The following is a 57262-nucleotide window of genomic DNA, read 5'->3' as shown; positions in this document are numbered from 1 at the left end:
CAAGGCGCTGCAGGCCGAGCTGCGCCGCGCGGTGTGCATGAGCTACGACTACATGTTCAGCTTCCTGGAGCGCTGCATGGCGTTCGAGCGCGAGCAGCACGGTGTGCGCCGCGAGCGCCTGGCGGCCGTGGCCGCCCAGCACTGAGGCCGGCTACTGGGCGTTGAACGCTTCGCCGTTCACGCCCTTGCTGTCCGGGCCCATCAGGTACAGGTACACAGGCATGATGGCCTCGGGCAGCGGGTTTTTCTCCGGTGCCTCTGCCGGGTACGCCTGGGCACGCATGCTGGTGCGGGTGGCGCCCGGGTTGATGCTGTTGGCGCGCAACGTGCCCATGCCATCCAACTCGTCGGCCAGGGTCTGCATCAGGCCTTCGGTGGCAAATTTCGACACTCCGTAGGCACCCCAGTAGGCCCGGCCCTTGCGCCCGACGCTGCTGGAGGTGAACACCATCGAACCGTCCGCCGATAGCTTCAGCAGTGGCAGCAGCGTGCTGGTGAGCATGAAGGTGGCGTTGACGTTGACGTGCATCACGCGCATGAAGTGCTCGCCGGACAGCTGGTCAATGGGCGTGCGCGGGCCGATGATCGAGGCGTTGTGCAGCACCCCGTCCAGGCGGCCGAATTCGTTCTCGATCATCACCGCCAGCTCGTCGTAATGGTGCGGCAGGGCGGTTTCCAGGTTGAACGGGATAACCACTGGGCGCGGATGGCCGGCGGCCTCGATCTGGTCGTAGACCTCGCTCAGGTTGGCTTCGGTCTTGCCCAGCAGCAGCACGGTGGCACCGTGGGCGGCGTAGGTGAGCGCGGCAGCGGCGCCGATGCCGCGGCCAGCACCGGTCACCAGGATGACGCGGTCCTTGAGCAGGGCGGGTGGGGCGGTGTAGTCGAACATGGGGTCTCCGTATGTCTGCCGTGACGCGGCCTGGCGGCCGCTGCTACAGGGCTCGTAGCAGCTGCCGAAGGCTGCGTCCGGGTCAGCAGCTGCACATGGCCTGGTCCAGCACCTTGCGCAGTTCCAGCGGGTGGTCCACCACCACGTCGGCGCCCCAGTGGCTGGGGTTGTCGTGGGGGTGAATATAGCCATAGCGCACGGCGGCGGTGCGGGTGCCGGCGTCGCGGCCCGACTCGATGTCGCGCAGGTCGTCGCCCACGAACAGCACGCTGGCCGGGTCCAGGTCGAGCATCTTGCAGGCCAGGGTCAGCGGCTCGGGGTCGGGCTTGCTGTTGGTCACGTGGTCCGGGCATATCAGCAGCGCCGAACGCTCGGCCAGGCCCAACTGCTGCATGATCGGCTCGGCGAAACGCACGGGCTTGTTGGTGACCACGCCCCAGCGCAAGCCGGCCCGCTCGATGTCTTCCAGCAATTGCGCCATGCCGTCGTACAGGTGGCTGTGCACCGCGCAGCCCACCTGGTAGCGCTCCAGGAACTCCAGGCGCAGCGCCTCGAACTCCGGCGCCTGGGGTGACAGGGCGAAGGTGGCCGAGACCATGGCCTTGGCACCGCCCGACACCACGTCGCGAATCAGCTGGTCATCGATGGCCGGCAGGTTGCGCTCGGCGAGCATGGCCTGGCAGATGGCGATGAAGTCCGGCGCCGTGTCCAGCAGGGTGCCGTCCATGTCGAAGAGAACCGCTCTCAGGCGCATCGATCACTCCTCCCGCAGGGTCTGGACCATGTAGTTGACGTCAACGTCGGCAGCCAGCTTGTAGTGCTTGGTCAGCGGGTTGTAGGTCAGGCCGATGATGTCCTTCACCGACAGGCCGGCAGTGCGTGCCCAGGCGCCCAGCTCGGAAGGGCGGATGAATTTCTTGAAGTCGTGGGTGCCGCGCGGCATCAGCTTGAGGATGTACTCGGCACCGATGATGGCGAACAGGTAGGACTTGGGGTTGCGGTTGATGGTGGAGAAGAACACCTGGCCGCCGGGCTTGACCATCTTGTAGCAGGCGCGGATCACCGACGATGGGTCGGGCACGTGTTCGAGCATTTCCAGGCAGGTGACCACGTCGAACTGGCCTGGCATCTCTTCCGCCAGGGCCTCGGCGGTGATCTGCCGGTATTCAACCTGCACGCCGGACTCCAGCTGGTGCAGCTGGGCCACGGCCAGTGGCGCCTCGCCCATGTCGATGCCGGTGACGGTGGCGCCGCGCAGGGCCATGGCTTCGCTGAGGATGCCGCCGCCGCAGCCCACGTCCAGCACCTTCTTGCCCGAGAGTTTGGCGCGCTCGTCAATCCAGTTGACGCGCATGGGGTTGATGTCGTGCAGGGGCTTGAACTCGCTTTCGCGGTCCCACCAGCGGTGCGCCAGGGCTTCGAATTTGGCGATTTCGGCGTGGTCGACGTTACTCATGGGGGTGTCCTTTTGAAAACTGTGTTGAATTTGGTGTGCTGCCGGCCGCCGTGGGGCGCCCGCAACGGTTATTCGTGCCGGGCCGCTATGCGCTGGCCCCAGCCGGCGGCGGTGGCCGCCAGGCCCTGTTCGTCCATGCGGGTCAGCGCACGGTCCTGGAGCAGGGCGGTGCCACCGACCCAGACATGCGTCACGCAGTCCCGGCCAGTGGCGTAGATCAGTTGCGACACCGGGTCGTAGACCGGCTGCTGGGCCAGCCCCGACAGGTCGAAGCAGGTCATGTCGGCGGCCTTGCCCAGTTCCAGCGAGCCGATGCTGGCTTCCAGGCCCAGGGCGCGCGCACCGTTGAGCGTAGCCATGCGCAGCGCACGGTGGGCGTCCAGGGCGGTGGCGTTGCCGGCCACGGCCTTGGCCAGCAGCGCGGCGGTGCGGGTTTCGCCCAGCAGGTCGAGGTCATTGTTGCTGGCGGCGCCGTCGGTGCCTACTGCCACATTGACGCCGGCCTGCCACAGCCGTTCCACCGGGCAGAAGCCGCTGGCCAGCTTGAGGTTGGATTCAGGGCAGTGCACCACGCTGGTGTTGCTTTCCACCAGCAGGGCCAGGTCTTCCTCGCTGATTTGCGTCATGTGCACGGCCTGGAAGCGCGGCCCCAGCAAGCCCAGGCGGCCCAGGCGCGCCAGTGGCCGTTCGCCACCTTGGGCGAGGGCCTGTTCCACCTCGCCAGCGGTTTCGTGCACATGCATCTGGATAGGGGCATCCAGTTCGTCGGCCAGCACGCGGATTTTCTCCAGGTTGCCGTCGCCCACGGTATAAGGGGCGTGGGGGCCGAAGGCAATGGAGATGCGCGGATGGTGTTTCAGGTCGCTGAACAGTTCCACGCCCTGGTGCAGGGCTTCATCGGCGCTGCGGGCGCCTGGAATGGGGAAATCCAGCACCGGAATGCAGATTTGCGCGCGCATGCCGCTGTGGTGCACGCGTTCGCTGGCCTCGCGCGGGTAGAAGTACATGTCCGAGAAGCAGGTGACGCCGCCCTTGAGCTGTTCGGCAATGGCCAGGTCCGTGCCATCGCGCACGAAGGCTTCGTCCACCCAGCGCCCTTCGGCTGGCCAGATATGGTCCTGCAGCCAGGTCATCAGCGGCAGGTCATCCGCCAGGCCGCGGAACAGCGTCATGGCCGCGTGGCCGTGGGCGTTGACCAGGCCGGGGGTCAGCAGCATGCCCGGCAGCTCGCGCACTTCACGGGCTGCGAGCTTCAAGGCTTCCGCTCGCGGGCCGATAAACACTATATTGCCATCACGCACGCCCAGGCCATGCTCCTTCAGCACCACCCCGGCCGGTTCCACGGGCACCAGCCAGCTGGGCAACAGCAACAGGTCGAGGGGCTGGGCGGCGTCGGGCATGGTGTGGTTCCAGTGCTTTGGGTCGGTGATGGCGAAGTATACCCGAGCGTCTTCCCCGGGGGCTCGCTATAATCGGCCGCTTTTGATGTCAGCTTTCAGATCAGGGGTGGGCAATGCGCGAACGTCTATTGGCAGCAGAGAAAGTGAAGGCCATCGACTGGCGTGACGGGGCCCTGCACCTGCTTGATCAGCGCGTGCTGCCGCATCAGGAAACCTGGCTGGCGTACACCGACGCCGCCGGCGTCGCCGAAGCCATCCGGGCCATGGTAGTGCGCGGCGCGCCGGCTATCGGCATCAGTGCTGCCTACGGCATCGTACTGGGCGCCCGCCAGCGCCACGCCCAGGGCGGCGATTGGCTGGCGGCACTGGAACAGGACTTCACCGTGCTGGCCGCCTCGCGGCCCACGGCGGTCAACCTGTTCTGGGCGCTGAACCGCATGCGCGAGCGCCTGGAGCGGGTCAAGGGGCACGCCGACGTGCTCGGCCTGCTGGAAGCCGAGGCCCTGGCCATCCACGAAAGCGACCGTGAAGCCAATCTGACCATGGCCCAGCTGGGCGTGGACCTGATTCGCCGTCACCAGGGCAACGCCCAGGCCATCCTTACCCACTGCAACACCGGCGCGCTGGCCACCGGCGGCTTCGGCACTGCGCTGGGGGTGATTCGCGGCGCTTATATCGAAGGCATGGTCGAGCGCGTCTACGCCGACGAAACCCGCCCCTGGCTGCAAGGCTCGCGCCTGACCGCCTGGGAGCTGGCCAACGAAGGCATCCCGGTCACCGTCAACGCCGACTCCGCCGCCGCGCACCTGATGAAGACCAAGGGCATCACCTGGGTCATTGTCGGCGCCGACCGCATCACCGCCAATGGCGACGTCGCCAACAAGATCGGCACCTACCAGCTGGCCGTCACCGCCATGCACCATGGCGTGCGCTTCATGGTGGTAGCGCCCAGCTCCACCATCGACATGAACCTTGCCAGCGGCGAGGACATCCCCATCGAAGAGCGCGATGGCCGCGAACTGCTGGAAGTGGGCGGGCAGCGCCTGGGGGCGGACGTGGATGCCTTCAACCCGGTATTCGACGTGACCCCGGCGGATTTGATCGATGCGATCATTACGGAGAAGGGCATCGTCGAGCGGCCGGATGCGGCGAAGCTGGCGCAGTTGATGTGTCGCAAGCGGTTGCATTGAGCTTGCTTCTATAGCCATTTGGCGTCCCAGAGTGGGTAGCTGCCTGTGCGGTCCACCAGGCCTGCACGGCGTGGGTTGGCAATTACGTAACGGGCTACGGCTTGCAGGTCCTCCTCTTGACGCAGTGCGCGGTCGTGAAAGCCTTTCTGCCAGAGCGGGCCGCTGCGGCCCAGGTGTTTGTTGATCGCCAGGGTGGAGCGGCACTTCACCATGCGGATCAATGACGAGAGGCTGTTTCTTCGCAGCTCGAATAGCCAATGGAAGTGGTCGGGCATCACGACGAAGGCGATAGAGTCAACGAATTCGCAATCCTGGGCGTATTTGAATTGATGAACCACAAGTCGCCCAATCCGCCAGTCTTCAAACACCCCGACGCGATGTCTTGTTGCGCTAGTGACCAGATAAATGCGGCCGATCTCACTGAATCTGCCTTTACGCAGGCGCCGAGCTTGGAAATGGGGCATTCCATTGTCTCCATTTGAAAGTGGAGATATTGGGGGTAGATGTTCCGCAGGTCTTCGTTGAAAGAGTGTCAAGCCATGTAAGTGCAGGGCCACACCGCGTAATACCTGGCGCACCGCGGCACCTGGTTCGCGGGCGCGGCCCGCTCCTACGGTGGGGTGGAGTACCCGTAGGAGCGGACCGTGTCCGCGAAAGCCGCACCGCGTACTGCCTGGCGCACCGCGGCGCCTGGTTCGCGGGCACAGCCCGCTCCTACGGTGAGGTTGGGTTGCCCGTAGGAGCGGACCGTGTCCACGAAGGCCACACCGCGTAATACCTGGCGCACCGCGGCGCCTGGTTCGCTGGCACGGCCCGCTCCTACGGTGAGGTTGGGGTGCCCGTAGGAGCGGACCGTGTCCGCGAAGGCCACACCGCGTAATACCTGGCGCACCGCCGCGCCTGGTTCGCGGGCGCGGCCCCCTCCTACGGTGAGCTGGAGTACCCGTAGGAGCGGACCGTGTCCGCGAAGGCCACACCGCGTAATACCTGGCGCACCGCAGCGCCTGGTTCGCGGGCACAGCCCGCTCCTACGGTGGGGTTGGGGTGCCCGTAGGAGCGGACCGTGTCCGCGAAGGCCACACCGCGTAATACCTGGCGCACCGCGGCACCTGGTTCGCGGGCGCGGCCCGCTCCTACGGTGGGGGCGGGGTGTCGTAGGAGCGGACCGTGTCCGCAAAGGCTGCAACCTCGGGATAGATATCAAGAGATATTTAGAACGAGGCCTCCAAAAAAGCATGCGCTGCAGACGCAAAATCCCACAAAAGCCCCTCAGAGCCACCTCAAGCGCGTTCACTCATCAATTAATGGGTTTGCAAGCCTTCCAGGGGATAGGTCCCTGACGGGCTTTGTGGTAACATCCGACGGTTTCCAGGGTCGCTCTTTGGTGCGGCCCCCACTGCGCAGATCCAGAGCATAACTCGTTGATTTGTCGTAAGTCGCCTCACGGCAGTGGCCGTCGGCGGCGAGCTTCGTTCGTCCCATTGGATGTGACGGAGTTTCACCAGAAAAAGGAATCAGGCTTCTCATGGGCGAACTGGCCAAAGAAATCCTCCCGGTCAATATCGAAGACGAGCTGAGACAGTCCTACCTCGACTACGCGATGAGCGTCATCGTCGGGCGTGCACTGCCTGATGCGCGTGATGGCTTGAAGCCCGTGCATCGCCGCGTTCTGTTTGCGATGAGTGAACTGGGTAACGACTGGAACAAACCGTACAAGAAATCCGCCCGTGTGGTCGGTGACGTGATCGGTAAGTACCACCCTCACGGTGACACTGCGGTCTACGACACCATCGTGCGTATGGCCCAGCCTTTCTCCCTGCGCTACCTGCTGGTAGACGGCCAGGGCAACTTCGGTTCGGTGGACGGCGACAACGCCGCAGCCATGCGATACACCGAAGTGCGCATGACCAAGCTGGCCCATGAGCTGCTGGCCGACCTGCACAAGGAAACCGTGGACTGGGTGCCCAACTACGACGGCACCGAGCAGATCCCGGCGGTGATGCCGACGCGCATCCCCAACCTGCTGGTCAACGGCTCCAGCGGCATCGCCGTGGGCATGGCCACCAACATTCCGCCGCACAACCTGGGCGAAGTCATCGATGGCTGCCTGGCGCTGATCGACAACGCCGACATCACCATCGATGAGCTGATGCAGTTCATCCCTGGCCCCGACTTCCCGACCGCCGCCATCATCAACGGCCGCGCCGGTATCATCGAAGCCTACCGCACCGGCCGTGGCCGCATTTACATGCGTGCCCGTTCCACCGTGGAAGACATCGACAAGGTCGGTGGCCGCCAGCAGATCGTGGTCACCGAGCTGCCGTACCAGCTGAACAAGGCCCGCCTGATCGAGAAGATCGCCGAGCTTGTAAAAGAGAAAAAGCTGGAAGGCATCACCGAGCTGCGCGACGAGTCCGACAAGGACGGCATGCGCATCGTCATCGAGCTGCGCCGTGGCGAAGTGCCTGAGGTCATCCTCAACAACCTCTACGCCCAGACCCAGATGCAGGCCGTGTTCGGCATCAACGTGGTGGCCCTGATCGACGGCCGCCCACGCGTGCTGAACCTCAAGGACCTGCTGGAAGCCTTCGTGCGCCACCGCCGCGAAGTGGTTACCCGCCGTACCGTGTTCGAACTGCGCAAGGCCCGCGAGCGCGGCCACATCCTGGAAGGCCAGGCGGTAGCGCTGTCGAACATCGACCCGGTAATCGCCCTGATCAAGGCCTCGCCGACGCCGTCCGAAGCCAAGGAAGCCCTGATCAGCACTGCCTGGGAATCCAGCGCCGTGGTGGCCATGGTGGAAGCGGCCGGCGCCGAGTCCTCGCGCCCGGAAAACCTCGACCCGCAGTTCGGTCTGCGTGACGGCAAGTACTGGCTGTCGCCGGAGCAGGCCCAGGCCATCCTGGACCTGCGCCTGCACCGCCTGACCGGCCTGGAGCACGAGAAGCTGCTGGCCGAGTACCAGGAAATCCTCAACCAGATCGGCGAGCTGATCCGCATCCTCAACAGCGCCGCGCGCCTGATGGAAGTGATCCGCGAAGAGCTGGAAGTGATCCGCGCCGAATACGGCGACGTGCGCCGTACCGAGATTCTCGATGCGCGCCTGGACCTGACCCTGGGTGACATGATCCCGGAAGAAGAGCGCGTGGTGACCATCTCCCACGGCGGCTACGCCAAGACCCAGCCACTGGCTGCCTACCAGGCTCAGCGCCGCGGCGGCAAGGGCAAGTCGGCTACCGGTGTGAAGGACGAAGACTACATCGCTCATCTGCTGGTGGCGAACAGCCATACCACCCTGCTGCTGTTCTCCAGCAAGGGCAAGGTTTACTGGCTCAAGACCTACGAGATCCCGGAGGCCTCGCGTGCCGCCCGTGGTCGCCCGCTGGTCAACCTGCTGCCGCTGGACGATGGCGAGTACATCACCACCATGCTGCCGGTAGAGGAATACACCGAAGGTCACTTCATCTTCATGGCCACCGCCAACGGCACCGTGAAGAAGACCCCGCTGGAATCCTTCAGCCGTCAGCGCAGCGTGGGCCTGATTGCCCTGGAACTGGACGAAGGCGACGTGCTGATCAGCGCGGCCATCACCGATGGCGAGCGTGAAGTCATGCTGTTCTCCGACGGCGGCAAGGTCACCCGCTTCAAGGAATCCGACGTACGGGCCATGGGCCGTACCGCTCGCGGCGTGCGCGGCATGCGCCTGCCGGAAGGGCAGAAGCTGATTTCCATGCTGATCCCGGAAGAAGGTAGCCAGATCCTTACCGCTTCCGAGCGCGGCTATGGCAAGCGCACCGCCATCGGCGAGTTCCCCGAGTACAAGCGTGGCGGCCAGGGCGTCATCGCCATGGTCAGCAACGAGCGCAACGGCCGTCTGGTCGGGGCTGTACAGGTGCTGGACGGCGAGGAGATCATGCTGATTTCCGACCAGGGCACCCTGGTGCGTACCCGCGTCAGCGAAGTCTCCAGCCTGGGCCGTAATACCCAGGGCGTGACGCTGATCAAGCTGGCCAGCGATGAAACGCTGGTAGGCCTTGAGCGCGTGCAGGAGCCATCGGAAGTCGAGGGCGAGGAATTGCTCGAAGGCGAAGAGGGCTTCGAAGCGCCGGCCGAAAGCGCCGAGGCGCCGGATGAGGTCGCAGGCGACGACGAGTTGCCGCAGGAATAAATTGTCGTGATGGATCATGGGGGCACTTCGGTGCCCTCAATGATATTTGGGTGGTGGCGCCGGTTGCCGTCAACGTTGGCCGTAGAAGCCGGCCTTGGCCGCGATCGCCTCACCACCGATCTAACGAATTCAAGCAGAGCGAGAGTGGATGTGAGCAACCGAGCCTTTAACTTCTGCGCAGGTCCCGCTGCGCTCCCTGAAGCTGTTCTGCAGCGCGCCCAGGCCGAAATGCTGAACTGGCGCGGCAAAGGTCTCTCCGTCATGGAGATGAGCCACCGCAGCGACGACTACGTGGCCATCGCCGAGAAGGCCGAGCAGGACCTGCGCGACCTGCTGTCCATTCCGTCCAACTACAAGGTCCTGTTCCTGCAGGGTGGCGCCAGCCAGCAGTTCGCCGAAATCCCGTTGAACCTGCTGCCGGAAGACGGCACCGCGGACTACATCGAGACCGGTATCTGGTCGAAGAAGGCCATCGAGGAGGCGCGTCGCTACGGCAACATCAATGTCGCCGCCAGCGCCAAGCCCTACGACTACCTGGCCATTCCTGGCCAGAACGAGTGGAACCTGACCCCAGGCGCCGCCTATGTTCACTACGCGTCCAACGAAACCATCGGCGGCCTGGAATTCGACTGGGTTCCGCAGACCGGTGACGTGCCGCTGGTGGTGGACATGTCCTCCGACATCCTCTCGCGCCCTATCGATGTGTCGCAATACGGCATGATCTACGCTGGCGCGCAGAAGAACATCGGCCCGAGCGGCCTGGTGGTGGTGATCATTCGCGAAGACCTGCTGGGTCGCGCCCGCAGTGCCTGCCCGACCATGCTCAACTACAAGATCGCCGCCGACAACGCCTCGATGTACAACACCCCGGCTACCTACTCCTGGTACCTGTCGGGCCTGGTGTTCGAGTGGCTGAAAGAGCAGGGTGGCGTCGAGGCCATGGAAGTGCGCAACCGCGCCAAGAAGGACCGCTTGTACGGTTTCATCGACAGCAGCGAGTTCTACACCAACCCTATCGCCCACAACGCCCGCTCGTGGATGAACGTGCCGTTCCGCCTGGCGGACGAGCGCCTGGACAAGGCCTTCCTGGCCGGCGCCGATGCTCGCGGCCTGCTCAACCTCAAGGGTCACCGTTCGGTAGGCGGCATGCGTGCCTCCATCTACAACGCCCTGGGCCTGGACGCGGTTGAAGCGCTGGTTGCCTACATGGCCGAGTTCGAGAAGGAAAACGCCTGATGTCCGACCAGGAGCTGAAAGCCCTGCGGGTGCGCATCGATGCCCTGGACGAGAAAATTCTCGAACTGATCAGCGATCGTGCCCGCTGCGCCGAAGAAGTCGCCCGCGTGAAAATGGCCTCCCTGGCGGAAGGCGAGGTGCCGGTGTTCTACCGGCCCGAGCGCGAAGCCCAAGTGCTAAAACGCGTGATGGAACGCAACAAGGGCCCATTGAGCAACGAAGAGATGGCGCGGTTGTTCCGCGAAGTCATGTCCTCGTGCCTGGCCCTTGAGAACCCGCTGCAAGTCGCCTACCTGGGCCCTGAAGGTACCTTCACCCAAGCAGCGGCCATGAAGCACTTCGGCCACGCCGTCATCAGCAAGCCGATGGCGGCCATCGACGAAGTGTTCCGTGAAGTGGTGGCGGGCGCGGTGAACTTCGGCGTAGTGCCGGTGGAGAACTCCACCGAGGGTGCGGTCAACCACACCCTGGACAGCTTCCTGGAACATGACATGGTCATCTGCGGTGAGGTGGAGTTGCGTATCCACCATCACCTGCTGATCGGCGAAAGCACCAAGACCGACGCGATCACGCGTATCTATTCCCACGCCCAGTCGCTGGCCCAGTGCCGCAAGTGGCTGGACGCGCATTACCCCAACGTCGAGCGTATTGCCGTTTCCAGCAACGCCGAGGCGGCCAAGCGGGTCAAGGGTGAGTGGAACTCGGCGGCCATCGCCGGCGACATGGCGGCCAGCCTGTACGGCCTGACCCGCCTGGCCGAGAAAATCGAGGACCGCCCGGACAACTCCACGCGTTTCCTGATTATCGGTAACCAGGAAGTGCCGCCTACCGGCGACGACAAGACCTCGATCATCGTTTCCATGAGCAACCGCCCGGGCGCGCTGCACGAGCTGCTGGTGCCGTTCCACGACAACGGCATCGACCTGACCCGCATCGAGACTCGTCCGTCACGCAGCGGTAAATGGACCTACGTATTCTTCATCGATTTCGTCGGCCATCACCGTGATCCGCTGATCAAGGGCGTGCTCGAAAAAATCAGTCAGGAAGCCGTGGCACTTAAAGTGCTGGGCTCCTACCCGAAAGCGGTTCTGTGAGGTTTTGCCATGAGTGATTTTCTCGCCCTCGCGCAGTCGGGCGTCCAAAAGCTGTCGCCGTACGTTCCTGGCAAGCCGGTGGACGAGCTGGCTCGCGAGTTGAACCTGGACCCGGCGAACATCGTCAAGTTGGCCAGCAACGAAAACCCGCTGGGGGCCAGCCCCAAGGTGCGTGAAGCCATCGCCAATGAACTGGCCGAGCTGACCCGCTACCCCGACGGCAATGGTTTCGAGCTGAAGACCCTGCTGGCCGAGCGTTGCCGCGTGCAGGTCAATCAGGTCACCCTGGGCAATGGCTCCAACGATATTCTCGAACTGGTGGCGCGCGCCTACCTGGCCCCGGGCCAGAACGCGGTATTCAGCGAGCACGCCTTTGCCGTTTACCCAATCGTCACCCAGGCCGTGGGCGCCGAGTCGCGCGTTGTGCCGGCCAGGGAGTGGGGGCACGACCTGCCGGCGATGCTGGCGGCCATCGACGCTAACACCCGCATCGTGTTCATTGCCAACCCCAACAACCCCACCGGCACCTGGTTCAACGCCCAGGCGCTGAGCGATTTCCTGCGCGACGTGCCGCAGGACGTGCTGGTGGTGCTGGACGAAGCCTACATTGAGTACGCCACGGGCGGCGAGCTGCCGGACGGCCTCGACTACCTGGCGCAGCACCCCAACCTGCTGGTATCGCGCACCTTCTCCAAGGCCTACGGCCTGGCGGCGCTGCGCGTGGGTTACGCGCTGTCGTCGCCGGTGATCGCCGACGTGCTAAACCGTGTGCGCCAGCCGTTCAACGTCAACAGCCTGGCCCTGGCGGCCGCCTGTGCGGCGCTGACCGATACTGCCTACCTGGCCAAGAGCCGCGAGCTCAACGAGTTCGGCATGCAGCAGCTGCAGGAAGGCTGTCGCGAGCTGGGCCTGGGCTGGATCCCGTCCAAGGGCAACTTCCTCTGCATCGACCTGGCTCGCGTGGCCGCGCCGGTGTTCCAGGGGTTGTTGCAGGAGGGCGTGATCGTCCGTCCCGTGGCCAACTATGGCATGCCCAGCCACCTGCGGGTGACCATTGGCCTGCCGACCGAAAACGCTCGTTTCCTGGAAGCGCTGAGCAAGGTTCTGGCACGTGGTTGATGGTTTTCCTGTTGTAACACCCAAGCCCCTGATTGGCCGCCTGGTGGTGGTTGGCCTGGGGCTGATCGGTGGCTCGTTTGCCAAGGGCGTGCGTGAAAGCGGCCTGTGCGCGGAAGTGGTGGGCCTGGACCTGGATCCGCAGTCGCGCAGGCTGGCCGTGGAGCTGGGGGTGGTCGACCGCTGTGAAGCTGACCTGGCCGAAGCCTGCAAGGGTGCCGACGTCATCCAGCTGGCCGTGCCGATCCTGGCCATGGAAAAGCTGCTGGCGAAGCTGGCGCAGCTGGACCTGGGCGATGCCATCCTTACCGATGTCGGCAGTGCCAAGGGCAATGTGGTGCGCGCGGCGCGTGAAGTGCTTGCGCCTGCGCGGCTGCTCAATTTCGTGCCCGGCCACCCGATTGCCGGGTCCGAGCAGAGCGGGGTGGAAGCCTCCAACGCCAAGCTGTTCCAGCGCCACAAGGTCATTCTCACGCCGCTGCCCGAAACCGCGCCGCATGCGCTGTCGATCGTCGACGCGCTGTGGCGTGCCCTGGGCGCTGATGTCGAGCACATGGCCATCGAACGCCATGACGAAGTGCTGGCGGCTACCAGTCATCTGCCGCACCTGCTGGCCTTTGGCCTGGTGGATTCGCTGGCCAAGCGCAACGAAAACCTGGAAATCTTCCGCTACGCCGCGGGCGGTTTCCGCGACTTCACGCGCATTGCCGGCAGTGATCCGGTGATGTGGCATGACATCTTCCTGGCCAACCGCGATGCGGTGCTGCGCACCCTCGACACCTTCCGCAGCGACCTCGACGCGCTGCGCGATGCGGTCGATGCCGGCGACGGGCAGAAAATGCTTGGCGTGTTCACGCGTGCGCGTATGGCGCGCGAGCACTTCGGCAAGATCCTCGCGCGGCGCGCCTACGTCGACAAGCGCGAGGCGCGCGACCTGAACTTCGTCGCTGCGCCGGGCGGCCGCTTGTCGGGGCGCATCCGCGTGCCGGGCGACAAATCCATCTCCCATCGTGCGGTGATGCTCGGCGCGCTCGCCGACGGCACCACCGAGGTGGAAGGCTTCCTTGAGGGCGAGGATGCGCTGGCGACATTGCAGGCGTTTCGCGACATGGGCGTGGTCATCGAAGGCCCGCACCACGGCCGCCTGACCATCCATGGCGTAGGCCTGCATGGCCTGCAACCGCCGCCGGGGCCTATCTACGTCGGCAACTCGGGCACCAGCATGCGCCTGCTGGCCGGGCTGTTGGCGGCCCAGCGTTTTGACAGCGTGCTGACCGGCGACGCGTCGTTGTCCAAACGCCCGATGAGCCGTGTCGCCAAGCCGCTGCGGGAAATGGGTGCGCAGATCGAGACGGGCGCCGATGGCCTGCCGCCGCTGACCATTCGCGGTGGCCAGAAGCTGAAGGCGCTGGATTACACGCTGCCGATGGCCAGTGCCCAGGTCAAGTCCAGCCTGTTGCTGGCGGGTCTGTATGCCGAGGGCGAGACCCGTGTCACCGAGCCTGCGCCCACCCGCGACCATACCGAACGCATGCTGCGTGGCTTCGGCTACCCGGTCGGCACCCAAGGCGCCACGGCGTCCCTGGTTGGCGGCCAGCCGCTGGCCGCCACCCGCATCGAGGTGCCCGGCGATATTTCCTCTGCCGCGTTCTTCCTGGTGGCGGCGTCCATTGCCGAGGGTTCGGAGCTGGTGCTGGAGCACGTGGGTATCAACCCCACCCGCACCGGCGTCATCGATATCCTGCGCCTGATGGGCGCCGACATTCGCCTGGAAAACCGCCGTGAAGTCGGCGGCGAGCCGGTGGCTGACCTGCATGTGCGCGCGGCGCCCCTCAAGGGCATCGAGATTCCGCAGGCGCTGGTGCCGCTGGCCATCGACGAATTCCCGGTGCTGTTCGTCGCCGCAGCTGCAGCCCAGGGGCGTACCGTACTGCGCGGTGCCCAGGAGCTGCGGGTAAAAGAATCGGATCGCATCCAGGCCATGGCCGACGGCCTCAAGGCCCTGGGTGTAACATGTCAGCCAACCGAGGACGGCATCATCATCGACGGCGGCGCGATTCAGGGCGGCGAAGTGCAGGGGCAGGGCGACCATCGTATCGCCATGGCCTTCAGCGTCGCCGCGCTGCGCGCCAGTGCGCCCATCCGCATTCTGGATTGCGCCAACGTCGCCACCTCCTTTCCCAACTTCCTGGCCCTGTGCGGCCAGGTCGGGATCCGTGTAACCGAAGAGGGCAAGTCGTGATTTCCCACGCGCCAGTAATTACTATCGACGGCCCAAGCGGCTCGGGCAAAGGCACTGTGGCCGGTATCCTGGCCAAGCGCCTGGGCTGGAACCTGCTGGACTCCGGCGCCCTGTATCGCCTGCTGGCCTTCAATGCCGGCAACCATGGCGTGGCCCTGGACAACGAAGCCCTGCTCGCGCAATTGGCCGCTCATCTGGATGTGCAATTCATTGCCGCCACCGAAGGCCAGTTGCAACGCATCATTCTTGAGGGTGATGAGGTCAGCACCGTGATTCGCACCGAGACCGCCGGCGCCGGCGCCTCGAAAGTCGCCGCCTTGCCGGCGGTGCGCGACGCCCTGCTGCAGCGCCAGCGCGCGTTCCTGGAGGCCCCGGGCCTGATCGCCGACGGCCGCGACATGGGCACCGTGGTGTTCCCTGATGCACCGCTGAAAATCTTCCTCACCGCCAGTGCCGAGGAACGTGCGCGCAGACGTTACTTGCAGTTGAAGGGCAAGGGCGAAGATGTTAGTCTGTCGAGTCTGCTAGATGAGATACGTGCGCGCGATGAGCGTGACACCCAGCGAGCGGTAGCCCCGCTCAAGCCGGCGGCTGACGCCATACAGCTGGATTCCACGGAATTGTCCATCGAGCAGGTGCTGGAACGCATCATGAGCGAAATCGCACTACGCGATATCGCCGGGTGACCAGAACGCGTACGGGAAACCAGTCCCTAGCCCGTGCGCCTTCTCTACTATGAACGAACCCGCATTGTCTGGAGTGCGGCTGATGGGCGTTTCTACTGCCCAAATCTACAGGAATTAAAATGAGCGAAAGCTTTGCGGAACTCTTTGAAGAAAGCCTGAAAACCCTCAACCTTCAACCAGGTGCGATCATCACCGGTATCGTTGTCGATATCGACGGTGACTGGGTTACTGTCCACGCCGGTCTGAAATCCGAGGGCGTCATCCCGCTCGAGCAGTTCTACAACGACGCTGGCGAGCTGACCATCAAGGTCGGTGACGAAGTTCACGTTGCGCTGGACGCGGTCGAAGACGGCTTTGGCGAAACCAAGCTGTCCCGTGAAAAAGCCAAGCGCGCCGAGTGCTGGATTGTTCTGGAAGCAGCTTTCGCCGCTGAGGAAGTGGTCAAGGGCGTTATCAACGGTAAGGTTAAAGGCGGCTTCACTGTCGACGTTAACGGCATCCGTGCGTTCCTGCCTGGTTCCCTGGTTGACGTCCGTCCGGTTCGTGATACCACGCACCTGGAAGGCAAAGAGCTGGAATTCAAGGTCATCAAGCTGGACCAGAAGCGCAACAACGTTGTCGTTTCCCGTCGTAGCGTCCTGGAAGCAGAGAACTCGGCCGAGCGCGAAGCTCTGCTGGAATCCCTGCAGGAAGGCCAGCAAGTCAAAGGTATCGTCAAAAACCTCACCGACTACGGCGCCTTCGTGGACCTGGGCGGCGTGGACGGCCTGCTGCACATCACCGACATGGCCTGGAAGCGCATCAAGCACCCTTCCGAAGTGGTCAACGTTGGCGACGAGATCGACGTCAAGGTTCTGAAGTACGATCGCGAGCGCAACCGCGTTTCCCTGGGCTTCAAGCAACTGGGTGAAGACCCATGGGTTGCTATCAAGGCTCGTTACCCAGAGAACACCCGCGTCATGGCGCGCGTGACCAACCTGACCGACTACGGCTGCTTCGCTGAGCTGGAAGAAGGCGTTGAAGGTCTGGTACACGTTTCCGAAATGGACTGGACCAACAAGAACATCCACCCTTCGAAAGTCGTACAAGTCGGCGACGAAGTGGAAGTCATGGTTCTGGACATCGACGAAGAGCGTCGTCGTATCTCCCTGGGCATCAAGCAGTGCAAGTCGAACCCATGGGAAGACTTCTCTGGCCAGTTCAACAAGGGCGACGAAATCTCTGGCACCATCAAGTCGATCACCGATTTCGGTATCTTCATTGGTCTGGACGGCGGCATCGACGGTCTGGTTCACCTGTCCGACATCTCCTGGAACGAAGCTGGCGAAGAAGCAGTACGCCGCTACAAGAAAGGCGATGAGCTGAACACTGTGATCCTGTCTGTTGATCCAGAGCGTGAGCGCATCTCCCTGGGCATCAAGCAACTGGAAAGCGATCCGTTCTCCAACTACGTTGCTGTCAACGACAAAGGCGCTATCGTTCGCGGTATCGTTAAAGAAGTTGACGCCAAAGGCGCCATCATCACCCTGGCCGACGACATCGAAGCCACTCTGAAAGCTTCCGAAATCAGCCGTGACCGCGTTGAAGACGCGCGTAACGTCCTGAAGGAAGGCGAAGAAGTCGAAGCCAAGATCATCAGCGTTGACCGCAAGTCGCGCGTGATCAACTTGTCCATCAAGTCGAAAGACGTTGAAGACGAGAAAGAAGCAATCCAGAGCCTGCGCGACAAGCCAGCTGCTTCGGACATCGCAACCGGTCCAACCACCCTGGGTGACCTGCTGCGTGCTCAAATGGAAAAGCAGAACTAAGTTCTGACTGACCATTAAGAAAAAGGGCGACTTCGGTCGCCCTTTTTTGTGCCTGCAATTCCTGTATCCCGTAGCAGCGGCCCCAGGCCGCGTCCGCAGCCCCGCGCTGCGCCCAACCCGCTGCAGTTGCACCACAGGCCCCCTAGGCCCGTTTCTTGAATGTATCGGTGCAACGCCGGTGCATATTCCTCCGGCCTGCTACATTAAACAGTCATAAACACCCGCCACTCTGATGCTCTGCCGGAAAAAACCGGCGCTCAGGAGAATCTCCTGAAAAATCAGTTGTCTACCCAAAAGAGGGCGAGCGGCGACCCAGTGAATTGGTCACTGACCTTTTCCAGGGCAATAAAAAGGACCGGTAATGAAAGGATGGCTGCCACTGGCTCTGTTGATCGCGTTGTCGGGGTGCGAAGCGACCATGTCCACCCATAGCGTGAAGGGCATCGCCACCCTGCACATCAACTGCTCGGGCGTGACCTCTTCCTGGGAGAAGTGCTACGAGAAGGCAGAGAGTGCGTGCGGTGCGCCGGGGTACAGCGTGCTCAGCAAGTCCACTGACCTGACCGACGACACGCCGGACTACCCCTTTGGTATCAATCCTGCAGGCCTGTCCAGCCGTAGCCTGGTCATCCGCTGCAGGCAGTCTTGAAGGGTGGAAAGCAGGGCGCGGTGCGGCCTGTATTAGTGGATCTACCGTAAACCTTTGCAACAAGTCAATACGCGGGCTGTTCAAATCCCTCCAGCCATGCTAAAACCTTTGAAGCGATTGTCTAGCTTCTTGATAAAGAAGGGAAAAATATGACGAAATCTGAACTGATCGACCGTATTGTCACCCATCAAGGCCTGCTTTCATCCAAGGATGTGGAGCTGGCCATCAAGACCATGCTTGAGCAGATGTCACAGTGCCTGGCTACGGGTGATCGTATCGAGATTCGCGGCTTTGGTAGCTTTTCGCTGCACTACCGTGCGCCAAGGGTAGGCCGCAATCCCAAGACCGGGCAGTCGGTCAGTCTGGATGGGAAATTCGTTCCTCACTTCAAGCCGGGCAAGGAATTGCGTGACCGGGTGAACGAGGATGAAGAGCACGAACATGCCTGAGGCATGCGTCAGAAGGAGTGCGTAGTGCACAAGGTTAGAAAACTGCTGCTGGTCGCCCTGGTCCTTGTGGTGCTGGTAGCGGCGGTAGTGTTCGTGCTGGAAAACCAGCAGCCCGTCAATATCGTGGTGCTGGGCTATACCGGCCCGCAGCTGCCGGTTGCCGTGCTGATCATAGTGGCATTCCTGGCTGGCATGGTCCTGGGCCCCGTATTGGCGGCCTTGGCATCCTTGCGTCGTCGCCGCAAAGTAGTCACCCGGCCAATTTGACCTGATTGATACACGGTCACCGGTGAACCAGATCGATATTTTGCTGCCTTACAAGTCGCAGGCCACTGGCATGATGCCTTGGCGGTCCATTCTTGCCTTCGGCCACCCCGGTGTGGCCATGGATAATTAAGGTTGGTGAACAGCATGTACCCCGCGATCCACACTCAATGCTTCAAGGCCTACGACATCCGCGGTCAGGTCCCTTCCCAGCTCAACGATGACATCGCCTATCGGATAGGTCGTGCGTTGGTGCTCGAACTCAGCGGCAAGGCCATCGTGGTAGGTCGCGACATGCGTCTGGAAAGCCCCGGCCTGGCCGCCGCGCTGGTCCGCGGTATTACCGAGGCCGGTGCCGACGTCATCGACATCGGCTTGTGCGGCACCGAGGAAGTCTACTTCGCCACCAGCCACTACAAGGCTGATGGCGGCGTGATGATCACCGCCAGCCATAACCCCAAGGGTTACAACGGCATGAAACTGGTGAAGGCCGAGTCCCGGCCCATCAGTGGCGACACCGGCCTTGACGCCATTCGCCAGCGCGTCGACGAAGGCAACCTCGGCACCCCGGCCGCCAAGGCCGGCCAGGTGCGCGAAGCCTTCGACAAGACCGCCTACCTGGACCACCTGGTAGGTTACGTCGACGTCAAGGCGCTCAAGCCCCTCAAGGTGCTCGCCGACCCGGGCAACGGCGCTGCCGGCCCCGTCGTCCAGGCCTTGGCCAGCCGCTTGCCGCTGGAGTGGGTATTCATCAACGTCGAGCCCGACGGCAACTTCCCCAACGGCGTGCCTAACCCGCTGCTGCCGGAAAACCGCGAACTCACCCGCAAGGCCCTGCTGGAAAACGGCTGCGACATGGCCATTGCCTGGGACGGCGACTTCGACCGCTGCTTCTTCTTCGACGCCGACGGCCGCTTCATCGAAGGCTACTACCTGGTCGGCCTGCTGGCCGAAATGCTGCTCAAGCTGCACCCAGGCAGCAAAATCATCCACGACCCACGCCTGACCTGGAACACCATCGAACAAGTGGAGCAGGCCGGCGGCGTCGCCATCCAGAGCAAGACCGGCCACGCCTTCATCAAGGAGCGCATGCGCCTGGAAGACGCCGTCTACGGCGGCGAAATGAGCGCCCACCACTACTTCCGCGACTTCGCCTACTGCGACAGCGGCATGATCCCATGGCTGCTGGTGGCGGCACTGATGTCCGAAACCGGCAAGACCCTGGCGCAGCTGGTGGACGAGCGTATCGCCGCGTACCCCTGCAGCGGCGAAATCAACTACCGCGTTGACGACGTACCTGCGAGCATCGAGAAAATCCTGGCGCACTACCTGCCGCAGCAACCTGCTGTGGATCGGACAGACGGCATCAGCGTGGAGTTTGCTGATTGGCGGTTCAGCTTGCGCGGGTCGAATACCGAGCCTTTGCTGCGGTTGAATATCGAGAGCCGTGGGGATGAGGCTGTGGTGGGGGAGAGGTTGGGGGAGATTGAGGGGTTGATTCAGGGGTAGTGAAGGCAAGGCTCCTGAGATTCGGTCGGGGTAATCTAACGGTGCCCCGACCTCCGCTTTACGCAGAGGCGGAAAATCTGAGTTAACAACTCTTCATGTTTGAGTGGGTGAATTGTATCGGCAATGATGCTATTTTGCCTTTCTTACTGTGAGTCAGTTGGATCAAGGATGTCTAGCGCCAGTGTGTCATTTCCCCTCCCAGCGTTTCTGCCCCAAGTCTCCAGAGGCAGAAAATCTTCGCTCCTGCTTCCAGTCCTGCTCGGAATAACTCTCTAGCTTCAGTGGCTTTGATACGTCAATAGGCGGCGTCGTGCCCCTGCGAGCGGAGTTGGTCAAACTTTTTGTTCTTCTTCAAATGGCTGTTTTAGATGAAAATACTGGTTACTGGCGGTGCTGGCTTCATCGGGTCGGCTGTCATACGTCATATCATTGAAAACACAGATGATAGTGTTATTAACGTCGACAAGCTGACGTATGCTGGCAATTTAGAATCATTGCAGGGCTTTGATCAGGATTCACGTTATGTTTTCGAGCATGTCGATATCTGCGACAGCATTGCAGTAGAGCGTGTTTTTCGCGAGCACAGGCCTGATGTTGTCATGCACTTGGCCGCAGAGTCCCATGTAGATCGGTCAATCACGGGGCCTGCGGAATTCATTCAGACCAACATCGTCGGTACCTATGTGCTCCTTGAAGCAGCTCGCGGGTATTGGAATGGCCTGGAGGCGGCCGGCAAGGAAGCGTTCAGGTTTCATCATATTTCCACTGATGAGGTCTACGGGGATCTGGAGGGGCCGGAGGATCTGTTCACCGAAAGCACTCCGTATCAGCCGAGTTCACCTTACTCGGCCAGCAAGGCCAGTTCCGACCATCTGGTGCGTGCCTGGAATCGGACGTTCGGTTTGCCGACACTGATAACCAATTGCTCCAACAACTATGGTCCCTGCCATTTCCCGGAAAAGCTGATTCCCCTGGTAATCCTCAATGCGCTGGAAGGCAAGCAGCTGCCTGTTTACGGCAAAGGTAACCAGGTTCGTGACTGGCTGTACGTGGAAGATCACGCGCGCGCGCTCTACAAAGTAGTAAATGAGGGTGTGGTCGGTGAAACCTACAATATCGGCGGTCACAACGAGAAACAGAACATTGAGGTCGTACGTACCTTGTGTGCCTTGTTGGATGAACTGTGCCCGCAGTCGCCGTTCAAACCTCACGCCAGCCTCATCACGTACGTCACGGACCGCCCGGGCCATGATGTGCGCTATGCAATTGACGCTACCAAAATTCAGCGTGAGCTGGGCTGGACGCCTGTAGAAACTTTCGAGAGCGGCATTCGCAAGACGGTGGAGTGGTACCTGGCAAACCCTCAATGGGTGGCGCGCGTCAAAAGTGGTGAATATCAGCGCTGGGTCGACACCAACTACACTGCCCGCGAGGCGTAGCTTGCCGCCCGGAGTCGTCCCCCGGGCTAGCGCAGCGATATTTCTTCCCCGCCGCACTGGAGAGGTGTGGCGGCGTAATTCAATGCTAATGGAAGCCAAGTAAAAATGACCACGTCTACACGTAAAGGCATCATCCTCGCTGGCGGTTCTGGTACGCGCCTGCACCCACTTACGTTGGGCGTTTCAAAACAAATGCTGCCGGTCTTCGACAAACCCATGATCTTTTACCCGCTATCAGTGCTGATGCTGGCGGGGATGCGCGAGATCCTGATCATTTCGACGCCCGACGATCTTCCAGGCTTTCGCAAATTGCTCGGGGACGGCAGTCAGTACGGCATTGAGCTGACCTACGCTGAGCAACCTAGCCCCGACGGTCTGGCTCAGGCTTTCTTGATTGGCGAGCAGTTCATTGGGCAGGATCCATGCTGCCTGATCCTGGGTGACAATATATTCTACGGCCAGCATTTCTCGGCCAACCTCGCTGCAGCAAGCGCTCGAACCGAAGGCGCAACCGTTTTTGGTTACCATGTTTCGGACCCTGAGCGTTTTGGAGTGGTTGAATTCGACCAGTCTGGTCGTGCACTCAGCATCGAGGAAAAACCGGCCAACCCCAAATCCAGCTATGCCGTGACAGGCTTGTACTTCTACGACAATTCCGTGGTGGACATTGCCAAGAGCATCCAGCCTTCCGAGCGCGGCGAGTTGGAAATCACCGATGTGAACCGTGCCTATCTGGAGCGCGGAACGCTCAATGTGGAGATGCTGGGCCGTGGATTTGCGTGGTTGGATACCGGAACCCATGAGTCATTGCTGGAGGCCAGCCACTTCGTGCATACAATCGAGCACCGCCAGGGGTTGAAGGTCGCGTGCCTTGAAGAAATTGCGTTCACTGCGGGCTGGATCAGCGCGCAGACGCTGGCAGAGCAGGCCGAGCGTCTGAAGAAGACAGGATATGGTCAATACCTCCAGAAACTGCTGGCTGAATCGATTGCTTGATCAAGTCGCTCTGCCGGGGGGAACATTGATGTCGCGGGCACGACCGAGCGTTGCTGTGTTGTTGGCAGCCTACAACGGCATGGCATGGATCGAGGCGCAGGTGGCTTCGATCCTGGCGCAGCGCGATGTTGCCGTTCAGTTGTATATCAGTGTTGATGAGTCCGACGACGGCACATTTGAGTGGTGCAGCAGATGTGCAATCGAGCACCCGAATGTGTTTCTCCTTTCCATGGAGAACTCGGGCGGCGCCTCGCAGAATTTTTTCCGACTGGTCAGAGACGTCGATTTCCAAGGAACCGATTACGTTGCCTTTGCCGACCAGGATGACCTGTGGCATGCCGGCAAGCTGGCCAGGGCGGTGCAGGTGCTGGTTGAAAGAGGGGTGCAAGCCTACTCGAGTAATGTCACTGCGTTTTGGTCGGACGGGACAGCAAAGCTCATCGACAAGGCACAACCCCAAGTTCGCTGGGATTATCTGTTCGAGGCAGCAGGGCCGGGTTGCACCTATGTTTTGAACCAAGCCCTGGCAACTCATCTTCAAGCCTTTGTCGCAAAGGAGCAGCAGCTCGTTGCGGCTGTATCGATGCACGATTGGTGCATATATGCATTCGCGCGAAGCCATGGCTACAGCTGGCATATCGATGAGTGGTCGTCAATGGAGTATCGGCAGCACCGTGGCAACGTGATGGGCGCCAACACTGGCCTGGCTCCAATGTTTTCTCGGCTGGCGCGGGTAAGGGAGGGGTGGTGGTTTGCTCAGATCCAATTGATGGCGCGCGTGTCGGCCCCTGGTGGTGACTCATTCACCCGACGATGTGTTCGGTTGGGCCGGCTTCGGATATTCATGCTTGCCTTCAAGGCAGGCAGCTGTCGAAGGCGCCGTCGGGACCAGTTACTGTTTGCAATGATTTGCCTGGCTGCGCCGTTCTTTGTCAGGTGTAAGGTGTCACCGCATATCAGTACGTCAAGCATCGTATAAATGACTGTAGCGAGTAGATTGATGCTATTGCAGATGGGGAGTGGGACTGGGATGCTCGCGATTTTAGCTGGCCTGTTGCCTGCTTACGCCCGACCACCACGCGTGATAAGCTTTCCTGACGGGTTTCCGGCGCTTCTGCGTGCGGGCCAAGGACGGGGGCATGCAGGGTGGGTAAGTAATGTGCGGTTTCACCGATTGACCGGAAGTCGTTTCGTTGAACTCATCGAAGCCGGATTGAAGAAAGGTGTATTGAAATAAATGGAAAGGCAAAGTATATCCCCGTTAAAGTTGCTTAGATCGGCAAAGTTGCATCGGCATTTGTTGTTGAATCTGGCCAAGAGGGAGACGGTAAGTCGCTATAAGGAATCTTTGTTCGGCTTGTTGTGGTCGATCCTTAGTCCTCTGCTGATGCTTACCATTTTTTCCTTTGTGTTCACAAATATTTTCAAGTCGCGCTGGGGGGTGACGGTTGAAAACAGTTCCGTTTCGTACCCTGTTATCCTGTTTGCGGGCCTGATTGTATTCAATTTTTTCAGCGAGTGCCTAGGCAGGTCGCCTTCAATTGTCATTGGTAATCAGAACTTCGTTAAGAAGATAATATTTCCGTTGGAAATACTACCGCTGGTTTCCATATTGTCAGCACTCTTTCAGTCTGCAATCAGCTTCTGCATCCTGCTGGTCTTTATTCTGGTGGAAACCGGTGGCATCCCCTGGACGGCGCTACTCTTGCCAATCGGTATGCTGCCTTACCTGATTTTCATTCTTGGAATGATGTTCTGGCTGTCCGCTACAGGCGTGTTTGTGCGTGACATCAGTCAAACAGTCGGGCTTATTACAACGGGGATGATGTTCATATCGCCAATATTCTTCCCGGCGACTTCCTTTCCGGAGCATTGGCAATTTCTCGCGCACTACAATCCTTTGACCTACCCGATTGAGTTGGCTAGGAATCTGCTGGTTTTCGGTGTTGGAATTGAACCCTTTGCCTGGCTCACGTACCTTGGTTTCTCGCTCGTGTTCTGCTGGCTCGGTTATGCGTGGTTCCAAAAACTCAGAATAGGTTTTGCTGATGTGCTCTGATATCGCAATTAAAGTATCGAACGTCTCGAAAACGTTTGAGACCTATGATAAACCGCAGCGTCGTCTTCAGCAGTTCATGTACCGTCTGCTGTCCAGGATCGTGCTGGTACCTCGCTTGCGGCGTTTCTGTGATTCCCGTGCCGCTGCATGCTCGAATAAATTCGAGGCGTTGCACGACATCAGCTTCGAAGTGCAAAAAGGACAGACAGTCGGGATTATTGGCCGCAATGGCTCCGGGAAAAGTACGCTGCTGCAGATCATTTGCGGCACACTGAATCCTACCCACGGCTCTGCCGAAATCAATGGCCGGGTCGCAGCGCTATTGGAGCTGGGCTCAGGCTTCAATCCTGATTTTACAGGCCGCGAAAACGTATACCTGAACGGGCAGCTTTACGGGCTGACCGTCAAGCAAATCGACGAACGCTTCGAGCGTATCGTCGCGTTTGCAGATATCGGCGATTTTGTAGAACAGCCTACAAAGACCTACTCCAGCGGCATGTTGGTTCGCTTGGCTTTCGCAGTAATTGCTCACGTAGACGCTGACGTACTGGTTATCGACGAGGCCCTTGCTGTCGGGGATGCATTCTTTACCCAGAAATGCATGCGTTTTCTCCGTGAGTTCATGAAAACAGGTACGGTTCTTTTCGTGAGCCATGATACAGCCTCGGTGAAAAACCTCTGCTCATACGCGGTCTGGCTGGAAAAAGGCAAGGTCATTCAGGAAGGGTTGCCAAAAGTAGTCAGTGATTTTTACCTTGAGGCCTTTTATGAAGCGCAACAAGGGAAGGGAACAACGACAAAGCTCAAGCCAAAGTTGCGTATAGAACGGCAGGTGGCTGTCAAGGATCAGCGGTTGGAATTCATCAATACCACTCAGCACCGCAATGACTTGCAGATTTTTGAATTTAACCACGAATCAAGTTCCTTCGGGCTGGGGACCGCTCAAATCGTCGATGTTTCCTTTACTACGGCTGAAGGGGACAGGTTGCTCTGGTTGGTAGGCGGTGAGTTGGTCACCATCACGATTCTTGCTGTAACGCATCAACAGTTGCACTCTCCGATTGTCGGTTTTTATATCAAGGATAGATTGGGTCAAACGTTGTTTGGCGATAACACGTTCCTTTCTTATATTGACCATCCAGTACAGGCGATGGAAGAAGAAGCGCTGCGCTGTGACTTTACGTTCCATATGCCTATCCTGCCAAAAGGTGATTATTCCATCTGCGTGGCGTTGGCTGAGGGTACCCAGGACGAACATGTTCAAATGCATTGGATTCATGATGCGTTGTTCTTCAAGTCTGAAGCGACCAGTGCAAGCACCGGGCTTATTGGTATCCCCATGCAGGATATTTCGTTGAAGCTCACGGCCGTTCCCGAATTCGATCATAGTTGAGAAGAATATGCTTTTAAATGATATTGGCAAAATGTGCTTTGAGCGCCCTATTTATCTGTCGGGCAAAAGTGCCTGGGCGGAGCATATTCCGTTCGCCTTCTCGCTTATTGAAAAGCTCAAGCCCGGTATTTTCGTGGAACTCGGCACCCACTATGGCGACTCCTACTGCGCATTCTGCCAGGCCATTCAGAAAAGTGAGCTGGATTGCAAGGCGTATGCGGTAGATACCTGGCAAGGTGACGAGCACGCTGGCCTGTACGGCCAGGATGTACTGGATCAACTGCGTGCGCGCCACGATGTGCCTTACGCTTCGTTTTCGCGCTTGCTTCGTGAGACATTTGACCAGGCAGCTACGTACTTCTCCCCAAAAAGCGTGGACCTGTTGCATATCGACGGCCTCCACAGCTACGAAGCAGTGAAGAACGATTTCGATACCTGGCTTCCGCTGATGAGCGATCAGGGTGTCATTATATTTCACGATGTGAATGTTCGTGAGAACGGGTTCGGTGTATGGAAGCTCTTCGAAGAAATTGAAAAGCAATACCCAACCTTTTGCTTTGACCACGCGCATGGTCTAGGAGTTGTTGCCGTAGGCAAGCAGATCCCCGAAGACATCAAGTTTCTTTTCCAGCTGTCCGCGGCCGAAACAGTCCACATCAAGGAGTTCTACAAGGAACTCGGCTTCAGCGCGGTCAATGAACGCAAACTTTCCGATGCGCTGCACATCCAGAATGCGGCAGTGGGGCAAGCGGCTACAGAAAACTCGACGTTGACCCATCGCCTCTTTCAGCAGAAGAACGAAAGCGATGAGCTGCGCGCCGACCTCTACGCCAAAGAGCTGGAGGTGCAGCAATTAGGGCAGCGGGTTGCGCAGCTTGAGCATGAATTGCATGTGCGCAACTCCGAGATCCATGCCGTCTTGAATACCAAGGCCTGGCGCTTGTCTTCCAAGGTCAATGACAAGGTTCGACAAGCCAGGAAGCTACGGGTCCTGGCTCGTAAAGTATTGATTGCCAAGGATCGCGTAGGGGGCTGGCGTAACCTCTTCGAACGTGTACAGAGTACGTTGGAGTCCGGCGGCCTGCGCTCTCTTGAGGCAGCTGCCCGTGCTCAACTCCTGACCCCTGATGTGCAGCGTGCGGCGCCTGTCGATGTGCTCAAGGCACGTATGGCCTTCAACCTGGAGCGAATCAGCCGCCGGTTTTCGGAGCGTCCTGCCCAGGCGTTTGATTTTGGTATCACGGTAAGCCTGGTCATGCCGGTATACAAAGTGCCAGTCGACTTGCTCAAGCAGGCGATTGAGTCCGTGCTCAACCAGTCCTATACCAACTGGGAATTGTGTATCGCCGATGACTGTTCGCAATCTTCGGAGATCACCGCACTGCTCGACGGGTTTGCCAAACGCGATGCGCGCATAAAGTTCGTGACGCTTGACGTCAATGCCGGCATTGCAGGCGCTTCCAATGCCGCATTGAACCTGGCGACGGGGAGCTACGTCGCATTGCTGGATAACGACGACCTGCTGACCAATGACGCACTCTATTGGATCGCCTCCGGCATCCGGGATGACGCTTCGCTGGATATGCTCTACTCGGATGAATGCAAGATCGACGAGAGCGGTGCTGTTCTTGAGGTGTTCAACAAGCCGGATTGGAGTCCCAACCTGCTTTTGAATTGCATGTACACCGGGCACCTGACCGCTTACCGCAAGGCACTGGTTGATGAAGTGGGTGGGTTCCGCTCCGAGTTCGATTTTTCCCAGGATTATGATCTGGCCCTGCGCGTAACCGAAAAAACCTCGAATATCCAGCATATCGAGGAAGTGCTTTACGGCTGGCGTGCAATTGCTACATCTGGCGCTGCTGGCGGCAAACCATACGCAAGGGATTCCAACATTCGTGCGTTGCAGGCGGCCGGAGATCGTCGGGGCTGGAAGGGGACGGCAGTTGCTCTACCGACCGCCAACCGTTTCAAGTTTGACTTTGATGGCAACGAAGCGCTTGTCTCGATCGTTATCCCGTCCGACAACGAAAAAAATATCAGCGATAGCCTCGAGTCGATCAAAAAATCGACGACCTGGAAGCGCTATGAAATTCTTGTCGTGACGAATTCGAGAATCGTCGACTTGCTGGCCCCGGTTTACCCGGATGCAAATATTGTCTTTGTCCGCTATGACCTGCCCTACAGCTTCTCGGACAAATGCAACCAAGGTGCGAAAGCTGCGAGCGGTGAGTACCTGGTCTTCTTCAACGATGACGTACGCGTTCAGTCTGCTGACTGGGTCGAGTCGCTGGTCGAGTACTTGCAGCTTCCGGATGTGGGCATCGTTGGGCCCAAGCTGGTTTACGAGAGCAACACGATTCAGCACGCGGGTATGGTGACAGGTGTTCGCCGGCTGCTGGGTACGGCCTTCCACTGCCTGCCAGAAAATACCGGGGCGCATTATAATTTTGCGCAATCTGTTCGTGAGGTTTCCCTTATCTGTGGTGCATGCCTGGCCATCAGGAAAGACATTTTCGAGCAGGTGAAGGGCTTTGACGCCGTCAACGCCCCAATCAACCATTCCGATGTCGATCTGTGCTTCAAGGTTCGCGAGCTCGGGTTCTCCTGTGTGTACACGCCGCACTCCACCCTGACGCATATCGGGCATATGTCGCTTGCCTCGGTAGATGCCGCAGACAAGGTCAAGGCGCCAAAGAAGAAAGACAAGGCTGATATTTATATCCTGCGTCGATTCGCCAGCTTGTTGGCTCGTGACCCCTATTACACCAAGGCAATGCGGGAGCAGTTGTTCCATGACTCTCCGGAGTACTACGAGGTGTTCGCTCAAGGTGCAACGCGAACAGAGGGTGGCAAGGATATTTTGCTGTTTTCCCATGACCTTACGGAAAGTGGCGCGCCACGCATTGTCTTTGAACTGGCGAAATTGCTGACTCAGGCAGGTCATTTCGTCGTGGTCATGTCGCCTACTGATGGGCCCATTCGCGCGGCGCTTCAAGCGTTGGGCGTCGTGGTGATCGTGGATGAGCTCATGCTGGCTCAGCACGCCTCGGTATATGACTTTGCGCGCAACTTCGACAAGCTGATCTGCAATACGGTAGTGACCTACCCTATCGTGAATCAATTAGCGGATGTGGTTGAAGTGTATTGGTATATCCACGAAACCAATTTGTTCACCCAAATGGCGGCATCCAACCCTGAATTCGTTGCGGCGCTTCGCAAGCCTGAAAGAATCTGGGCAGGCAGCAAGCTGGCGGCGGCGCCCATCGTGACATACCACCGCAATACCGAGGTGGTTGAGTATGGATTCCCCGGCCTTGAGTCGGCCGAGGGCCGCCAGCGGAAACCTGGAGAAGGTGAACCACTGGTCATCAGGACGTTCGGGTCGTTCGAGCCAAGGAAAGGGCAGGATTTGCTTGCGGTCGCCATTAAGGGGCTACCTTCTGATCTCGCGCGCAAGTGCAAGTTTGAGTTCTACGGCCGCGTGCTGGACAAGGCGTTCTATGAAGGGCTGCAGTCTATCGTCAGCAGTTTACCCAATGTGGAACTGCATGGTGATCTCGACTATCAAGCGTATGTAGAGCTCATGTTCTCTACGGACATGGTGGTTGTACCTTCGCGCGATGACACATTACCGCTGGTCTCCCTGCATGCGCTGAGCGTCGGCGTCCCCATGATGTGCACGGTCAATACTGGCACATCAGCCTACGTTCGCCATCGTGATTCGGGCTTTGTTGTCCCAAGCAACGAGCCGGCGGCCATCACTAAAGTGTTGATAGAAGCCATCAATTCCTCGGCGCAATGGGACCGAATTGGTAGCGCGGGCAAGGAAGTGTTTGATCATTGTTTCTCTGAACAGGAGTTTTCCAAGAAGCTCCTGCACCAATTGTCTCTGTAGCCAGGATCATTCGGTATGAAATGTGCAATCTTGGGTGGGACGGGTTTCATTGGCAGCCACTTGATCAATGCGCTCATTGCGCAAGGGCATGAGGTGAGCTCGCTGACCCGGCACGTCCCGCCTCAGAATACGATTTTGTCCGATGAGGCCATGGCTCAGGTTCGTTGGCACATGGGGAACTACGAAAATCGCGAGGACGTTAAGGAGATTCTTGAGGGTGCGGATATCTGTTTCCACCTGATCTCCTCATCGCTCCCCGGGAACTCCAACAAGGACCCATCGTGGGACATCAGTACAAACGTCTGTAACTCGCTGCAAGTGATGGAGTTGGCTGTTTCGCTGGGGCTGAAGGGTCTCTACTTCGTGTCTTCTGGTGGAACCATCTATGGGGACGCTCAGGTTCTTCCAATTCCTGAAGAGCACCCCTTGGAGCCTACGTGCTCCTATGGGGTGAGCAAGCTGGCAATCGAAAAGTATCTGGCGTTGTTCGAGCGGCTTCACCGGCTGCCGTACAAGATCATTCGATTGGCTAACCCCTATGGCCCGGGGCAGGATGTGAACAAGGCCCAAGGTGCGGTCTCGGTCTTCATAGAGCGCTCACGGAATCTGCTCCCTATAGAAATATGGGGAGATGGTTCTAATGTTCGTGACTATATCTACATTGATGATGCCATTCGGGGCATCATCGGGCTGATGGGTTACGAAGGGAAGGAGCGGATATTCAACCTGGGGTCCGGCCAAGGACGGTCGCTGCTGGAAGTCATAACGGAAATATCCAAATGGGTTGATCCGATGCCAGATGTGAAATTCCTCCCTGCGCGAGAATTTGATCTGAAAGCGAACGTTTTGGATATTTCGAAAGCGCGAAGCTGTTTCGGCTTTGAACCAATTGTGTCTTTCGATAACGGCATCCGTCGAACGTTGGAATGGCAGAACTCGAAAAAGTTGGTCAAGGTCGTTAAGAAGTAGTGGGGGGCGGAAGGGGGGCGGAGCCTCCCTTCCATTGGCCTGCATTATTTTCTGAATGCACCTAACCGTGCCGCCAGGCCATCGGATACCGAAGTGGCAATCAGCTTCAGGCGTTCTGCTCGATTTGTTGAGACGAGCGCGCTGAATAGCGCTACCGCCACCGCCTGTTTCATGAACTTCAATTTCCAGCGCAACGGTACATGCTTGAGCCTGAATAAGTGAATTGAGTTTCGCACCTTGTAATAGTTTCTAACGGCGGAGTGTATCGATATTTCCCTGTCGCGCAGCAGCCAGAGACGGATGACTCTATCCCCCAGGGAATGATAGAGGCGGGTAGTCGATGTTTGATATAGCGTATAGCCCTTGTTGGTGGCTCTGAAGCACCACTCGTGATCAATATGATCAATAAATAAATCACCCATCATCAGGCCGACTTGCTGAAGGTGACGTGTTTCAATAAGCATGCCAGAAGAAATCAAGAACTCGCGCTGGATAGGCTCAGCTTGTTCCGTAGTGGCTTCAGGGTGATTTTTAAGGCGCCGATCAACAAATGTAGGACCAACTGCTGCAGCGTTGCATTTCTGTAGCTGATTCAACGCGATATGCAGGCTGGCAACAAAGTTGACTTCGGGGTTGCTGTCTTGATCCAGTAACAGAATACGCTCGTATTCGTGCTTCAGTGCGTGGGAGAGTCCGACGTTCTGCGCATTTGCCAGACCGAAATTACCCTGCAGTTCAATCAGGTCTACTGAAAAGCTGGTGCCGAAAACGGTTAGCCATTCCGATAAATTTTGATCCGAATGATTATCAATGATAAGCGTTTTGTTTACCTGGCCTTCGAGAGACAGGAGCGTTTCGGCCAACTCGTCCAGGTTGGGGTTGAAGGTGACAATCACGCATAAGGTGTCAGGAAAGCGCTGGGTCGGGAGAGCTGATTTTTCCATGTCGGCGCCTAAAGCTTTTTGAACAGGACAGTAAGCGCTAATGCTGTATTCCCAATGAGACTTTGCCGATGTGCGCCTGAGCGAATTAGACAGTAAATACGACGGATAACCCATCCGGTTCTGGCTTTATCAAACCAGTCGAGGGCTGTGCTGTTCTCATCTTTCAGCAGTAGGCGTGCGTCCTGAAGCGTTGCAATGTTTGATTCATTCCATCGGCGAAAATCCCCGCCCAACATCTTTTTAAAACGCCTGAACATGTTGTTCAAGCTGGCATTTGCGCCGATCAGATTTTTAGCGTGCTGCCGATAGTCGATTAGCGGGTCGGGGCTAAAATGAATCTGTCCGCCACAGCCGGTGATCAGTAAGTAACACCACCAGTCATGGGCAATAAGTGGATGCTGGTAAGCCGTGTTGCTGAGCAGTTGCCGCGCCCTGCCATTAAACAGCATGGTGTTCCCGCCAGCGATATTTTGCACCAGCGCGTTCGCAAAGGATGGCGGGGTTGTAAAGTTGGCGGAGTAACCCACGACGTCGCCAGTGGCATCGACAAGGCGGCTTCGGGAGCAGAACAGGGCAGGCCGCCCATCAGCATTTTCCTGCAGGCAATTGATGCCGCGCTCTAGTCGCTCGGGATGCCATACGTCGTCTTGGTCACAGAAAGCGAAATAATCGGCATCGATCATTCTGTTTTGTAACAGAGATAAAAAGTTGCTGACGAAGCCTTGGCCTGGCCCTCGCAAAATAACCAATTTGCGCTCCCCTAGATTTCGCTGCGCATCACTGAGAATTTTTAGCGTGCCGTCGTGGGAACCGTCATCTGACGCATATATAACCCAATTTGTATGTGACTGGCTGATCAGTGAGGAGATTTGAGCTGCGAGAAACGCTTCGCCGTTGTAGGTCGCGAGGAGGATGGCAACCAGGGGGGCGTTTCCATGGGGGCCTTGTGCTGGATCATTGGAAGAAAAATCTTGCAACTTTAATCCTCTTGCTTTGACTCTTTACATCCTACGATGTTGCAAGGTGGGATGCTCACTTTAAATAGGGGCGCGTATTGAGCGGAAGGCGCCCGTATTTCGCAGTTCGTGTCCACATGATATGAGGTCCTTAGCCATAAGTCACCTTTGTGAACAGTTACCCCCGGGCAGCGGAAGCCGCCGCGACCGGGAGCGAGATAATTTCGTAATTAGCGGTTCTGGCCCAAGGCCAGGCTTTTCAGGGAGAATGTCGGGCATCCTGCTGGTGTGACGATATCGAATCTGACTTCATCAATAAGCTGGTCCGCGGGCCAACCTTTGGCGGATGAAATATCGAGTGACGTTACACCCTGGCTTACCGCAAACGTCGCGCTGTCCGCCTCGTTGAAACCTTTATTTTTCGTCGACCAGAATATCTGGATCGGAAATTTCGTGTCGGCAGTATTTTTGCACGTCAGCTCGAAAGTCAGCTGCTTGGCGTCTGAACCGAGCAAAGGTTTGGAGGGCTTGAAAACGATATAGGGGTCTATTCCGGTGATCTGGTACGTGTCAGCGTCCGAAGTGGCCACGACGTCGTTCTGATGGCTTACCTGGCCTTCTGCCAGCGGGGTGAGTGCATCGCGAGAACGGGAGATCACGAACTGAGGAGGAGGTGCCAGGAAGAGGCCCATTCTCGTAACCCGCTCCACTGCAGAAAAGATCACATAGTCGGGTTTGAAGGTTGCGATCAGTTCGGCTACTTGGTTGGGGTCTACCTGATCGTAATGAATTTGCAGACTTTGGGAAAACGTTGCCGCCATGAACGGTGAAAGGGATATGCCGAATGAATCTCGTAGCCATAGTACTTTCCGGTCGTTCAAGGCGCCTTTGGAAACAACCAGCAGTGGTTTTTGCGGCGCCTCAAGCTCTGGGTTCGGGCCTGAGCTCAGCAGCTTCCCCGTCTGGTAATCGTATTGGTCGACTGTTAGCTGAGGCGAGGAGGCGAATCTCAATGCCACTTGAGTGTCATTGGTTGAACCCTGGATTCGTTGAAAGCGCGACAGGTCTCCGCCTGGGCGTACTGATACGTTTTTCACTTCTCCCAGCTCAGGGGATGGCCAGCGAAGGTCGGGCTCGACACGGTTCAAATTTTGCTCCAGTGCCTGGAACGCCACCCATGCACCAAGGCTATTCCAATGGGTGTCTGTCTTGAAGTACAGAGGTTGAGCAGACGCGTTCTTTGCGGCGAGCATCGGGGTAAACGTATCGACATACAGTTGGGCGGGCGCGAGGTGGATAAACTCACGGCTCACCTGATTAGCGGCGTGGGCCGCCCAGCTTGGCAAATACTCAGGGTAAATGGAGTCTTTGTCGGGACCGATAAGTACCCGATATTGCTTTACCCCATGGTGCTTAAACCACGCTTCCCAAGCGACCTCGTTCGCGACGATCTGCTGCACCAACGGGGTGGTGCTGGGCGTGACGCCGTTTCGTTTTATCGAAATCGATTGAGCGTGATCATCCCCCAGGAAAAACCATCCCTGCTTGCCGAGAATGACTTGCCCTGGATTAATGGAAATACCCAATACGCTGTACAGTTTTCCGAGTACCGGTAGCGCAAAGTCGACATTATAGAGGAAGGACTTGTTCCACCATTTTGTCTTGCTGTTCGCAAGGGTATCCAGTCTGGTGCTGAGGTTGAAAGCAGGAGCGATCAGTAACGTGACCAACGCAAACAAGAAGAATGCTGATATTTTCTTTTTCATCTGCAAGGCACTCAAAAATTGAAATACAGGAATACAGTGCTGGTGGATTTCAGTGTTGCGTACATCGCAATGCTGAAGAGCAATGACATTCCCAACACTTTTTTCCAGCCAAATGCGCCTTGAGTGGTCAGTTCGAACGAGTTTCTTTGCGCGCTGATAAGGAAGCCCATGATAATCATGAAGAAACACAGCGCGTTGACTGCCATGCCCTCGGGCAAAACGCTCAGGAGATGGTCGGAAAGCACGCCGCCCCAGGCCAGTTCGGCAGTGGGGATGGCTGGAATGGGCACGGCAGCCGCAGATTTGAGGTTGAACATGCTGTGCAGAATATGGGTTGCATCGCTCATGGACGTTGCGCGGAAGAACACCCAGGTGATGTTCACAAACAGGAAGGTCACTGTCCAGGCAACCACCTTCGGCATGTTCATGCCTAGCTGTTTCCACGCTCGGTGGATAATCAGCGCGCCCCCATGAAGGGCTCCCCATACCACGAACATCCAGCTGGCACCGTGCCACAACCCACCGAGGACGAACGTGAGCATCAGGTTCACATACACTCTGACGGGCGAACAGCGATTCCCGCCTAGCGGGATATACAAGTAATCTCGCAGGTAACGGCTCAGCGTCATATGCCAGCGCCGCCAGAAATCCTGAATGTCGAGTGCTTTGTACGGAGAGTTAAAGTTTAGCGGCAACCAGATGTTGAACAGCAACGCGGCGCCAATCGCCATGTCGCAGTAGCCGCTAAAGTCGAAGTAAAGTTGGAAGGTGTAAGACAGGCTGGTCGCCCAAGCGCTGAAAAAGTCATGTGGAACACCGTGTGCAAAGCCGGCGTCAGCCCAGATTGCGAAGGTATCCGCCAAGATGACTTTCTTGAACAGCCCAATGCTGAAAATAAACAGCCCCAACAGAATATTCTTGTGCCGAATGAACAGCGTCCAGCGTGACTTGAATTGCGACATCATCTCTTTGTGGTGAAGGATGGGGCCTGCAATCAAATGCGGAAAAAACGTGACGAAAAGTGCGTAGTTTACAAGGTCGTACTCTTTTGCTTCCCCACGGTAGCTGTCCACCAGAAACGCAATCTGGGTAAAGGTATAAAAGCTGATCCCCAAGGGCAGTATTATCTGTTGCAGGCCAATGGATGAGCCGGTCAAGCCGTTAAAGTTGTCTATCAGGAAATTCGCGTACTTGAAGTAGGCGAGCAGCGCGAGGTTGATAGCAATGCCCAGTGCCAATACGATTTTTTTTGAGGACGGTTTCAGCAGGTTCGTCGAATGAGGTGAAACCCATCGCCCCATCAGGTAGTTGAAACCAATCGATCCTAGCAACAGGGGTAGGTAGGCAACGCTCCAGTATGCATAGAAGTAAAGGCTGGCTGCGACCAACCATAGTTTTCCCGCCGTGATCCAGCGCCGCCTGTTCAATGAAAAATAAATCAGGAATACAATGGGTAAATAAACCAGAATGAACGCGGACGAACTAAAAATCATGAACACACCTAAGGATGGGATGATCCAGTTTTTGTTGAGGTGGCGACGGCTGCTAGGCTACCCGCATAAACGGGTTGAACGGTGATTGGAGGGCGGTATTTCAGGGGGGTATAGTTTGGCTTGAGTGATCACGCTTCAGCTCTATTCTTGTGTGGTCAGGTGACGACCTGCTTGCCTGAAGAGACTCCTTGAGACGCCGGGTGACTTGGCGCATTTCGGTGCTATCCCTTCCCGAAACGGTCGATACAATTGTTGTGCTGGCTCTGTGTATTCCGTAACGGCGAAGATACCATAGGCAATGGTTCTCCGGGAGTCTTCTCGCGTCTGCATCAATGCCGGTCATGACCTCACGCCGAGGCTGACGTTTTTTTCATCTGGTACCTGTGTCTGTGGAATCCGCGGGCGCTTGCAGGGTCGGATTTTATCCGAATGTGACAAGATTAATGTTTTCAACGAGGGGCGGGCTCATGGCAGTATTGAGCCACCCGCCTTGCGCTCTCCAGCCGGCACGCGGGAGGCAAGCGGTATCGAGATTTCCGAGGATGTAAAGATGGTGTCGTTTTGGTTGTTTGCAGTGGCTTTACTTTCCTTTGCCCTTACCGGTTGGCTACGTCGATATGCGATCGCCAAAGCACTGATGGATCTGCCCAACAGCCGCAGTTCGCACACTACTCCTACCCCGCGCGGCGGCGGAGTGGCCATTGTCTGCTCTTTCCTCGTTGGAATGGGGTGGCTTTACGGCAGTAACTTGGTCGATGGTGCAACATTCGCCGCGGTGCTTGGCAGTGGTCTATTGATAGCTATCGTAGGCTTCATGGATGATCGTGGGCATATTCCCGCCCGTTGGCGATTGCTTGGCCATTTCTGTGCCGCTGCTTGGGCAATCTATTCGCTTGGAGGCTTTCCGCCGGTCATCCTGGCGGGTGTTGAAGTTAGTTTAGGTTGGGTGGGAAGTGCCTGTGCAATCATTTATTTGATGTGGCTATTGAATCTTTATAATTTTATGGACGGTATAGACGGAATAGCGACAGTGGAGGCCATGTGCGCCTGCTTCGGAATGTGTGCTCTTTATTGGATATCCGGTCATGCGCAGCTTATGTGGGCACCCTTGTTTCTTGGCGGGGCGGCGACCGGCTTCCTGATCTGGAATTTTCCTCCTGCCAAGATTTTCATGGGGGATGCGGGCAGCGGTTTCCTTGGGATCATTCTCGGCATCCTTTCGTTACAAGCTGCTCATGTCGATTCCCGGTTGTTGTGGGCATGGCTCATTCTTCTGGGCGTATTTATCGTCGATGCAACTTATACCTTGTTTCGACGCCTGATTCGCGGAGACAAGGTCTACGAAGCTCACCGAAGCCATGCGTACCAATTTGCTTCTCGGCTCCATGGGGGGCATTTCCCGGTCACTATGGCCGTTTTGGTGGTGAACCTTTTCTGGCTCTTGCCCCTCGCTTGGCTGGTGGCATGCCAGCGGCTGGACGGGGTGCTGGCAACATGTATCGCCTATGTTCCACTTACAGTAATGGCCATTAGATATCATGCGGGAGAGCTAGAGGTTGTACAGCCTAAAACGCACGACTAGTACCTGTTTTTGGATTACCCTTGTGCGATGGAAGCGCCCGGCCCTTGCGCTTTTCGCAATGGTCAAACCAATTGGTTGAGGTTTATGGATAAGACACGTGCCTTTTTGTTGGGCTTGCCTAGAAAGCAGAAGCGCCTGATTCAGGTTGTCATGGACGTTGTCTTGGTCTGGGCCGCGTTGTGGATGGCCTTTATCGTCCGGCTCGGCATAGACGACATGTATAACCCTTTCAAGGTTCACGCCTGGTTGTTTGCATGTGCGCCGGCTGTTGCCATACCCCTGTTTATTCGTTTCGGCATGTATCGCGCAGTCATGCGCTATTTTGGTAATGACGCCTTGATTGCAATTATCAAGGCGGTCAGCCTGTCGTCACTCATCCTGGCGGTTATAGTTTATTGGTACAGTAATCATCAAGCCGTTGTTCCTCGATCCATTGTGTTCAATTACTGGTGGCTTAGCCTTGTCATTATTGGCGGGCTGCGGTTGGGCATGCGCCAGTATTTCATGGGCAACTGGTTAAGCGGCGCCCATGCTTCCATGTCATTCAACCGGGACGATGGCCTGACTAAAGTCGCGGTCTACGGCGCAGGTGTTGCGGGTAACCAATTGGTTGCCGCATTGCGGATGGGGCGTGTAATGCGCCCCGTGGCTTTCATTGATGATGATGCCAGTATTACCGACCGTGTAATCGCTGGCCTCCAGGTGTTCAAGCCTGGCAGGATCCAGCACATGATCGATGTAACGGGGGCTCAGGAAATATTGCTGGCATTGCCTTCGACCACAAGAGCGCGTCGAAGGGAAATTCTCGGTTTTCTGGAGGGTTTTCCCCTGCACATCAGAAGTGTTCCGAGTTTTACCGATCTGGCCAGCGGCCGCGTCAAGGTTGATGATATTCAAGAAGTCGATATTGCTGACCTCTTGGGTCGTGACGCTGTACCGGCCCAAGATGATTTGCTGGAACATTGCATCAATGGGCAGGCCGTGATGGTCACCGGCGCTGGGGGGTCGATTGGCTCCGAGCTGTGCCGTCAGATTGTCGCCCTGCGGCCGACACTCCTGGTGCTATTCGAGCACAGCGAATTCAACCTGTACAACATCATGACCGAGCTCGACCAGCGCCTGGCTCGCGAGTCTCTCCGTGTTGAGCTGTTGCCTATCCTGGGTTCAGTACGGCATCCGCACAAACTCCTGGACGTCATGAAAACCTGGAGCATCAACACGGTCTACCATGCGGCAGCCTACAAGCATGTGCCAATGGTTGAGCACAATGTCGCCGAAGGTGTGTTGAACAATGTAATCGGTACGTTGAATACCGCCCAGGCGGCACTGCAGGCGGGTGTCGCAAATTTCGTGCTGATTTCCACTGACAAGGCGGTAAGGCCGACCAACGTCATGGGCAGTACCAAACGGCTCGCCGAAATGACGCTGCAGGCGTTGAGCCGGGAAGTGGCGCCCGTTTTGTATGGCGACCCAGCCAATGTCGCTCGCGTCAATAAAACGCGTTTCACCATGGTACGGTTTGGCAATGTGCTCGGATCCTCCGGGTCTGTGATCCCGCTGTTTCACAAGCAGATAAAATCGGGCGGGCCGCTGACGGTGACTCATCCGAAAATCACACGCTACTTCATGACCATCCCCGAAGCAGCTCAGTTGGTCATTCAGGCAGGTTCGATGGGGCAGGGCGGCGACGTCTTCGTGCTGGACATGGGAGAGCCAGTACGTATCGCCGAGCTCGCAGAGCGCATGATCCATTTGTCAGGATTAAGCATTCGATCAGAAAAAAATCCCCAGGGGGACATAGCCATCGAGTTCACGGGGTTGCGCCCCGGGGAAAAGCTTTACGAAGAGTTGCTGATTGGCGACAACGTGGTCATGACGCGCCACCCAATGATCATGAGCGCTCACGAAGATTTCCTGCATTGGGATGTGCTCAAGGAAAGGTTCGTGGAACTACTGGCTGCAGTCCATGCTGACGATTACGGCAAGGTCCGGCAATTATTGCGAGAGACGGTCAGCGGTTACGCTCCAGATGGCGAAATCGTGGATCTGATCTACCAGCAGAAACGTTCCGAACCGTAGGCGTCGAGGGCGAGGGTATGCGCCATCTTTACCGAATTGAACGAACAGCAGGCGTGTAGAGGAAACATCCCCTAACCAAGCCACACTCGCCCTTTCAGCATGGTGAACTAGCTTCTAAAGGCGGCTCAGGAAAGCCGCCTCTAGAACCCACTGATGTCAAGGAGCCTCACCCATGCGCAACTTCTCCCTCTCGGCCCTGCTGGCCACCCTGCTGTTCACCCTCTCCGTCGCCGCCACCGCCGCCCCAGCCACGCCCGAAGCAGCCCCGGCGCCGGCGGCGATGATGCAGACCTCCACGGTCAACCTCAACAAGGCCGACGCCGACACCATTCAGCGTGAACTGGCCGGCATCGGCATGGCCAAGGCCCAGGCGATCGTGGCGCATCGTGATGCCAACGGTGTCTTCACTTCGGTGGACGAGTTGCTGGAGGTGAAAGGGATCGGCAAGTCGCTGCTGGACAAGAACCGTGACCGCCTGACGGTGGAGTAAAGCCTGCAATCGGGCTGTGCTGGCGCCCTTTGTGGGCGGCCAGTTCAGCCTGGCGTCAACGGGTGACTTCAATGCTGCCGTCGTTGTGTTGCCGAATCAGGGTGTAGGGCAGCAGCACGGTGTCGGTAATGGCGGAAAGCCCCATGTCGAAGACCATGATGATAGGCGGGGAGCTGCTGTAGTTTTTCTCATCCTCGGGCGGTGCGTGCAACATGCAGAAGTCGAACATCAGCCCGCTGTATACCCTGGGTACAGCCCCGCAGTAGGAATTGCCCTCGGCCAGGTATTTGCTGGTGACGCTGTCGTCACGCACCACGGTGATGAAGCTTCCACACCCGCTCAGCAGCAGGGCCACACAACCAATGATCAACGATTTCACGACTGATTCCTTGTAATTGCCAGGCGCCTGTAGGGCGCCGAGCCTGCGACCCTAGGTCCTTGGGGCTGGCCAGGCTACCCGACACGGGGGCGAAAAACTGTATCAAGCTTTCTCCTGGCGCCGGTTTGCGGGTGATGATTTAGGTCGACGAGGTGCGTGCATATTTTATATTGCGACTGTAATGTGATGCGCATGGTATGTCGGTCGTCATTTAATGGGGCTGGCACGGTTTGGTGATGTGCCAGGTTAAGTGCAGCGCCTATGACGCGGCCTTGGGGCCGCTGCTACGGGTTTGGATTTCAGTTGGGAGGTGTCATGAACAACCGCAGAATCGTGATTACTGGCATGGGCGTGGTCTCGCCACTCGGCACCGGGGTTGAGACCGTATGGGGCCGCTTGCTCGCAGGCCAGTCGGGCTTGCGTGAGCTGCCAGAAGCGGTGGTCGGCGACTTGCCGGCGCGGGTAGGGGGTGTGGTGCCAACCCTGGATGAAGACCCCCACGGCGGTTTCGACCCCGACATGGCCGCAGCGCCCAAGGAACAGAAGAAGATGGACCGCTTCATTCTCTTTGCCCTGGCCGCCGCCCGCGAGGCGTTGGCCCAGGCCGGCTGGGCGCCTGCTGACGAGGTGGCGCGGCAACGCACAGCCACGGTGATCGGCTCGGGCATTGGCGGCTTTGGCACTATCGTCGATGCGGTGCGTACTACGGATAGCCGTGGGCCGCGCAAGTTGTCGCCATTTACCATTCCGGCGTTCCTGGTCAACCTGGCGGCGGGGCAGGTGTCGATCCAGCATGGGTTCAAGGGCCCGCTGGGCGCGCCGGTGACGGCGTGTGCGGCAGGTGTGCAGGCGATTGGTGATGCGGCGCGGTTGATTCGCGCGGGTGAGGCGGACATTGCCGTGTGCGGTGGTGCCGAAGCGGCCATTGACCGGGTCAGCCTGGGTGGCTTTGCGGCAGCACGGGCGTTGTCTGGTGGCTTCAATGCGACACCTGCTCGTGCGTCGCGGCCGTTTGACCGTGACCGTGACGGTTTCGTGATGGGTGAGGGCGCGGGCATTCTGGTGATCGAGTCGCTGGAACATGCCTTGGCCCGGGGTGCCACGCCGCTGGCCGAGCTGGTGGGCTACGGCACCAGCGCCGATGCCTATCACCTCACGGCCGGGCCGGAGGATGGCAGCGGCGCCCGGCGAGCCATGGAGCAGGCGCTGGCTCAGGGCGGCATCAGCCCCGTCCAGGTCCAGCACCTGAACGCCCATGCCACCTCAACGCCCGTAGGCGACAAGGGCGAGCTGGCGGCGATTCGTTCGCTGTTCGGGGCAGGCCAGGGGCCGGCGATTACCTCGACCAAGTCCGCCACCGGTCACTCGCTGGGCGCGGCGGGTGGTATCGAGGCGATCTTCACGGTGCTGGCGTTACGTGACCAGGTTGCCCCGGCCACCTTGAACCTGGAACACCCGGACGAATTGGCCGAGGGGCTGGATCTGGTGCGCGGGGAGCCGCGGGCCATGGCCATTGAGTATGCGCTGTCGAATGGGTTCGGCTTTGGTGGGGTGAACGCCAGTGTGCTGCTGAAACGCTGGGGTGAGGTGGCTTAACCCGCCACATCCGCCTGCAACTTGAGCGCCTTGCGCGCCGTGTCGAGGATACGCAGCGACAGCTCCGGGTCCTGGACACTGCGCGACAGCATCAGCGCGCCCACCAGGGTCGACAGCATCACCACCGCCTGCTCGTCGGCATCGGCAGCATTCAAGGTGGCGGCGATGCGCGCCAGGCGGTCTTCCACGCCGCTGTCCGTGGTGGCGCTGGGCTGGCCGCGCTGGCCCAGCTCGGCGGCCATGGTCGGCAGCGGGCAGCCTTTTTCCGGGCTGTCGCGGTGGCTGGGGCTCAGGTAGGTGTCGATGAAACTGTGCAGCGGCTTGGCTTTGGCGAAGGCCTTTTCGCACACCTCGGTCAGCTCTTCGGTGGCAGCGCGCAGGGCGGTTTCCACCAGCTCATCCTTGGACTTGAAGTGCGCATAAAAACCGCCATGGGTCAGGCCCAGCGCCTTCATCAGCGGCTGCAGGCCGGTGGCGCCGATGCCGTCGCGGCGAAAGCGCGCCGAGGCTTCCTTGACGATACGGTCGTGGGTCTGGGCTTTGTGGTCGGCGGAGTAGCGCATGGGGATGGCCCGGTCAGAATGGGATGTTAATCATCATTCTAACAGAAACAGCCCCCCGCCGTATTGGCCATGACGCGGCCTGGCGGCCGCTGCTACCGGTTCTGCGCATCCTTGGCATCCGCCTCGGCATTGCGCTGCGCCACTTTGCGGCGCTGTTCTTCGGTGAGCTCCACCTTGCTGGCGCTGTCGCGCAACATCAGCAGGCCGCCAACAATGGAGCCGATCGCCACCACCAAAATCAACCAGGCGTACCAGGGCATGGCCACTTCTCCTTGCGGGCCGGGCTCGCCGCCCGGGTGGCGGCGAATACAGGCTTGTACTCCATTGGAGCCAAGCGCCCGGCAGTGGTTCCATTATAGGGCGTTGGCTACAGGCCCGTGAGCATCGCGTCTGCCGGGGCGCTGGCACGGGCGGCGCCGGTGAGCAGGAAGTAGATGAAGCCCGCCAGCATGAAGCCCAGGAATATCAGGCCGATCAGGGTGTTGAACCAGGCCATGGCCACCAGGCACACCACCGCCAGCACCAGGGCGATGCCCGGCACGATGGGGTAGCCGGGGGCGCGGAAGCTGCGGGGCAGGTTGGGCTCGCTGCGGCGCAGCTTGAACAGGCTGAGCATGCTCATGATGTACATGACGATGGCGCCGAACACGGCCATGGTGATCATGGCGGCGGTCAGGCTCATGCCGCCCAGGTTGATCAGGCCGTCGCTGTAGATGGCAGCGATGCCCACAACGCCGCCGGCGATGATGGCCCGGTGCGGCGTTTGAAAGCGCGACAGCTTGGCCAACCCCTTGGGCAGGTAGCCTGCGCGGGCCAGCGCGAAGCATTGGCGCGAGTAGCCGAGGATGATGCCGTGGAAGCTGGCGACCAGCCCGAACAGGCCGATCCACACCAGCATGTGCAGCCAGCCGGAGCCTTCGCCCACCACGGTTTTCATGGCCTGGGGCAGGGGGTCGTTGATGTTGGCCAGTGCGCGCCAGTCGCCCACGCCGCCGGCGAATACCATCACGCCCAAGGCCAGCACCACCAGGGTGAGGATGCCGCTGATGTAGGCTTTGGGGATGGTGCGCCGCGGATCTTTTGCTTCCTCGGCGGCCATGGCGGCGCCCTCGATGGCCAGGAAGAACCAGATGGCGAACGGGATGGCGGCGAACATGCCACTCACCGCGCCCAGGCTGAAGGTGCTGTCCCCGGCCCAGCCGTTTGCGACGAAGTTGCTGACACTGAAGCCCGGCGCCACCACGCCCATGAACACCAGCAGTTCGATCACCGCCAGGATGCACACCACCAGCTCGAAGGTGGCAGCCAGTTGCACGCCGAGAATGTTCAGCACCATGAACACGATGTAGGCGCCGAGTGCGGCGTGGCGCGGGTCCAGGGCCGGCCATTGCACATTGAGGTAGGCGCCGATGGCCAGCGCGATGGCGGGCGGGGCGAAGACGAATTCGATCAGCGTGGCCAGGCCGGCGATCAGCCCGCCTTTTTCCCCAAAGGCACGGCGGCTGTAGGCAAAGGGCCCGCCGGCGTGGGGAATGGCGGTGGTCAGTTCAGTGAAACTGAAGATGAAGCAGGTGTAGAGGGTGGCCACCATCAGCGAGGTCACCAGGAACCCCAGGGTGCCGGCCACGCCCCAGCCATAGCTCCAGCCGAAATACTCGCCGGAAATCACCAGCCCTACCGCGATGCCCCACAGGTGCAGCGTGCCCAAGGTGGGCTTGAGTTGCGTTGTCATGACGGCTCCCTCGTGTGGATTGGAACGTTCGTGCTGTTTTGCGTGCAGCGGCCGTGCCAGCCAAGGGAAAGGGGTCGCAATGGTGGGATTGGTGTCGCAGGTGGGGATGTGTGGGCTAGGCTGTGGGCAGGCAGTGCCTGTTTGTGGGGCGCAACTGCCCCTAAAATCCGCTACAATGCGCGCCGATTTCGACTTGCCCCCCTGAGAGCCCGCCCATGTCCGCTTGCCAGACTCCTATCATCGTCGCCCTGGATTTCCCCACCCGCGACGCCGCCCTGAAACTGGCTGACCAGCTGGACCCCAAGCTGTGCCGCGTGAAGGTCGGCAAGGAGCTGTTCACCAGCAGTGCATCGGGCATCGTCGAGACCCTGAACGACAAGGGCTTCGAGGTGTTCCTGGACCTGAAATTCCACGACATCCCCAACACCACCGCCATGGCGGTGAAGGCGGCGGCGGAAATGGGCGTGTGGATGGTGAACGTGCACTGCTCTGGCGGCCTGCGCATGATGGCGGCCTGCCGCGACGTGCTTGACCAGCGCAGCGGCCCCAAGCCGCTGCTGATCGGCGTGACCGTGCTGACCAGCATGGAACGTGAAGACCTGGCCGCCATTGGCCTGGACATCGAGCCGCAAGAGCAGGTGCTGCGCCTGGCCGCGCTGGCCGAGAAAGCCGGCATGGACGGCCTGGTGTGCTCGGCCCTGGAAGCCCAGGCCCTGAAGGCGGCACACCCGTCGCTGCAACTGGTGACCCCGGGCATTCGCCCCGCCGGCAGCGCCCAGGACGACCAGCGCCGCATCCTCACCCCGCGCCAGGCGCTGGACGCAGGTTCGGACTACCTGGTGATCGGCCGCCCGATCAGCCAGGCGAAAGACCCGGCGCAAGCGCTGGCTGACGTTGTGGCACAAATCAACGCCTGATCTCCCGACCTGGCCTGGAACAGTCTTCTGTGGGAGTGGGCTCTGCCCACGAAAAGGCCACCGCGTGGCGTCAGATATCACGCAGTGGTCTTTCGCGGGTAGAACCCGCTCCCACAGGGCCGCGGCCTGGCAGCTGCTACAGGGCTAGACTTTCAACACCAGCTTGCCGAAATTCTCCCCGCTGAACAGCTTCTGCAGGGTCTCGGGGAATGTCTCCAGCCCCTCTACCACGTGCTCCTTGCTCTTGAGCTGCCCCTTGGCCAGCCAGCCGGCAATCTCCTGCCCGGCCGCGGCGAACTTGGCCGCGTGGTCCATCACCACGAAACCTTCCATGCGTGCACGGTTCACCAGCAGTGACAGGTAATTGGCCGGGCCTTTTACGCCGGTCTTGCTGTTGTACTGGCTGATGGCGCCGCAAATCACCACCCGCGCATGCGGCGCCAGGCGGCTGAGCACGGCGTCCAGAATGTCACCACCGACGTTGTCGAAGAACACGTCCACGCCCTTGGGGCATTCGCGCTTGAGCCCGGCGGCGACGTCTTCGGCCTTGTAGTCGATGGCGCCGTCAAAGCCCAGCTCATCGATCAGCGACTGGCATTTGTCCTTGCCGCCGGCGATGCCGATCACCCGGCAGCCCTTTATCTTGGCGATCTGCCCGGCCACGCTGCCCACCGCACCCGCAGCACCGGAGATCACCACGGTGTCGCCGGCTTTTGGCGCGCCGGTTTCCAGCAGGGCGAAGTAGGCGGTCATGCCGGTCATGCCCAACGCCGACAGGTACAGCGGCAGCGGCGCAACCTTGGGGTCCACCTTGTAGAAGCCCTTGGGCTCGCCCTGGAAGAAGTCCTGTACGCCCAGCGCCCCGTTGACATGGTCGCCCACGGCGAATGCCGGGTTGTTGGAGGCCACCACCTGGCCTACGCCGAGGGCGCGCATCACCTCGCCCAGGCCCACCGGCGGGATGTAGGACTTGCCTTCGTTCATCCAGCCGCGCATGGCCGGGTCCAGCGACAGGTAGAGGTTTTTCACGCGGACCTGGCCCGCGCCCAGTTCGGGCAGCGGGACGGTCTGGAAAGTGAAGTCTTCGCGGCTGGCGGCACCGGTGGGGCGGCGAGCCAGCAGGAATTGGCGGTTGGCGTCGGTCATGGCAGGTTCTTCCAAATGGGCACGGTGGACTGTTGATAGGCCGCGTGGGCGCCGCTTGCAAGGGCAACCGCTGCGCCGAATACGGCGAAATACAGGGCGCCAATAGTGCTGCGTTGGGCGTGGGCGCCTTGGCTAGACTGCGCCCATCACATCCATTTCGCAGAGGTTCGACCATGGGCATGGCATTTTCCGGACAAGTGGCGCTGGTGACCGGCGCGGCGGCAGGCATCGGCCGCGCGACCGCGCAGGCGTTCGCCGCCGAGGGCCTGAAAGTAGTGGTGGTGGACCTCGACGCCGCCGGTGGCGAAGGCACCGTGGCGCTGATTCGCGAGGCTGGCGGCGAAGCGCAGTTCCTGCGTTGCGACGTGACCGTGGAGGCCCAGGTGCGCGCCATGACCGAACAGGCCGTGGCCACTTGGGGCCGCCTGGACTACGCCTTCAACAACGCCGGCATTGAAATCGAGAACAGCCGCCTGGCCGAAGGCACCGAGGCGCAGTTCGACGCCATCATGGGCGTCAACGTCAAGGGCGTGTGGCTGTGCATGAAGTACCAGCTGCCGGTGATGCTGGCCCAGGGCGGCGGCGCCATCGTCAACACCGCCTCGGTGGCGGGCGTGGGCGCGGCGCCGAAGATGAGTATCTACGCGGCGTCCAAGCACGCGGTCATCGGCCTGACCCAGTCGGCCGCCATCGAATACGCGAAAAAACACATCCGCGTGAACGCCGTGTGCCCGGCGGTGATCGACACCGACATGTTCCGCCGCGCCCACGAAGCCGACCCGCGCAAGGCCGAGTACGCCGCCGCCATGCACCCGGTAGGGCGCGTGGGCCGGGTGGAGGAGGTCGCCAGCGCGGTGTTGTACCTGTGCAGCGACGGCGCAGCGTTTACCACAGGGCATTCGCTGCTGGTGGACGGGGGTGCCACGGCTATTTGATGGACAGGCAAAACGCCCTCCACCTTGCTGAAAACGACACCTTCATAGCTTTTTGCCATTATTCCGACGCCAGGATCTTGTGCCTGCCCCCGTGCCATTGCCACTCTCCGTGTATTGACTCTGGGAGCGCGCGCAATGACATCGGCCAGCAGTGGACGTTTTGCCAACCTGGGCATGGCCCGCAAGCTGGGCCTGGGCTTTGCCCTGGTGCTGGCGCTGACGGCACTGGTGGCGGCCATCGGCGTGTGGTCGCTGGCCAGCATCAGCCACCGTTTCGACGGCTTGAAGCAGATGTCGGCACTCAACAGCGGCCTTTTGCGCGTGCGTTTGCAGGAGCAGGAATTTGCCCTGCACACCGACCCCAAGACCGCCGATGCCCTGCGCAAAAGCGTGGAGGCGCTGGCTGCCAGCGCTGGCAATGTAGAAGGCGTGCAGCCGGCGCTGGCTGCGTACCGCCAGGCGTTCGACCAGTTCGTGGAGATCAGCCAGGCCAAGGACCTGGCGCTGGACATGGCCAGTTGGTCGGTGTCCACGGTTGCCAATAACCTTGATGTGTTGCAGGCCGGGCTGTCGGACGATGGCACCTACGCGCTCAAGGATTCCAAGGGCGAGAAGGGCAGCGAATTCATCACCCAGGCCAACGAGGTGGCGCAGGTGGCGCGGCTGATGCTGCAGGCCATGGACGCCGCGCGGGTGCGCCTGGACCAGAGCCGCAAGGGCGTGGACGACGACAGCGGCAGCGGCCGGATCGAGCAGGCCGCCGATGCACTCAAGCAGGCCAACGCGCTGAAAACCGAGGTGCAGGACGCGGGCTACCAGACGGTGTTGAACGAGGTCAGCGACCATATCGCCAGCTTCAGCGACAAGCTGGGTGAGTACACCGACCTGCTGGCCAGGGAAAAACAGGTGTACGCGCAGCTCAAGGCCCGCGCCGATGAAGTGGTGAGCCGTGTCGACCAGGCCGCCGCCGCCCAGGACCAGGCCATGCAGGCTGAATTGAAACAGAACACTTTGCTGATCATTGGCTCATCGCTGGTGGCGCTGCTGGTAGGCGTGTTGGCCGCGTGGCTGATCACCCGGCTGATTGTGCGGCCGTTGCGCCGGGTGATCAGCCGTGCCCAGCAGATTGCCAGTGGAGATTTGAGCGGCAGCATCGAGGTGGACCGGCGCGACGAGATCGGCCAGTTGCTGGCAGCGATGCAGCAGATGGGCGCCGGCCTGAGCAGCATTGTCAGCGGCTTGCAGGCGGGTATCGAGCAGTTGTCCAGTTCGGCCCATTCGCTGTCGGCAGTCACCGAGCAGACCAACCTGGAAGTCAGCAGCCAGCAGCAGGAAACCGAGCAGGTGGCCACTGCCATGAACCAGATGACCGCCACCGTGCACGACGTGGCGCGCAACGCCGAGCAGGCGGCGCTGGCTGCGCAGTCGGCGGATACCCGAGTGGACAACGGCCAGCAGGTGGTACGCCAGAGCATGCAGCGCATCGAGCAACTGGCCGGCGCGGCAGACTCCGCCAGCCACAGCATCGAGCACCTGAGCAACGAGATTCAGAGCATCGGTACCGTGGTGGCGGTGATCAAGAGCGTGGCCGAGCAGACCAACCTGCTGGCGCTGAATGCGGCCATCGAGGCAGCGCGGGCCGGCGAGCAGGGGCGCGGTTTTGCGGTAGTGGCGGATGAAGTGCGGGCCCTGGCCCAGCGCACCCAGCAATCCACCGCCGAGATCGAGCGGCTGGTCAGCACCCTGCGCGCCAGCGCTGCGGCGTCGGTGGCGCAGATCCAGGGCAGTGGCGAGTTGGTGAAGCTGGCGGTCAGCGACGCGCTGCAGACCGAGAGCGCGCTGGGCAGTATCGCCAGCGCGGTGTCACAGATCCAGCAGATGAACCAGCAGATTGCCGCGGCGGCCGAGCAGCAGAGCTCGGTGGCAGAAGAGATCAACCGCAGCGTCACCAGCATCCGCGCCAGCGCCGATCAGTCGGCGGTGGCGATGCGTGGCAACGCGGCGTCGAGCATCGAGCTGGCGCAGCTGGGCAGCGAGTTGCGCGGCATGGTCGGGCATTTTCGGCTTTGATCGCGCGGCTACTTTCGCGGGCACGGCCCGCTCCTACGCAAACGCGCAGCCTGTAGGAGCGGGCCGTGCCCGCGAAAGCAGCGACGAGATCATCAGCCCTTGCGCCAGTTCAAAATCAACAACGTCAACACCCCCGCCACGATCCCCCAGAACGCCGAACCCACCGAAAACAGCGTGAAGCCCGACGCAGTCACCATGAAGGTGATCAGCGCCGCTTCCCGCTCCTTCGGCTCGTTCATGGCAATGCTCAAACCGTTGATGATCGAACCAAACAGCGCCAGCGCGGCAATCGACAGTACCAGCTCTTTCGGCAAGGCCGCGAACAGCGCCGCCAGGGTGGCGCCGAACACGCCGGCAATGCCGTAGAAAATCCCGCACCACACCGCGGCGGTATAGCGTTTGCTCGGGTCTTCGTGGGCGTGTGGGCCGGTGCAGATGGCAGCGCTGATGGCCGCCAGGTTGATGCCGTGGGAGCCGAACGGCGCCAGCAGCAGCGAAGCAAAACCGGTGACCGAGATCAGCGGCGAGGCCGGCACCTGGTAGCCATCGGCGCGCAGCACGGCAATGCCGGGCATGTTCTGCGAGGTCATGGCCACCACGAACAACGGGATGCCGATACTGATGGTGGCGGCCAGCGAGAACGTTGGCGTGGTCCACACCGGGGTGGCCACTTCCAGGTGGAACTGGCTGAAGTCCAGCAGGCCCATGAAGCCCGACAGCAAGGTGCCCAGCACCAGCGCCGAAAGCACCGCGTAGCGCGGCGACACGCGCTTGACCAGTAGGTAGGTGAAGAACATGCCGAGCACCAGCAGGGTGCGGTGCTGGGCGGCGACGAATATTTCGCTGCCTATCTTGAACAGGATGCCGGCCAGCAGCGCCGCAGCCAGGGAGGAGGGCAGGCGCTTGACCAGCTTTTCGAAGCTGCCGGTGAGCCCGCAGATCACCACCAGCACCGCGCAGGTGATGTAGGCGCCGATGGCCTCGCTGTAGTTCACGTGGCCCAGGCTTGTGATCAGCAGCGCCGCGCCGGGGGTGGACCAGGCCACGGTGATGGGCGTGCGGTAACGCAGCGACAGGCCGATGCTGCAGACCGCCATGCCGATGGACAGCGCCCATATCCACGAGGAAATCTGCGCGGTGGTCAGCCCTGCGGCCTGGCCTGCCTGGAACATCAGCACCAGGGAGCTGGTGTAGCCGGTCATCATGGCGATGAAACCGGCGACCACGGCAGAGGGGGAAGTGTCGGCCAACGGGCGCAAATGCACGGGGGAGGCGTCGGTCATGCTGCAAATCCTTGAGCGAGGTGGTGGCAGGCCTGAAAGACTAAACCCGCCGCCTTGCACCGTTGCAGTACAGCAGCAGTAACATTTAGCCATACAGTCAAACTGTACCGGCCTTTGTGGGAGCTGGCTTGCCAGCGAGTTTTTCGGGCCGCAACAACTCGCTGGCAAGCCAGCTCCCACAAGACGCAGCCTGCGGCAGCTGCTACGGGCGGTTGGTGGTCTTGCCCAACGCCGCATTCACCGTCAGCCAGCCATCCACCGCCGCCGGCCCTGCCTCGGCGAACACCCGCTGCAGCAGCTTCACCTGTTCCTTGCGCAACGCCTCCTCAAACCGCAGCCCCTCCGCCGTCAGCCCCAGCAAGCGCTTGCGCTTGTCACTGGCGGGCGCGGTGCTGGTCACCAGCTGCATCTCGATCAGCTGGCGCAGCGGCATGTTCAGCGCCTGCTTGCTCACCCCCAGCTTTTCCAGCAGCTCGCTCACGCCGATGTCCGGGTAGCGCGCAATGAAAAACACCACCCGCTGGTGCACCCGGCTCAGGCCCCGGCGGGCGAGCATTTCGTCGGCTTTGGCGGTGAACGCCTGGTAGCCGTAGAAAAACGCTTCCATGGCGATTTGTTGGGTGGCGGTATTTTTAAGGTCAAGCATATTGACGTATCCATGCCCGTCGTCGTAATTTCGGTCAAGCAGTTTGACGTATCTTCCTACGACTTTGCCAGTGGTGGTCCCATGGCTTTCTCTGAACGTGTCACACGCCTCAAAAGTTCGTTGATTCGCGAGATCCTCGCCGCGGCGCAGCGCCCCGAAGTCATGTCGTTTGCCGGCGGTCTGCCCGCCGAGGCCATGTTGCCCGCCCTGGACTGGACGGGCCTGCCCGCCAGCCTGAGCCAATACGGCACCAGCGAAGGCGAGCCGCAGCTACGTGAGCAATTGGCCGCCGACGCGCGCGCCCTGGGCATCGACTGCCAGGCCAGCCAGGTGCTGGTGCTCAGCGGTTCGCAACAGGCGCTGGACCTGGCCGCCAAGCTGTACATCGACAAGGGCACGGAAATTGTCGTCGAGGGCCCCACCTACCTGGCCGCCCTGCAGACCTTCCAGCTGTTCGGCGCCGAATGCCTGAGCGTGCCGCTGCAGGCCGACGGGCCGGACCTGGACGCCTTGCGGGCCCACTTGCAGCACCATGCGCCGGCCTTTGCCTACCTGATCCCGACCTTCCAGAACCCCTCGGGCGTGCGCTACAGCGAAGCAGCCCGGGCTGGCGTGGCGGCGCTGCTGGACAAGTTTGCCGTGACCCTGATCGAAGACGAGCCCTACCGCGAGCTGACCTACGACGGCGGCCAGGCGCAGCCGATTGCCGGGCGCCTGCGCAACGCCAGCTGGATCTACACCGGCACGGTGTCCAAGACCCTGCTGCCCGGCGTACGGGTGGGCTACTTGATCGCCAGCCCTGACCTGTTCCCGCACCTGCTGCGGCTGAAACAGGCCGCCGACCTGCACACCAACCGCATCGGCCAGTGGCAGGCCATGCAGTGGCTGGGCACGGAAAAATACCGCCAGCACCTGGGCGAGCTGCGCAGCTTCTACCGCCAGCGTCGCGACGACATGCAGGCCGCGCTGCTGGCGCATTTCGCCGACCTGGCCGATTGGCACGTGCCCCAAGGCGGCCTATTCTTCTGGCTGACCTTGAAACAGCCGATCGATACCCGCACCTTGTTGGCCGATGCCATGGCCCAGGACGTGGCGTTCATGCCGGGGGAGCCGTTTTTCGCCGACCCCGCGGCCCACCCGGGTTGCCTGCGGTTGAATTTCAGTCATGTCGCCCCGCACCGCCTGCACGAAGGGCTGGCGCGGTTGGCCCACGTTATCCGCAAGGCTCAGGCCGCTCAGGCAGCGGCGTAAAAGGAGAGGTTAATGTACAAGGTCTACGGTGATTACCGCTCGGGCAACTGCTACAAGGTCAAGCTGATGCTGCACCTGTTGAACCTGCCGTATGAATGGGTGGACATCGACATTCTGGGCGGCGACACGCAGACGCCGGAATTCCTGGCCAAGAACCCCAACGGCAAGATCCCGGTGCTGGAGCTGGAAGACGGCACCTGCCTGTGGGAGTCCAACGCGATTCTCAATTTCCTCGCCGACGGCACCGCCTTCCTGCCCACCGAGCCACGCCTGCGCACCCAGGTGCTACAGTGGCAGTTCTTCGAGCAGTACAGCCATGAGCCGTACATTGCCGTGGCGCGGTTTATCCAGTTTTACCTGAACATGCCCGAAGACCGCCTGCAGGAGTATCAGGACTGCCAGGTGCGCGGCAAGAAGGCATTGCGGGTGATGGAGCGGCAGTTGCAGCTGACGCCGTTCCTGGTGGGGGACCAGTATTCGATCGCCGATATCGCGCTGTACGCCTACACCCATGTTGCCCATGAGGGTGGCTTTGACCTGGCCGGCTACCCGGGTATCCAGGCATGGCTCAAGCGCGTTGAATCACAACCGCGGCATGTGACCATGCTCGGTTGAAGACGCGGTCTGCGGCCGCTGCTACGGGGGGCGTAGCAGCGGCCGCAGGCCGCTTCAGGCCATCACGCGAATCGCTGCTGCAAATACGCGATGATTACCTTGGACTCATACATCCAGGTGGTCTGGCCGTTCTCTTCGATGCGCAGGCACGGCACCTTGATGCGGCCGCCCTCGGCCAGCAGCGCCTGGCGGTGCTGCTCGTCGTTCTTGGCGTCGCGCAGGGCCACCGGCACGTTGAGCTTGTGCAGGGTGCGGCGGGTCTTGACGCAGAACGGGCAGGCGTGGAACTGGTAGAGGCTCAGGCCCTTGGCCTGCTGCTCCACGTCGGCCTGGGCCTGGGCGCTGCGTTTCTGCTTGGGCCCGCGGGTCAGCAGGTCGCCAATCACGATCACCTGGCCCAGCCCCACGCGCAATGCTTTCATCAACATGTCGGTACCCTTCGGATCACTTGATCAGGCTGAGGAATTCGCTGCGGGTGGCGGCGTTTTCGCGGAACTCGCCCAGCATCACCGAGGTGATCATCGACGAATTCTGTTTTTCCACGCCGCGCATCATCATGCACATGTGCTTGGCCTCGATGACCACGGCAACGCCCAGGGCGCCGGTGACCTGCTGGATCGCATCGGCGATCTGGCGGCTGAGGTTTTCCTGGATCTGCAGGCGGCGGGCGTACATGTCGACGATACGCGCGACCTTGGACAGGCCCAGCACCTTGCCGCTCGGGATGTAGGCCACGTGGGCCTTGCCGATGAACGGCAGCAGGTGGTGTTCGCACAGCGAGTACAGCTCGATGTCCTTGACCAGCACCATCTCGCTGTTATCGGAGCTGAAGAGCGCACCATTGGTGACGTCTTCCAGGGTTTGTTCATAACCGCGGCAAAGGTACTGCATGGCTTTGGCGGCACGCTTTGGCGTGTCGAGCAGGCCCTCGCGGGATACGTCCTCGCCGAGTTTGCCGAGAATCGCGGTGTAGTGCTGTTCCAGGGACATGGATCTAAACCTGTGGGAATTTTCGCAAACGCGAAGGGTACGGCGCTGGCCGCGTCGCTGCAAGCTCGAGGTTATTCGTCGCGCCCTTCGAGCATGGTGCGCTTGAGCATCACATACACCGCGCCAGCGCCGCCGTGGCGCGGTTGGCAGGAAGTGAAGCCCAGCACGTGGGCATGTTGTCGCAGCCAGGTGTTGACGTGGCTCTTGATCATGGGGCGCTTGCCGTCCAGGCGCACGGCCTTGCCGTGGGTGACGCGCACGCAGCGAATTTCGAACTTCACCGCCTCGGCGAGGAAGGCCCAGAGTGTTTCCCGGGCCTTTTCCACGCTCATGCCGTGCAGGTCCAGGCTGCCCTCGAACGGAATCTGGCCAACCTTGAGCTTGCGCATCTGGCTTTCCTGCACGCCGTCGCGGGCCCAGTGCAGGTCGTCCTCGGGGCCGACGTCGATGACGAACTGGTCGCTCAGGCCATCGACGGTGGTGGCGTCCTGGCGCACGGTAGCGGCCTGGCGCAGGGTGGCCAGGTTCTTGCGGTCTGCCTTGGGTTTGCCCGTGTCGGCGCGGTCATGCTTGATCGGCTTTACGCCGCGCATTTCGTTTGTAAACAGGGAAAAATCATCGTCTTGCATGTCAGCCTCCACCAGGAAGGCCTAGTTTACGCGACTCAGTCGTGTTTTTTCATCAGGTGCGGCGCCAGGTTCAATTCGCGGTTGCGATGGCGACGACGACGGCAGCGGCGCCACAGGCCCACGCCCAGGTACAGAATCAGCAGGCCGAACACCACCAGCAGGGCAGCGCCGGTCTTGCTGGCGTTCAGGTCGCCCAGGGCCGGGGGGTGGCCCAACAGGCTGGCGGCGCCGGCCATGGCCAACAGCACGCCCAGGGCAGCCAGCACCGCGGCGAAAGCCTGGCCCAGGCGGGTGCCCCAGTTACGTTGGCCGCGTGGACGAAGGCGGCGAGCGTCAAAACCATCGGATAACTTCATTCCGATTTCCTCAGTGAATATCCGGCCTTCGACTCGCCAGGGGCGTCGGGGTTCCGACACACGGCGCAATTAGGAAAAATGAGAGCTTTTATCGGATGGGCGGCCACGTTGCGCGGCCGCCGTGCCTTGCACTGCAGCTTTGCTCAGACCAGGTCGTCGGTCTGGGCCACGCAGGCAAAGTTGTCATTCATGGTCGCCATGCCAACCTGCTTCACTGTAGCAGCCGGTACCACGCCGTCCTTGTAGGGCAGGTCGCGGGTGGCGCAGGCATCTTCCACCAGGGTGCTGCGGTAGCCGTAGTCCTTGGCCGCGCGCACGGTGGTGCTGATGCTGGAGTGGGTCATGAAACCGCAGACGATCAGGTCGATCGGGCCTTTTTCCTGCAGGGTCTGGTGCAGGGCGGTGTTGTTGAACGCATTGGGCATGTTCTTTTCAATGATTGGCTCGTCACCCTGCGGCTCGAGGCCGGGAATGAACTTGCCGCGGTCGCCCTGGGGGTCGAACAGGCCGCCCACGGTGCCCAGGTGGCGCACATGCACGATGGGGCGGTGGGCCGCGCGGGCAGCCTTGAGCAGGCGGGCAATGTTGGCCACCGCTTCGTCAATGCCTACCAGGGCCAGGGGGCCCTTCAGGTATTCACGCTGGGCGTCGATGATCACAAGGCTGGCGCGGCTGAGATCGGCAGGGGGATGGCCGCGGCCAGTCAATTGGAACATCGTCTTTGTATCGGACATCGGGGGCTCCTTTGGATAGGGCTTTTGCCACATTCTCCACTGCTTGCGCCCTTATGTGAATCGCTACGCGCACCTGCCGCGCAGATTCCGGGCGGTAGGCGGGTAGGCCGCCGCTGCAAAATGCCAGCAGGGGCCCCACGGGCCGGGCTTCGCTGGTAGAATGCGCGGCTGTATTCAAAGGAGTCTGCCGTGAACACTTCCCGCCTGCGCACCCTGCGCGACCACATCCGTTGGGCTGTCAGCCGTTTCCACGGGGAAGACCTGTATTTTGGCCACGGCACCGACAATGCCTGGGACGAAGCCCGCCTGCTGGTGCTGGGTGCCGTGCACCTGCCGTACCAGGTCGCCGACAGCTACCTGGACTGCGCGCTGGAGGAAGACGAAATCGTGCACATCCAGGCGCTGCTCAAGCGTCGCATCGAAGACCGCGTGCCGGTGCCGTACCTGCTGAACGAGGCGTGGTTCTGCGGCATGTCGTTCATCGTCGACGAGCGTGTGCTGATTCCGCGTTCGCCCATTGGCGAGCTGATCGAAGACGGCTTCAGCCCATGGCTGGCCAACCCGCCGGCGCGCATTCTCGACCTGTGTACCGGCTCGGGCTGCATCGGCATCGCCTGCGCCGACGTGTTCCCCAACGCCGAGGTGGCGCTGGGCGACCTGTCGTTCGAAGCCCTTGAGGTGGCGAACCAGAACATCGAGCGCCATGGTGTGGAAGACCGTGTTTACACCGTGCAGGGCGACGGTTTCGACGGCCTGCCTGGCCAGCGCTTCGACCTGATCGTGTCGAACCCGCCGTACGTGGACGCCGAAGACTTCGCCGACATGCCGGACGAATACCAGCACGAGCCGGAACTGGGCCTGGCCTGCGGTGATGATGGCCTGAACCTGGTGCGGCGCATGCTGGCCGAAGCGGCCGACCACCTGACCGAGAAGGGCCTGCTGATCGTGGAAGTGGGCAACAGCCAGGTGCACGTGGAAGCGCTGTACCCGGAAGTGGAGTTCCACTGGCTGGAATTCCAGCGCGGCGGCCATGGCGTGTTCATGCTGAGCGCAGCGCAGTGCCGCGAGCACCAGGCGCTGTTCGCTTCGCGCGCGTAAAGCGCCGCCGCTATCCCGTAGCCGCAACTGTCTTGTGGGAGCGGGGGGGGGGGGGGGGGGGGGGGGGGGCCCCCCCCCCCCCGCCGGCCCCCCGCCCCC

51 protein-coding genes and 1 pseudogene (1 of these 52 running past the window's edge) are annotated in these 57262 nt (G+C 60.3%); 31 read left to right on the top strand and 21 right to left on the bottom strand.

Annotated elements, in window-relative coordinates:
* A protein-coding gene (locus tag AC0SZ7_RS19130) for a TenA family transcriptional regulator (protein WP_475505844.1) crosses the window boundary here: on the top strand, nt 1-145 show its final stretch. 653 nt of this gene lie to the left of the window's left edge; the window shows 145 of its 798 coding nt (coding positions 654-798); its start codon lies beyond the left edge, outside the window; its stop codon occupies nt 143-145.
* A 6-nt stretch (nt 146-151) separates the two neighbouring features.
* On the opposite strand, the gene AC0SZ7_RS19125 is transcribed toward AC0SZ7_RS19130, so the two are convergent.
* The 4 genes from AC0SZ7_RS19125 to AC0SZ7_RS19110 all read right to left on the bottom strand — a co-directional run bounded on the left by AC0SZ7_RS19125 (nt 152) and on the right by AC0SZ7_RS19110 (nt 3748).
* The gene (locus AC0SZ7_RS19125; RefSeq protein ID WP_475505843.1) at nt 152-892 is read right to left on the bottom strand and encodes a YciK family oxidoreductase; all 741 of its coding nucleotides are present in this window, start codon (nt 890-892) and stop codon (nt 152-154) included.
* 82 nt (nt 893-974) lie between these two features.
* Entirely contained in the window at nt 975-1646 is a 672-nt protein-coding gene (mupP, locus tag AC0SZ7_RS19120; protein WP_475505842.1) for an N-acetylmuramic acid 6-phosphate phosphatase MupP, read from the bottom strand.
* 3 nt (nt 1647-1649) lie between these two features.
* On the bottom strand, nt 1650-2348 hold the full coding sequence (gene ubiG / locus AC0SZ7_RS19115; RefSeq protein WP_416423012.1) for a bifunctional 2-polyprenyl-6-hydroxyphenol methylase/3-demethylubiquinol 3-O-methyltransferase UbiG: 699 nt from the start codon (nt 2346-2348) through the stop codon (nt 1650-1652).
* Nucleotides 2349-2416: 68 nt separating this feature from the next.
* A complete protein-coding gene (locus AC0SZ7_RS19110) occupies nt 2417-3748 on the bottom strand; it encodes a TRZ/ATZ family hydrolase (RefSeq protein WP_475505841.1) in 1332 nt (443 codons plus the stop codon).
* Nucleotides 3749-3861: 113 nt separating this feature from the next.
* On the opposite strand from AC0SZ7_RS19110, the gene mtnA reads away from it, so the two are divergent.
* Nucleotides 3862-4938 carry an S-methyl-5-thioribose-1-phosphate isomerase gene (gene mtnA, locus AC0SZ7_RS19105; RefSeq protein ID WP_475505840.1) on the top strand — a complete coding sequence of 359 codons (1077 nt, stop codon included), beginning with the start codon at nt 3862-3864 and terminating at the stop codon, nt 4936-4938.
* Between the two features lie 8 nt (nt 4939-4946).
* Here the strand turns inward: mtnA and AC0SZ7_RS19100 are convergent, their stop codons facing one another.
* Nucleotides 4947-5402: an REP-associated tyrosine transposase gene (locus AC0SZ7_RS19100; protein WP_475505839.1), complete on the bottom strand. Its 456-nt coding sequence runs from the start codon at nt 5400-5402 to the stop codon at nt 4947-4949.
* A gap of 1061 nt (nt 5403-6463) precedes the next feature.
* Here AC0SZ7_RS19100 and gyrA point away from each other — a divergent pair.
* From gyrA to AC0SZ7_RS19010, 18 genes are all read left to right on the top strand, one after another.
* Nucleotides 6464-9106 (top strand): DNA gyrase subunit A, encoded by a 2643-nt coding sequence (gene gyrA / locus AC0SZ7_RS19095; protein WP_475505838.1) that lies wholly within the window; start codon nt 6464-6466, stop codon nt 9104-9106.
* A 150-nt stretch (nt 9107-9256) separates the two neighbouring features.
* On the top strand, nt 9257-10342 hold the full coding sequence (gene serC / locus AC0SZ7_RS19090) for a 3-phosphoserine/phosphohydroxythreonine transaminase (RefSeq protein WP_475505837.1): 1086 nt from the start codon (nt 9257-9259) through the stop codon (nt 10340-10342).
* Nucleotides 10342-11436: a prephenate dehydratase gene (pheA, locus tag AC0SZ7_RS19085; protein ID WP_475505836.1), complete on the top strand. Its 1095-nt coding sequence runs from the start codon at nt 10342-10344 to the stop codon at nt 11434-11436. Before serC ends, pheA begins: the two co-directional genes overlap by 1 nt.
* Nucleotides 11437-11445: 9 nt before the next feature.
* On the top strand, nt 11446-12555 hold the full coding sequence (hisC, locus tag AC0SZ7_RS19080) for a histidinol-phosphate transaminase (protein WP_475505835.1): 1110 nt from the start codon (nt 11446-11448) through the stop codon (nt 12553-12555).
* 28 nt (nt 12556-12583) lie between these two features.
* Nucleotides 12584-14794, top strand: a complete 2211-nt coding sequence (locus tag AC0SZ7_RS19075) for a bifunctional prephenate dehydrogenase/3-phosphoshikimate 1-carboxyvinyltransferase (protein ID WP_475505877.1) — start codon at nt 12584-12586, stop codon at nt 14792-14794.
* The gene (gene cmk / locus AC0SZ7_RS19070) at nt 14791-15480 is read left to right on the top strand and encodes a (d)CMP kinase (RefSeq protein WP_475505834.1); all 690 of its coding nucleotides are present in this window, start codon (nt 14791-14793) and stop codon (nt 15478-15480) included. The genes AC0SZ7_RS19075 and cmk overlap by 4 nt, the downstream gene beginning before the upstream one ends.
* A 119-nt stretch (nt 15481-15599) precedes the next feature.
* The gene (gene rpsA, locus AC0SZ7_RS19065; RefSeq protein ID WP_475505833.1) at nt 15600-17288 is read left to right on the top strand and encodes a 30S ribosomal protein S1; all 1689 of its coding nucleotides are present in this window, start codon (nt 15600-15602) and stop codon (nt 17286-17288) included.
* A 418-nt stretch (nt 17289-17706) separates the two neighbouring features.
* Complete coding sequence (locus tag AC0SZ7_RS19060) at nt 17707-17937, top strand: hypothetical protein (protein WP_475505832.1); 231 nt, start codon at nt 17707-17709, stop codon at nt 17935-17937.
* Nucleotides 17938-18086: 149 nt separating this feature from the next.
* On the top strand, nt 18087-18386 hold the full coding sequence (gene ihfB, locus AC0SZ7_RS19055) for an integration host factor subunit beta (protein WP_008370717.1): 300 nt from the start codon (nt 18087-18089) through the stop codon (nt 18384-18386).
* A 24-nt stretch (nt 18387-18410) separates the two neighbouring features.
* The gene (locus tag AC0SZ7_RS19050) at nt 18411-18653 is read left to right on the top strand and encodes a LapA family protein (RefSeq protein ID WP_475505831.1); all 243 of its coding nucleotides are present in this window, start codon (nt 18411-18413) and stop codon (nt 18651-18653) included.
* Nucleotides 18654-18797: 144 nt separating this feature from the next.
* Complete coding sequence (locus AC0SZ7_RS19045; protein ID WP_475505830.1) at nt 18798-20159, top strand: phosphohexomutase domain-containing protein; 1362 nt, start codon at nt 18798-18800, stop codon at nt 20157-20159.
* A gap of 368 nt (nt 20160-20527) precedes the next feature.
* Nucleotides 20528-21598 (top strand): dTDP-glucose 4,6-dehydratase, encoded by a 1071-nt coding sequence (rfbB, locus tag AC0SZ7_RS19040; protein WP_475505829.1) that lies wholly within the window; start codon nt 20528-20530, stop codon nt 21596-21598.
* A 105-nt stretch (nt 21599-21703) separates the two neighbouring features.
* Nucleotides 21704-22594 carry a glucose-1-phosphate thymidylyltransferase RfbA gene (gene rfbA / locus AC0SZ7_RS19035; protein WP_475505828.1) on the top strand — a complete coding sequence of 297 codons (891 nt, stop codon included), beginning with the start codon at nt 21704-21706 and terminating at the stop codon, nt 22592-22594.
* The gene (locus AC0SZ7_RS19030) at nt 22551-23573 is read left to right on the top strand and encodes a glycosyltransferase (RefSeq protein ID WP_475505827.1); all 1023 of its coding nucleotides are present in this window, start codon (nt 22551-22553) and stop codon (nt 23571-23573) included. Before rfbA ends, AC0SZ7_RS19030 begins: the two co-directional genes overlap by 44 nt.
* 258 nt (nt 23574-23831) lie before the next feature.
* Nucleotides 23832-24653 (top strand): ABC transporter permease, encoded by an 822-nt coding sequence (locus tag AC0SZ7_RS19025; protein ID WP_475505826.1) that lies wholly within the window; start codon nt 23832-23834, stop codon nt 24651-24653.
* Nucleotides 24643-26046 carry an ABC transporter ATP-binding protein gene (locus AC0SZ7_RS19020; RefSeq protein ID WP_475505825.1) on the top strand — a complete coding sequence of 468 codons (1404 nt, stop codon included), beginning with the start codon at nt 24643-24645 and terminating at the stop codon, nt 26044-26046. Before AC0SZ7_RS19025 ends, AC0SZ7_RS19020 begins: the two co-directional genes overlap by 11 nt.
* Before the next feature lie 7 nt (nt 26047-26053).
* Nucleotides 26054-29944 carry a glycosyltransferase gene (locus AC0SZ7_RS19015; protein ID WP_475505824.1) on the top strand — a complete coding sequence of 1297 codons (3891 nt, stop codon included), beginning with the start codon at nt 26054-26056 and terminating at the stop codon, nt 29942-29944.
* A 15-nt stretch (nt 29945-29959) separates the two neighbouring features.
* Nucleotides 29960-30913, top strand: a complete 954-nt coding sequence (locus AC0SZ7_RS19010) for an NAD-dependent epimerase/dehydratase family protein (protein ID WP_475505823.1) — start codon at nt 29960-29962, stop codon at nt 30911-30913.
* Between the two features lie 44 nt (nt 30914-30957).
* Here the strand turns inward: AC0SZ7_RS19010 and AC0SZ7_RS19005 are convergent, their stop codons facing one another.
* The 4 genes from AC0SZ7_RS19005 to AC0SZ7_RS18990 form a co-directional block, all read right to left on the bottom strand.
* Nucleotides 30958-31857, bottom strand: coding sequence for a glycosyltransferase family 2 protein (locus tag AC0SZ7_RS19005; RefSeq protein WP_475505822.1), 900 nt, complete (start codon nt 31855-31857; stop codon nt 30958-30960).
* 8 nt (nt 31858-31865) lie between these two features.
* Nucleotides 31866-32834 carry a glycosyltransferase family 2 protein gene (locus tag AC0SZ7_RS19000; RefSeq protein ID WP_475505821.1) on the bottom strand — a complete coding sequence of 323 codons (969 nt, stop codon included), beginning with the start codon at nt 32832-32834 and terminating at the stop codon, nt 31866-31868.
* Between the two features lie 209 nt (nt 32835-33043).
* Complete coding sequence (locus tag AC0SZ7_RS18995) at nt 33044-34579, bottom strand: alginate O-acetyltransferase AlgX-related protein (protein ID WP_475505820.1); 1536 nt, start codon at nt 34577-34579, stop codon at nt 33044-33046.
* An 11-nt stretch (nt 34580-34590) separates the two neighbouring features.
* Nucleotides 34591-36072 carry an MBOAT family O-acyltransferase gene (locus AC0SZ7_RS18990; RefSeq protein WP_475505819.1) on the bottom strand — a complete coding sequence of 494 codons (1482 nt, stop codon included), beginning with the start codon at nt 36070-36072 and terminating at the stop codon, nt 34591-34593.
* A gap of 550 nt (nt 36073-36622) precedes the next feature.
* On the opposite strand from AC0SZ7_RS18990, the gene AC0SZ7_RS18985 reads away from it, so the two are divergent.
* The 3 genes from AC0SZ7_RS18985 (at nt 36623) to AC0SZ7_RS18975 (ending at nt 40223) form a co-directional block, all read left to right on the top strand.
* Nucleotides 36623-37654, top strand: a complete 1032-nt coding sequence (locus tag AC0SZ7_RS18985; RefSeq protein WP_475505876.1) for an MraY family glycosyltransferase — start codon at nt 36623-36625, stop codon at nt 37652-37654.
* An 84-nt stretch (nt 37655-37738) separates the two neighbouring features.
* Nucleotides 37739-39733, top strand: a complete 1995-nt coding sequence (locus tag AC0SZ7_RS18980) for a polysaccharide biosynthesis protein (protein WP_475505818.1) — start codon at nt 37739-37741, stop codon at nt 39731-39733.
* A gap of 172 nt (nt 39734-39905) precedes the next feature.
* Nucleotides 39906-40223, top strand: a complete 318-nt coding sequence (locus AC0SZ7_RS18975; protein ID WP_475505817.1) for a ComEA family DNA-binding protein — start codon at nt 39906-39908, stop codon at nt 40221-40223.
* A gap of 55 nt (nt 40224-40278) precedes the next feature.
* Here AC0SZ7_RS18975 and AC0SZ7_RS18970 read toward each other — a convergent pair whose 3' ends face one another.
* Complete coding sequence (locus AC0SZ7_RS18970; RefSeq protein WP_475505816.1) at nt 40279-40602, bottom strand: YceK/YidQ family lipoprotein; 324 nt, start codon at nt 40600-40602, stop codon at nt 40279-40281.
* 315 nt (nt 40603-40917) lie between these two features.
* On the opposite strand from AC0SZ7_RS18970, the gene fabF reads away from it, so the two are divergent.
* Nucleotides 40918-42198 (top strand): beta-ketoacyl-ACP synthase II, encoded by a 1281-nt coding sequence (gene fabF / locus AC0SZ7_RS18965; RefSeq protein WP_475505815.1) that lies wholly within the window; start codon nt 40918-40920, stop codon nt 42196-42198.
* Here fabF and AC0SZ7_RS18960 read toward each other — a convergent pair.
* The 3 genes from AC0SZ7_RS18960 to eat all read right to left on the bottom strand — a co-directional run bounded on the left by AC0SZ7_RS18960 (nt 42195) and on the right by eat (nt 44493).
* On the bottom strand, nt 42195-42761 hold the full coding sequence (locus AC0SZ7_RS18960) for a TetR/AcrR family transcriptional regulator (RefSeq protein WP_475505814.1): 567 nt from the start codon (nt 42759-42761) through the stop codon (nt 42195-42197). The two genes, fabF and AC0SZ7_RS18960, sit on opposite strands and share 4 nt — an antisense overlap.
* A gap of 92 nt (nt 42762-42853) precedes the next feature.
* Nucleotides 42854-43021, bottom strand: coding sequence for a DUF2897 family protein (locus AC0SZ7_RS18955; RefSeq protein WP_475505813.1), 168 nt, complete (start codon nt 43019-43021; stop codon nt 42854-42856).
* 107 nt (nt 43022-43128) lie between these two features.
* Entirely contained in the window at nt 43129-44493 is a 1365-nt protein-coding gene (gene eat / locus AC0SZ7_RS18950) for an ethanolamine permease (RefSeq protein WP_475505812.1), read from the bottom strand.
* Nucleotides 44494-44708: 215 nt separating this feature from the next.
* Between eat and pyrF the strand changes: the two genes are divergently transcribed.
* Nucleotides 44709-45410, top strand: a complete 702-nt coding sequence (pyrF, locus tag AC0SZ7_RS18945) for an orotidine-5'-phosphate decarboxylase (RefSeq protein ID WP_475505811.1) — start codon at nt 44709-44711, stop codon at nt 45408-45410.
* A gap of 144 nt (nt 45411-45554) precedes the next feature.
* Here pyrF and AC0SZ7_RS18940 read toward each other — a convergent pair whose 3' ends face one another.
* On the bottom strand, nt 45555-46556 hold the full coding sequence (locus tag AC0SZ7_RS18940) for an NADP-dependent oxidoreductase (protein ID WP_475505810.1): 1002 nt from the start codon (nt 46554-46556) through the stop codon (nt 45555-45557).
* A 173-nt stretch (nt 46557-46729) separates the two neighbouring features.
* On the opposite strand from AC0SZ7_RS18940, the gene AC0SZ7_RS18935 reads away from it, so the two are divergent.
* The 3 genes and pseudogenes from AC0SZ7_RS18935 (at nt 46730) to AC0SZ7_RS18925 (ending at nt 49561) form a co-directional block, all read left to right on the top strand.
* Nucleotides 46730-47491 carry an SDR family oxidoreductase gene (locus AC0SZ7_RS18935; RefSeq protein ID WP_475505809.1) on the top strand — a complete coding sequence of 254 codons (762 nt, stop codon included), beginning with the start codon at nt 46730-46732 and terminating at the stop codon, nt 47489-47491.
* Between the two features lie 135 nt (nt 47492-47626).
* Nucleotides 47627-48700: pseudogene (locus AC0SZ7_RS18930) on the top strand (HAMP domain-containing protein); the annotation flags it as partial.
* A complete protein-coding gene (locus tag AC0SZ7_RS18925) occupies nt 48689-49561 on the top strand; it encodes a methyl-accepting chemotaxis protein (RefSeq protein ID WP_475505875.1) in 873 nt (290 codons plus the stop codon). The pseudogene AC0SZ7_RS18930 and the gene AC0SZ7_RS18925, both read left to right, overlap by 12 nt.
* 92 nt (nt 49562-49653) lie before the next feature.
* Here the strand turns inward: AC0SZ7_RS18925 and AC0SZ7_RS18920 are convergent, their stop codons facing one another.
* On the bottom strand, nt 49654-50844 hold the full coding sequence (locus AC0SZ7_RS18920) for a benzoate/H(+) symporter BenE family transporter (protein ID WP_475505808.1): 1191 nt from the start codon (nt 50842-50844) through the stop codon (nt 49654-49656).
* Between the two features lie 202 nt (nt 50845-51046).
* Nucleotides 51047-51490: a MarR family winged helix-turn-helix transcriptional regulator gene (locus tag AC0SZ7_RS18915; protein WP_475505807.1), complete on the bottom strand. Its 444-nt coding sequence runs from the start codon at nt 51488-51490 to the stop codon at nt 51047-51049.
* A gap of 81 nt (nt 51491-51571) precedes the next feature.
* Here AC0SZ7_RS18915 and AC0SZ7_RS18910 point away from each other — a divergent pair, with 81 nt between their 5' ends.
* A complete protein-coding gene (locus tag AC0SZ7_RS18910; RefSeq protein ID WP_475505806.1) occupies nt 51572-52741 on the top strand; it encodes an aminotransferase-like domain-containing protein in 1170 nt (389 codons plus the stop codon).
* A 12-nt stretch (nt 52742-52753) separates the two neighbouring features.
* A complete protein-coding gene (locus AC0SZ7_RS18905; RefSeq protein ID WP_416423069.1) occupies nt 52754-53356 on the top strand; it encodes a glutathione S-transferase family protein in 603 nt (200 codons plus the stop codon).
* A 62-nt stretch (nt 53357-53418) separates the two neighbouring features.
* On the opposite strand, the gene AC0SZ7_RS18900 is transcribed toward AC0SZ7_RS18905, so the two are convergent.
* From AC0SZ7_RS18900 to AC0SZ7_RS18880, 5 genes are all read right to left on the bottom strand, one after another.
* Nucleotides 53419-53784, bottom strand: coding sequence for a glutaredoxin (locus AC0SZ7_RS18900; RefSeq protein ID WP_475505805.1), 366 nt, complete (start codon nt 53782-53784; stop codon nt 53419-53421).
* A 16-nt stretch (nt 53785-53800) separates the two neighbouring features.
* Nucleotides 53801-54346, bottom strand: coding sequence for a GTP cyclohydrolase I FolE (folE, locus tag AC0SZ7_RS18895; protein ID WP_416423071.1), 546 nt, complete (start codon nt 54344-54346; stop codon nt 53801-53803).
* Between the two features lie 71 nt (nt 54347-54417).
* A complete protein-coding gene (locus tag AC0SZ7_RS18890; RefSeq protein ID WP_475505804.1) occupies nt 54418-54975 on the bottom strand; it encodes a Smr/MutS family protein in 558 nt (185 codons plus the stop codon).
* Nucleotides 54976-55010: 35 nt separating this feature from the next.
* Nucleotides 55011-55331: a hypothetical protein gene (locus AC0SZ7_RS18885; protein ID WP_475505803.1), complete on the bottom strand. Its 321-nt coding sequence runs from the start codon at nt 55329-55331 to the stop codon at nt 55011-55013.
* Between the two features lie 143 nt (nt 55332-55474).
* Nucleotides 55475-56065 (bottom strand): cysteine hydrolase family protein, encoded by a 591-nt coding sequence (locus AC0SZ7_RS18880; protein WP_475505802.1) that lies wholly within the window; start codon nt 56063-56065, stop codon nt 55475-55477.
* A 189-nt stretch (nt 56066-56254) separates the two neighbouring features.
* On the opposite strand from AC0SZ7_RS18880, the gene prmB reads away from it, so the two are divergent.
* Complete coding sequence (prmB, locus tag AC0SZ7_RS18875; protein WP_475505801.1) at nt 56255-57163, top strand: 50S ribosomal protein L3 N(5)-glutamine methyltransferase; 909 nt, start codon at nt 56255-56257, stop codon at nt 57161-57163.
* Nucleotides 57164-57262 lie beyond the last annotated feature (99 nt).

The organism is Pseudomonas sp. JC1203 (assembly GCF_056175065.1).
This window is presented reverse-complemented; position numbering and strand designations above follow the sequence as displayed.

Coding starts and splice junctions, on each gene's coding strand:
- AC0SZ7_RS19125 (WP_475505843.1), bottom strand. CDS start 892: ATGTTCGACTACACCGCCCCACCCGCCCTGCTCAAGGACCGCGTCATC.
- mupP (WP_475505842.1), bottom strand. CDS start 1,646: ATGCGCCTGAGAGCGGTTCTCTTCGACATGGACGGCACCCTGCTGGAC.
- ubiG (WP_416423012.1), bottom strand. CDS start 2,348: ATGAGTAACGTCGACCACGCCGAAATCGCCAAATTCGAAGCCCTGGCG.
- AC0SZ7_RS19110 (WP_475505841.1), bottom strand. CDS start 3,748: ATGCCCGACGCCGCCCAGCCCCTCGACCTGTTGCTGTTGCCCAGCTGG.
- mtnA (WP_475505840.1), top strand. CDS start 3,862: ATGCGCGAACGTCTATTGGCAGCAGAGAAAGTGAAGGCCATCGACTGG.
- AC0SZ7_RS19100 (WP_475505839.1), bottom strand. CDS start 5,402: ATGCCCCATTTCCAAGCTCGGCGCCTGCGTAAAGGCAGATTCAGTGAG.
- gyrA (WP_475505838.1), top strand. CDS start 6,464: ATGGGCGAACTGGCCAAAGAAATCCTCCCGGTCAATATCGAAGACGAG.
- pheA (WP_475505836.1), top strand. CDS start 10,342: ATGTCCGACCAGGAGCTGAAAGCCCTGCGGGTGCGCATCGATGCCCTG.
- hisC (WP_475505835.1), top strand. CDS start 11,446: ATGAGTGATTTTCTCGCCCTCGCGCAGTCGGGCGTCCAAAAGCTGTCG.
- rpsA (WP_475505833.1), top strand. CDS start 15,600: ATGAGCGAAAGCTTTGCGGAACTCTTTGAAGAAAGCCTGAAAACCCTC.
- AC0SZ7_RS19060 (WP_475505832.1), top strand. CDS start 17,707: ATGTCCACCCATAGCGTGAAGGGCATCGCCACCCTGCACATCAACTGC.
- ihfB (WP_008370717.1), top strand. CDS start 18,087: ATGACGAAATCTGAACTGATCGACCGTATTGTCACCCATCAAGGCCTG.
- AC0SZ7_RS19045 (WP_475505830.1), top strand. CDS start 18,798: ATGTACCCCGCGATCCACACTCAATGCTTCAAGGCCTACGACATCCGC.
- rfbB (WP_475505829.1), top strand. CDS start 20,528: ATGAAAATACTGGTTACTGGCGGTGCTGGCTTCATCGGGTCGGCTGTC.
- rfbA (WP_475505828.1), top strand. CDS start 21,704: ATGACCACGTCTACACGTAAAGGCATCATCCTCGCTGGCGGTTCTGGT.
- AC0SZ7_RS19030 (WP_475505827.1), top strand. CDS start 22,551: ATGGTCAATACCTCCAGAAACTGCTGGCTGAATCGATTGCTTGATCAA.
- AC0SZ7_RS19025 (WP_475505826.1), top strand. CDS start 23,832: ATGGAAAGGCAAAGTATATCCCCGTTAAAGTTGCTTAGATCGGCAAAG.
- AC0SZ7_RS19020 (WP_475505825.1), top strand. CDS start 24,643: ATGTGCTCTGATATCGCAATTAAAGTATCGAACGTCTCGAAAACGTTT.
- AC0SZ7_RS19015 (WP_475505824.1), top strand. CDS start 26,054: ATGCTTTTAAATGATATTGGCAAAATGTGCTTTGAGCGCCCTATTTAT.
- AC0SZ7_RS19010 (WP_475505823.1), top strand. CDS start 29,960: ATGAAATGTGCAATCTTGGGTGGGACGGGTTTCATTGGCAGCCACTTG.
- AC0SZ7_RS19005 (WP_475505822.1), bottom strand. CDS start 31,857: ATGGAAAAATCAGCTCTCCCGACCCAGCGCTTTCCTGACACCTTATGC.
- AC0SZ7_RS18995 (WP_475505820.1), bottom strand. CDS start 34,579: ATGAAAAAGAAAATATCAGCATTCTTCTTGTTTGCGTTGGTCACGTTA.
- AC0SZ7_RS18990 (WP_475505819.1), bottom strand. CDS start 36,072: ATGATTTTTAGTTCGTCCGCGTTCATTCTGGTTTATTTACCCATTGTA.
- AC0SZ7_RS18985 (WP_475505876.1), top strand. CDS start 36,623: ATGGTGTCGTTTTGGTTGTTTGCAGTGGCTTTACTTTCCTTTGCCCTT.
- AC0SZ7_RS18980 (WP_475505818.1), top strand. CDS start 37,739: ATGGATAAGACACGTGCCTTTTTGTTGGGCTTGCCTAGAAAGCAGAAG.
- AC0SZ7_RS18975 (WP_475505817.1), top strand. CDS start 39,906: ATGCGCAACTTCTCCCTCTCGGCCCTGCTGGCCACCCTGCTGTTCACC.
- fabF (WP_475505815.1), top strand. CDS start 40,918: ATGAACAACCGCAGAATCGTGATTACTGGCATGGGCGTGGTCTCGCCA.
- AC0SZ7_RS18960 (WP_475505814.1), bottom strand. CDS start 42,761: ATGCGCTACTCCGCCGACCACAAAGCCCAGACCCACGACCGTATCGTC.
- AC0SZ7_RS18955 (WP_475505813.1), bottom strand. CDS start 43,021: ATGCCCTGGTACGCCTGGTTGATTTTGGTGGTGGCGATCGGCTCCATT.
- eat (WP_475505812.1), bottom strand. CDS start 44,493: ATGACAACGCAACTCAAGCCCACCTTGGGCACGCTGCACCTGTGGGGC.
- pyrF (WP_475505811.1), top strand. CDS start 44,709: ATGTCCGCTTGCCAGACTCCTATCATCGTCGCCCTGGATTTCCCCACC.
- AC0SZ7_RS18940 (WP_475505810.1), bottom strand. CDS start 46,556: ATGACCGACGCCAACCGCCAATTCCTGCTGGCTCGCCGCCCCACCGGT.
- AC0SZ7_RS18935 (WP_475505809.1), top strand. CDS start 46,730: ATGGGCATGGCATTTTCCGGACAAGTGGCGCTGGTGACCGGCGCGGCG.
- AC0SZ7_RS18925 (WP_475505875.1), top strand. CDS start 48,689: ATGCAGCAGATGGGCGCCGGCCTGAGCAGCATTGTCAGCGGCTTGCAG.
- AC0SZ7_RS18920 (WP_475505808.1), bottom strand. CDS start 50,844: ATGACCGACGCCTCCCCCGTGCATTTGCGCCCGTTGGCCGACACTTCC.
- AC0SZ7_RS18915 (WP_475505807.1), bottom strand. CDS start 51,490: ATGCTTGACCTTAAAAATACCGCCACCCAACAAATCGCCATGGAAGCG.
- AC0SZ7_RS18910 (WP_475505806.1), top strand. CDS start 51,572: ATGGCTTTCTCTGAACGTGTCACACGCCTCAAAAGTTCGTTGATTCGC.
- AC0SZ7_RS18905 (WP_416423069.1), top strand. CDS start 52,754: ATGTACAAGGTCTACGGTGATTACCGCTCGGGCAACTGCTACAAGGTC.
- AC0SZ7_RS18900 (WP_475505805.1), bottom strand. CDS start 53,784: ATGTTGATGAAAGCATTGCGCGTGGGGCTGGGCCAGGTGATCGTGATT.
- folE (WP_416423071.1), bottom strand. CDS start 54,346: ATGTCCCTGGAACAGCACTACACCGCGATTCTCGGCAAACTCGGCGAG.
- AC0SZ7_RS18890 (WP_475505804.1), bottom strand. CDS start 54,975: ATGCAAGACGATGATTTTTCCCTGTTTACAAACGAAATGCGCGGCGTA.
- AC0SZ7_RS18885 (WP_475505803.1), bottom strand. CDS start 55,331: ATGAAGTTATCCGATGGTTTTGACGCTCGCCGCCTTCGTCCACGCGGC.
- AC0SZ7_RS18880 (WP_475505802.1), bottom strand. CDS start 56,065: ATGTCCGATACAAAGACGATGTTCCAATTGACTGGCCGCGGCCATCCC.